General features: G+C 71.8%; 52 protein-coding genes, 2 tRNA genes and 1 riboswitch (1 of these 55 cut by a window edge). Of the genes, 27 read left to right on the forward strand and 27 right to left on the reverse strand.

The annotated features are described in order from the left end of the window. Positions 1 to 145: 145 nt before the first annotated feature. Positions 146 to 676: an NUDIX hydrolase gene (locus tag ACFWUZ_RS14860; RefSeq protein WP_384372038.1), complete on the reverse strand. Its 531-nt coding sequence runs from the start codon at positions 674 to 676 to the stop codon at positions 146 to 148. Further along, positions 673 to 2,109 carry a zinc-dependent metalloprotease gene (locus ACFWUZ_RS14865; RefSeq protein ID WP_384372040.1) on the reverse strand — a complete coding sequence of 479 codons (1,437 nt, stop codon included), beginning with the start codon at positions 2,107 to 2,109 and terminating at the stop codon, positions 673 to 675. The genes ACFWUZ_RS14860 and ACFWUZ_RS14865 overlap by 4 nt, the downstream gene beginning before the upstream one ends. Positions 2,110 to 2,415: 306 nt before the next feature. Between ACFWUZ_RS14865 and ACFWUZ_RS14870 the strand changes: the two genes are divergently transcribed. From ACFWUZ_RS14870 to ACFWUZ_RS14885, 4 genes are all read left to right on the forward strand, one after another. Further along, positions 2,416 to 3,471: an SDR family oxidoreductase gene (locus ACFWUZ_RS14870; RefSeq protein ID WP_384372042.1), complete on the forward strand. Its 1,056-nt coding sequence runs from the start codon at positions 2,416 to 2,418 to the stop codon at positions 3,469 to 3,471. A 137-nt stretch (positions 3,472 to 3,608) separates the two neighbouring features. Next, positions 3,609 to 4,070 carry a molybdenum cofactor biosynthesis protein MoaE gene (locus tag ACFWUZ_RS14875; RefSeq protein WP_384372044.1) on the forward strand — a complete coding sequence of 154 codons (462 nt, stop codon included), beginning with the start codon at positions 3,609 to 3,611 and terminating at the stop codon, positions 4,068 to 4,070. A gap of 147 nt (positions 4,071 to 4,217) precedes the next feature. Next, complete coding sequence (locus ACFWUZ_RS14880) at positions 4,218 to 4,415, forward strand: hypothetical protein (protein WP_362051455.1); 198 nt, start codon at positions 4,218 to 4,220, stop codon at positions 4,413 to 4,415. Between the two features lie 121 nt (positions 4,416 to 4,536). Next, positions 4,537 to 5,625 carry a PDZ domain-containing protein gene (locus tag ACFWUZ_RS14885; protein ID WP_384372046.1) on the forward strand — a complete coding sequence of 363 codons (1,089 nt, stop codon included), beginning with the start codon at positions 4,537 to 4,539 and terminating at the stop codon, positions 5,623 to 5,625. 32 nt (positions 5,626 to 5,657) lie between these two features. Here ACFWUZ_RS14885 and ACFWUZ_RS14890 read toward each other — a convergent pair whose 3' ends face one another. After that, the gene (locus ACFWUZ_RS14890) at positions 5,658 to 6,227 is read right to left on the reverse strand and encodes a PPA1309 family protein (protein ID WP_384372048.1); all 570 of its coding nucleotides are present in this window, start codon (positions 6,225 to 6,227) and stop codon (positions 5,658 to 5,660) included. A 109-nt stretch (positions 6,228 to 6,336) separates the two neighbouring features. Here ACFWUZ_RS14890 and ACFWUZ_RS14895 point away from each other — a divergent pair, with 109 nt between their 5' ends. The 4 genes from ACFWUZ_RS14895 (at position 6,337) to ACFWUZ_RS14910 (ending at position 11,790) form a co-directional block, all read left to right on the forward strand. Continuing rightward, positions 6,337 to 9,237 carry a UPF0182 family protein gene (locus ACFWUZ_RS14895; protein WP_384372050.1) on the forward strand — a complete coding sequence of 967 codons (2,901 nt, stop codon included), beginning with the start codon at positions 6,337 to 6,339 and terminating at the stop codon, positions 9,235 to 9,237. A gap of 59 nt (positions 9,238 to 9,296) precedes the next feature. Next, positions 9,297 to 9,370 (forward strand) — tRNA-Met (locus ACFWUZ_RS14900). Positions 9,371 to 9,562: 192 nt separating this feature from the next. Continuing rightward, complete coding sequence (locus ACFWUZ_RS14905; protein WP_384372052.1) at positions 9,563 to 11,419, forward strand: tetratricopeptide repeat protein; 1,857 nt, start codon at positions 9,563 to 9,565, stop codon at positions 11,417 to 11,419. Positions 11,420 to 11,716: 297 nt separating this feature from the next. Next, positions 11,717 to 11,790, forward strand: a tRNA-Met gene (locus ACFWUZ_RS14910). Positions 11,791 to 11,938: 148 nt separating this feature from the next. Here ACFWUZ_RS14910 and ACFWUZ_RS14915 read toward each other — a convergent pair. Beyond that, positions 11,939 to 12,355, reverse strand: coding sequence for a Fur family transcriptional regulator (locus tag ACFWUZ_RS14915; RefSeq protein ID WP_384372054.1), 417 nt, complete (start codon positions 12,353 to 12,355; stop codon positions 11,939 to 11,941). 130 nt (positions 12,356 to 12,485) lie between these two features. Between ACFWUZ_RS14915 and ACFWUZ_RS14920 the strand changes: the two genes are divergently transcribed. Continuing rightward, entirely contained in the window at positions 12,486 to 13,955 is a 1,470-nt protein-coding gene (locus ACFWUZ_RS14920) for a catalase (RefSeq protein ID WP_384372056.1), read from the forward strand. 74 nt (positions 13,956 to 14,029) lie between these two features. On the opposite strand, the gene ACFWUZ_RS14925 is transcribed toward ACFWUZ_RS14920, so the two are convergent. Continuing rightward, a complete protein-coding gene (locus ACFWUZ_RS14925; RefSeq protein WP_384372059.1) occupies positions 14,030 to 14,422 on the reverse strand; it encodes a cyclic nucleotide-binding/CBS domain-containing protein in 393 nt (130 codons plus the stop codon). A 176-nt stretch (positions 14,423 to 14,598) separates the two neighbouring features. After that, positions 14,599 to 15,402, reverse strand: a complete 804-nt coding sequence (hisN, locus tag ACFWUZ_RS14930; RefSeq protein WP_384372061.1) for a histidinol-phosphatase — start codon at positions 15,400 to 15,402, stop codon at positions 14,599 to 14,601. Positions 15,403 to 15,537: 135 nt separating this feature from the next. Here hisN and ACFWUZ_RS14935 point away from each other — a divergent pair, with 135 nt between their 5' ends. After that, positions 15,538 to 16,107 carry a TetR/AcrR family transcriptional regulator gene (locus ACFWUZ_RS14935; RefSeq protein ID WP_384372063.1) on the forward strand — a complete coding sequence of 190 codons (570 nt, stop codon included), beginning with the start codon at positions 15,538 to 15,540 and terminating at the stop codon, positions 16,105 to 16,107. Here the strand turns inward: ACFWUZ_RS14935 and ACFWUZ_RS14940 are convergent. From ACFWUZ_RS14940 to ACFWUZ_RS14955, 4 genes are all read right to left on the reverse strand, one after another. After that, complete coding sequence (locus tag ACFWUZ_RS14940; RefSeq protein WP_030225858.1) at positions 16,073 to 16,396, reverse strand: multidrug efflux SMR transporter; 324 nt, start codon at positions 16,394 to 16,396, stop codon at positions 16,073 to 16,075. The genes ACFWUZ_RS14935 and ACFWUZ_RS14940 overlap by 35 nt on opposite strands. 136 nt (positions 16,397 to 16,532) lie before the next feature. Then, positions 16,533 to 17,543, reverse strand: a complete 1,011-nt coding sequence (gene rsgA, locus ACFWUZ_RS14945) for a ribosome small subunit-dependent GTPase A (protein WP_384372065.1) — start codon at positions 17,541 to 17,543, stop codon at positions 16,533 to 16,535. A gap of 8 nt (positions 17,544 to 17,551) precedes the next feature. After that, positions 17,552 to 18,937 carry a 3-phosphoshikimate 1-carboxyvinyltransferase gene (gene aroA / locus ACFWUZ_RS14950; RefSeq protein ID WP_384372067.1) on the reverse strand — a complete coding sequence of 462 codons (1,386 nt, stop codon included), beginning with the start codon at positions 18,935 to 18,937 and terminating at the stop codon, positions 17,552 to 17,554. A 52-nt stretch (positions 18,938 to 18,989) separates the two neighbouring features. Beyond that, positions 18,990 to 19,703: a M50 family metallopeptidase gene (locus tag ACFWUZ_RS14955; protein ID WP_384372069.1), complete on the reverse strand. Its 714-nt coding sequence runs from the start codon at positions 19,701 to 19,703 to the stop codon at positions 18,990 to 18,992. A 53-nt stretch (positions 19,704 to 19,756) separates the two neighbouring features. Here ACFWUZ_RS14955 and ACFWUZ_RS14960 point away from each other — a divergent pair, with 53 nt between their 5' ends. The 8 genes from ACFWUZ_RS14960 (at position 19,757) to def (ending at position 27,347) form a co-directional block, all read left to right on the forward strand. Beyond that, positions 19,757 to 20,575: an SOS response-associated peptidase gene (locus ACFWUZ_RS14960; protein ID WP_384372071.1), complete on the forward strand. Its 819-nt coding sequence runs from the start codon at positions 19,757 to 19,759 to the stop codon at positions 20,573 to 20,575. Positions 20,576 to 20,600: 25 nt separating this feature from the next. Then, positions 20,601 to 21,239: an alpha/beta family hydrolase gene (locus ACFWUZ_RS14965; RefSeq protein WP_384372073.1), complete on the forward strand. Its 639-nt coding sequence runs from the start codon at positions 20,601 to 20,603 to the stop codon at positions 21,237 to 21,239. Positions 21,240 to 21,578: 339 nt separating this feature from the next. Then, positions 21,579 to 22,223, forward strand: a complete 645-nt coding sequence (locus ACFWUZ_RS14970; RefSeq protein ID WP_030709911.1) for a sigma-70 family RNA polymerase sigma factor — start codon at positions 21,579 to 21,581, stop codon at positions 22,221 to 22,223. After that, positions 22,220 to 22,543 carry a mycothiol system anti-sigma-R factor gene (gene rsrA / locus ACFWUZ_RS14975; RefSeq protein WP_384372075.1) on the forward strand — a complete coding sequence of 108 codons (324 nt, stop codon included), beginning with the start codon at positions 22,220 to 22,222 and terminating at the stop codon, positions 22,541 to 22,543. The genes ACFWUZ_RS14970 and rsrA overlap by 4 nt, the downstream gene beginning before the upstream one ends. 191 nt (positions 22,544 to 22,734) lie before the next feature. Next, complete coding sequence (locus tag ACFWUZ_RS14980) at positions 22,735 to 24,222, forward strand: HD-GYP domain-containing protein (protein ID WP_384372077.1); 1,488 nt, start codon at positions 22,735 to 22,737, stop codon at positions 24,220 to 24,222. Further along, positions 24,219 to 25,496 carry an HD-GYP domain-containing protein gene (locus ACFWUZ_RS14985; protein ID WP_384372079.1) on the forward strand — a complete coding sequence of 426 codons (1,278 nt, stop codon included), beginning with the start codon at positions 24,219 to 24,221 and terminating at the stop codon, positions 25,494 to 25,496. The genes ACFWUZ_RS14980 and ACFWUZ_RS14985 overlap by 4 nt, the downstream gene beginning before the upstream one ends. Before the next feature lie 119 nt (positions 25,497 to 25,615). Then, a complete protein-coding gene (locus ACFWUZ_RS14990; protein ID WP_384372081.1) occupies positions 25,616 to 26,626 on the forward strand; it encodes a tetratricopeptide repeat protein in 1,011 nt (336 codons plus the stop codon). An 82-nt stretch (positions 26,627 to 26,708) separates the two neighbouring features. Then, positions 26,709 to 27,347: a peptide deformylase gene (gene def / locus ACFWUZ_RS14995; RefSeq protein ID WP_384372083.1), complete on the forward strand. Its 639-nt coding sequence runs from the start codon at positions 26,709 to 26,711 to the stop codon at positions 27,345 to 27,347. Positions 27,348 to 27,642: 295 nt separating this feature from the next. Here the strand turns inward: def and ACFWUZ_RS15000 are convergent, their stop codons facing one another. Next, positions 27,643 to 28,614 carry a helix-turn-helix domain-containing protein gene (locus tag ACFWUZ_RS15000; RefSeq protein ID WP_384372085.1) on the reverse strand — a complete coding sequence of 324 codons (972 nt, stop codon included), beginning with the start codon at positions 28,612 to 28,614 and terminating at the stop codon, positions 27,643 to 27,645. A gap of 81 nt (positions 28,615 to 28,695) precedes the next feature. On the opposite strand from ACFWUZ_RS15000, the gene ACFWUZ_RS15005 reads away from it, so the two are divergent. After that, complete coding sequence (locus tag ACFWUZ_RS15005; protein WP_384372087.1) at positions 28,696 to 28,977, forward strand: hypothetical protein; 282 nt, start codon at positions 28,696 to 28,698, stop codon at positions 28,975 to 28,977. On the opposite strand, the gene ACFWUZ_RS15010 is transcribed toward ACFWUZ_RS15005, so the two are convergent. The 6 genes from ACFWUZ_RS15010 to ACFWUZ_RS15035 form a co-directional block, all read right to left on the reverse strand. Next, positions 28,974 to 29,990: a ribonucleotide-diphosphate reductase subunit beta gene (locus ACFWUZ_RS15010; protein WP_384372089.1), complete on the reverse strand. Its 1,017-nt coding sequence runs from the start codon at positions 29,988 to 29,990 to the stop codon at positions 28,974 to 28,976. The two genes, ACFWUZ_RS15005 and ACFWUZ_RS15010, sit on opposite strands and share 4 nt — an antisense overlap. Next, on the reverse strand, positions 29,990 to 32,377 hold the full coding sequence (locus ACFWUZ_RS15015) for a ribonucleoside-diphosphate reductase subunit alpha (protein WP_384372091.1): 2,388 nt from the start codon (positions 32,375 to 32,377) through the stop codon (positions 29,990 to 29,992). Before ACFWUZ_RS15015 ends, ACFWUZ_RS15010 begins: the two co-directional genes overlap by 1 nt. A gap of 136 nt (positions 32,378 to 32,513) precedes the next feature. Continuing rightward, positions 32,514 to 32,645, reverse strand: a riboswitch (cobalamin riboswitch). Between the two features lie 44 nt (positions 32,646 to 32,689). Continuing rightward, a complete protein-coding gene (locus ACFWUZ_RS15020; RefSeq protein ID WP_384372093.1) occupies positions 32,690 to 33,184 on the reverse strand; it encodes a GNAT family N-acetyltransferase in 495 nt (164 codons plus the stop codon). A gap of 214 nt (positions 33,185 to 33,398) precedes the next feature. Next, positions 33,399 to 33,596, reverse strand: coding sequence for a CstA-like transporter-associated (seleno)protein (locus ACFWUZ_RS15025; protein WP_384372095.1), 198 nt, complete (start codon positions 33,594 to 33,596; stop codon positions 33,399 to 33,401). Further along, positions 33,593 to 35,791 (reverse strand): carbon starvation CstA family protein, encoded by a 2,199-nt coding sequence (locus ACFWUZ_RS15030; RefSeq protein WP_384372097.1) that lies wholly within the window; start codon positions 35,789 to 35,791, stop codon positions 33,593 to 33,595. Before ACFWUZ_RS15030 ends, ACFWUZ_RS15025 begins: the two co-directional genes overlap by 4 nt. Positions 35,792 to 36,101: 310 nt before the next feature. Continuing rightward, positions 36,102 to 36,866 (reverse strand): GntR family transcriptional regulator, encoded by a 765-nt coding sequence (locus ACFWUZ_RS15035; RefSeq protein ID WP_384372227.1) that lies wholly within the window; start codon positions 36,864 to 36,866, stop codon positions 36,102 to 36,104. Positions 36,867 to 37,155: 289 nt separating this feature from the next. On the opposite strand from ACFWUZ_RS15035, the gene ACFWUZ_RS15040 reads away from it, so the two are divergent. The 4 genes from ACFWUZ_RS15040 to ACFWUZ_RS15055 all read left to right on the forward strand — a co-directional run bounded on the left by ACFWUZ_RS15040 (position 37,156) and on the right by ACFWUZ_RS15055 (position 41,869). Continuing rightward, a complete protein-coding gene (locus ACFWUZ_RS15040) occupies positions 37,156 to 38,439 on the forward strand; it encodes an extracellular solute-binding protein (RefSeq protein ID WP_384372099.1) in 1,284 nt (427 codons plus the stop codon). A gap of 76 nt (positions 38,440 to 38,515) precedes the next feature. After that, positions 38,516 to 39,511, forward strand: coding sequence for a carbohydrate ABC transporter permease (locus tag ACFWUZ_RS15045; RefSeq protein WP_384372101.1), 996 nt, complete (start codon positions 38,516 to 38,518; stop codon positions 39,509 to 39,511). Continuing rightward, complete coding sequence (locus ACFWUZ_RS15050) at positions 39,508 to 40,380, forward strand: carbohydrate ABC transporter permease (protein WP_384372103.1); 873 nt, start codon at positions 39,508 to 39,510, stop codon at positions 40,378 to 40,380. Before ACFWUZ_RS15045 ends, ACFWUZ_RS15050 begins: the two co-directional genes overlap by 4 nt. A gap of 7 nt (positions 40,381 to 40,387) precedes the next feature. Beyond that, entirely contained in the window at positions 40,388 to 41,869 is a 1,482-nt protein-coding gene (locus tag ACFWUZ_RS15055; RefSeq protein ID WP_384372105.1) for a glycoside hydrolase family 3 protein, read from the forward strand. 69 nt (positions 41,870 to 41,938) lie between these two features. Here ACFWUZ_RS15055 and nagB read toward each other — a convergent pair whose 3' ends face one another. Continuing rightward, the gene (gene nagB / locus ACFWUZ_RS15060) at positions 41,939 to 42,724 is read right to left on the reverse strand and encodes a glucosamine-6-phosphate deaminase (RefSeq protein ID WP_384372107.1); all 786 of its coding nucleotides are present in this window, start codon (positions 42,722 to 42,724) and stop codon (positions 41,939 to 41,941) included. An 805-nt stretch (positions 42,725 to 43,529) separates the two neighbouring features. Between nagB and ACFWUZ_RS15065 the strand changes: the two genes are divergently transcribed. Further along, positions 43,530 to 44,999, forward strand: a complete 1,470-nt coding sequence (locus ACFWUZ_RS15065; protein ID WP_384372229.1) for a sensor histidine kinase — start codon at positions 43,530 to 43,532, stop codon at positions 44,997 to 44,999. 193 nt (positions 45,000 to 45,192) lie between these two features. Here the strand turns inward: ACFWUZ_RS15065 and ACFWUZ_RS15070 are convergent, their stop codons facing one another. After that, on the reverse strand, positions 45,193 to 45,450 hold the full coding sequence (locus ACFWUZ_RS15070; protein WP_003953983.1) for a WhiB family transcriptional regulator: 258 nt from the start codon (positions 45,448 to 45,450) through the stop codon (positions 45,193 to 45,195). Positions 45,451 to 45,768: 318 nt separating this feature from the next. Then, on the reverse strand, positions 45,769 to 46,734 hold the full coding sequence (locus ACFWUZ_RS15075) for a diacylglycerol/lipid kinase family protein (RefSeq protein ID WP_384372109.1): 966 nt from the start codon (positions 46,732 to 46,734) through the stop codon (positions 45,769 to 45,771). Between the two features lie 83 nt (positions 46,735 to 46,817). Here ACFWUZ_RS15075 and ACFWUZ_RS15080 point away from each other — a divergent pair, with 83 nt between their 5' ends. After that, positions 46,818 to 47,261: a hypothetical protein gene (locus tag ACFWUZ_RS15080; RefSeq protein ID WP_384372111.1), complete on the forward strand. Its 444-nt coding sequence runs from the start codon at positions 46,818 to 46,820 to the stop codon at positions 47,259 to 47,261. A gap of 25 nt (positions 47,262 to 47,286) precedes the next feature. Here the strand turns inward: ACFWUZ_RS15080 and ACFWUZ_RS15085 are convergent, their stop codons facing one another. From ACFWUZ_RS15085 to ACFWUZ_RS15095, 3 genes are all read right to left on the reverse strand, one after another. Continuing rightward, entirely contained in the window at positions 47,287 to 48,291 is a 1,005-nt protein-coding gene (locus tag ACFWUZ_RS15085; RefSeq protein ID WP_384372231.1) for an RNA polymerase sigma factor SigF, read from the reverse strand. A 17-nt stretch (positions 48,292 to 48,308) separates the two neighbouring features. Next, complete coding sequence (locus tag ACFWUZ_RS15090; protein WP_030153599.1) at positions 48,309 to 48,722, reverse strand: anti-sigma regulatory factor; 414 nt, start codon at positions 48,720 to 48,722, stop codon at positions 48,309 to 48,311. 212 nt (positions 48,723 to 48,934) lie between these two features. Then, on the reverse strand, positions 48,935 to 49,195 hold the full coding sequence (locus ACFWUZ_RS15095) for a UBP-type zinc finger domain-containing protein (protein ID WP_384372114.1): 261 nt from the start codon (positions 49,193 to 49,195) through the stop codon (positions 48,935 to 48,937). A 54-nt stretch (positions 49,196 to 49,249) separates the two neighbouring features. Between ACFWUZ_RS15095 and ACFWUZ_RS15100 the strand changes: the two genes are divergently transcribed. Then, positions 49,250 to 50,830 (forward strand): Na+/H+ antiporter, encoded by a 1,581-nt coding sequence (locus ACFWUZ_RS15100; RefSeq protein WP_384372116.1) that lies wholly within the window; start codon positions 49,250 to 49,252, stop codon positions 50,828 to 50,830. A gap of 60 nt (positions 50,831 to 50,890) precedes the next feature. On the opposite strand, the gene ACFWUZ_RS15105 is transcribed toward ACFWUZ_RS15100, so the two are convergent. From ACFWUZ_RS15105 to ACFWUZ_RS15120, 4 genes are all read right to left on the reverse strand, one after another. Then, entirely contained in the window at positions 50,891 to 51,802 is a 912-nt protein-coding gene (locus ACFWUZ_RS15105) for a 1-aminocyclopropane-1-carboxylate deaminase/D-cysteine desulfhydrase (RefSeq protein WP_384372118.1), read from the reverse strand. A 27-nt stretch (positions 51,803 to 51,829) separates the two neighbouring features. Next, positions 51,830 to 52,420 (reverse strand): N-acetylmuramoyl-L-alanine amidase, encoded by a 591-nt coding sequence (locus ACFWUZ_RS15110; RefSeq protein ID WP_384372120.1) that lies wholly within the window; start codon positions 52,418 to 52,420, stop codon positions 51,830 to 51,832. 167 nt (positions 52,421 to 52,587) lie between these two features. Beyond that, on the reverse strand, positions 52,588 to 53,784 hold the full coding sequence (locus tag ACFWUZ_RS15115; RefSeq protein WP_384372122.1) for a globin domain-containing protein: 1,197 nt from the start codon (positions 53,782 to 53,784) through the stop codon (positions 52,588 to 52,590). A gap of 164 nt (positions 53,785 to 53,948) precedes the next feature. After that, on the reverse strand, positions 53,949 to 54,398 hold the full coding sequence (locus ACFWUZ_RS15120) for an RrF2 family transcriptional regulator (RefSeq protein ID WP_384372124.1): 450 nt from the start codon (positions 54,396 to 54,398) through the stop codon (positions 53,949 to 53,951). 239 nt (positions 54,399 to 54,637) lie between these two features. Here ACFWUZ_RS15120 and ACFWUZ_RS15125 point away from each other — a divergent pair, with 239 nt between their 5' ends. Beyond that, positions 54,638 to 54,988, forward strand: partial view of a family 2B encapsulin nanocompartment shell protein gene (locus tag ACFWUZ_RS15125; protein ID WP_384372126.1) — the start only. Its footprint extends 1,056 nt past the window's final position; only the first 351 of its 1,407 coding nucleotides appear in the window; it begins with the start codon at positions 54,638 to 54,640; the stop codon falls past the right edge of the window.

A 54,988-nucleotide genomic window follows, 5' to 3' on the forward strand; every position in this document is an offset into this window, starting at 1 on the left:
CGCGCGTCGCGGGGGCGCCCGCTGGGGGGCGGGCCCAGGCCGCCCCCCCCCCCCCCCAAACCCCCCCCCCGCCCCCCGGGCGGCCGGGGGGGGGGGGGGGGGGGGCCCGGCCCGCCCCCCCCCCCCGCGCCGCATCAGGCACGGCTCAGCCGCCGAGCCGTGCCCGGGTCGCCTCCATCAGCCGTACCACCGAGGCGTCGGCCACCGCCGCCACCTCCGCGTACGGGAACCAGCGCAGGTCCAGCGACTCCTCGCTGATCTCCGCCACCGCGCCGGCCGGCGCGAGCACCGCGTACTGCACGTCCAGGTGCCAGTTGCACGGCGCCGGGATGGGATGCCGGTCCAGGCGGACCGGGCCGCCGGGCACCAGGGTCAGGCCGGAGGCGATGCCCGACTCCTCGACGGCCTCCCGCAGCGCCGCCCCGGCGAGCGTGGCGTCGCCGGGCTCGCAGTGCCCGCCCATCTGGAGCCACATGCCGAGCTTCTTGTGCAGGGTCAGCAGGACGCGCCCCCGCGCCGGGTCGACCACCAGCGCGCTGCCGGTGACGTGCCCGGCCTCGCAGGGCTTGTAGACCCCGTCCGGATGCGCCGCCAGGTGCTCCAGGTAAAGATCGCGCAGGCCGGGCTGGTCCTCGTACCGCTTCAGGGTGAGGACGGCGTCGTCGTACAGGCTCACTTCTTGTCTTCGCCGTCCTCGTCGTCCTTGGCGTCCTCCGCGTCCTCGGCGCCCCGGGCGTCCCGCTTGCGGGCGGCCTCGCCGAGCATCTTGTCGATCTCGGAGAAGTCGAGCTGCTCGCGGTGCACGAAGCCGTCCGGGTCGTCCAGGTCGGAGGCCGTCGGCAGCATGTCCGGGTGCTCCCACAGCCCGTCACGGCCGTCCACACCGCGCGCGTCGGTCAGCGAGGCCCACAGCCGCGAGGCGTCCCGCAGGCGGCGCGGGCGCAGCTCCAGGCCGATCAGCGTCGCGAAGGTCTGCTCCGCCGGGCCGCCCGAGGCGCGCCGCCGGCGCATGGTCTCGCGCATCGCGTCCGCCGAGGTCAGCCGGGGCTTGGCCGCCGCGTGCACCACCGCGTCGACCCAGCCCTCGACCAGCGCGAGCGCCGTCTCCAGGCGGGCCAGGGCGGCCTTCTGCTCGGGGGTGTCCTGCGGCTGGAACATGCCGCCCTGGAGTGCTTCCTGGAGCTGCTCCGGGTTGGACGGGTCCAGCTGGCCGACCACGTCCTCCAGCTTGGAGGTGTCGACCTTGATGCCGCGGGCGTAGCCCTCGACCGCGCCGAACAGGTGCGAGCGCAGCCACGGCACGTGGGCGAAGAGCCGGGCGTGGGCGGCCTCGCGCAGGGCCAGGTACAGCCGTACCTCCTCCGAGGAGACGCCCAGGTCCTTGCCGAAGGCCTCGATGTTCAGCGGCAGCAGGGCCGCCTTGCCGGCCGGTCCCAGGGGCAGCCCGATGTCGGTCGAGCCGACGACCTCGCCGGCGAGCACGCCCACGGCCTGGCCGATCTGCTGGCCGAACATGGCACCTCCCATGGAGCGCATCATGCCGAGCAGCGGGCCCGCCATGGCCTGCATCTCCTCCGGCAGGACGCCGCCCATGGCCGCACCGACGCGCTCGGCGACCGGGTCCACGAGCTCCTTCCACACCGGAAGGGTCGCCTCGACCCACTCGGCACGGCTCCAGGCCACCGCCGTGGTGGCGCCGGAGGGCAGCGAGGTCGCGTCGTCCAGCCACAGGTCGGCGAGGCGGACGGCCTCCTCGACCGCGGACTTCTCGGCGATGCCGACGCTGGTGTCCTTCACGCCGTCCGACGTGCCCTGCGCGACGGTCTGGCGGGCGATGTCCTTGGCCATGTCCCAGTTGACGGGCCCGCCCTCGTAGCTCAGCATCTGGCCGAGCTGCTGGAAGGCCGCACCGAGGTCGTTCGGGTTCATCGAACCGAACATCGCGGCGAACGGGTTGTCCGCTCCGCCGGGGCCGCCCGGCAGGCCCATGCCCGGGAACCCGAACGGATTCGCCGGTCCGCCCTGACCGCCCTGGTCCTTCCTCTTGCCCTCGTCGCCGTTCTCCGGCTCCTCCGGCGGAAGGCCGAATCCGAATGGGGTGTCGCTCACGGGTTTCCTCGGCTCGTAGGGCCGCCGGCGGGTGCCGACGGGCAATGGTCCGACAACACCACCCAGCGTAGACACCCGGCCCGCTTCCGGGCTCGGTGCTCCGCCGACTCCTGGGCTGCGGCAGGATGGACATCACCTGGTGGGTACGCGTCACGACACGTCCCTACTGAAGACAACCGCTGGAGACGCCTGGTGAGTTCCCCAGATCCGCAGTTTTCGGATAAGCACGGCCGCACGCACGACGCCGGAAACCGCCCCGATGACGGTGACAGCGCTCACGGCGTTCGCCAGCCGCGAAACCCGGCGGTGCGGGGACCCGTGATCGCCGTGACCGGCGCCGCGTCGGGGGTGGGCGCGGCCCTGGTGGCCCGGCTGGCAGCCTCCGACGAGGTCAAGCAGGTCGTGGCCATCGACGAGCGGCGCGGTGAGTGCGCGGCCGCGCAGTGGCACGTGCTGGACGTACGGGACCCCGCGATCGCCGAGAAGCTGCGTGGCGCGGACGTGGTCGTCCACCTGGCGATGGACCTCGACCTGGAGACGGACCCGGCGGCCCGTACGGCATACAACGTGCGCGGGACCCAGACCGTCCTGACGGCCGCCGCGGCGGCCGGGGTGCACCGCGTCGTGCTGTGCACCTCGGCGATGGTCTACGGGGCGCTGCCCGACAACGACATCCCGCTGTCGGAGGACTCCGAGCTGCGGGCCACCGCCGAGGCGACCGGCGTCGGGGACCTGCTGGAGATCGAGCGGCTGGGACGGCGGGCGCCCCGCGCGCATCCGGGCCTGAACGTGACGGTGGTCCGCCCGGCGGTCCTCGTCGGCGGCACCGACACCGCCCTGACCCGGTACTTCGAGTCGCCGCGCCTGCTGGTGGTGGCCGGATCCCGGCCCACCTGGCAGTTCTGCCACGTCGAGGACCTGGTCAGCGCCCTGGAGTACGCGGCCCTGGAGAAGGTCGAGGGCGAGCTGGCCGTCGGCTGCGAGGGCTGGCTGGAGCAGGAGGAGGTCGAGGAGCTGAGCGGCATCCGCCGCATGGAGCTGCCCTCCGCGGTCGCGCTGGGCGCGGCGGCCCGGCTGCACCGGATCGGCCTGACGCCGTCCCCGGCCGGGGACCTCGCCTACACGATGCACCCGTGGGTGGTCAGCGTCAGCGGACTGCACGCGGCGGGCTGGCGGCCCCGCTGGACCAACGAGGAGGTGCTGGCCGAACTCCTCCAGGAGGTCGCCGGCCGCCACACCGTCGCGGGCCGCCGCCTGGGCCGCAAGGACGCGGCGACGGCCGCAGGCGCCGCGGGTGCGACGGTGGCCCTGCTCGGCGCGGCCGCCGCGGTCCGCCGGGCCCGCCGGCGCCGCGGCATCTGACCCGGCCGCCGCCCGGGCCCGCCGGGCGGCAGCGGCCGGGCGGCAGCGCCCTCCTGTAGGAGGCTCCCAAGGCGGGCGGTGCGGCCCAGGTGATTCAGCTATTTCGCCGGTTCGGCGGCTAGGGCACGATGGACGGTATGGCACCGCACTTCGACCACCCCGGCGAGCAGGCCGCTCCGGACCCGATCCGGCTGCTCCAGATCCGTGACACCCCGCTCTCGATCGACGAGGTCTTCCAGGCCGTCGGCGACGACGCCGCGGGCGGTACGACGCTCTTCGTCGGCACGGTGCGCGACCACGACAGCGGGGCGGACGTCGACTCCCTCGGCTACTCCTGCCACCCGACGGCCGAGGCGGAGATGCGCCGCGTGGCCGAGCGCGTCGTCGCGAAGTACCCCGTCCGCGCCCTGGCCGCCGTGCACCGCGTGGGCGACCTGGCCGTCGGCGACCTGGCGGTCGTCGTCGCCGTCTCCTGCCCGCACCGCGGCGAGGCATTCGAAGCCTGCCGGATGCTGATCGACGACCTCAAGCACGAGGTCCCGATCTGGAAGCACCAGACCTTCGCCGACGGCACCCAGGAGTGGGTCGGCGCCTGCTGAACCCCCCGGGTGCGAGGCGGCCCCCGAAGGGCGGTAGCCTCGCACCCGTTCGGCCGCGCAACACGCCCTCGATTTGCGTAACCCCCTCCCGGGCACGAGCGTTGGAGCCACCGACGACACGTACTTTCGGGGCAGGGAGGCACGTCCATGGCGTCACTGGCGTGGTTGTTGATTCCGCTCTTCGCCGCGATCGGAGCGGCGATATGGGGCAGCTGGGCGGCACGCGACCGCACTCAAGGCGACATATCCGAGCTCGCGGGCTACGCCAGGTTCCGCGAAGCCATGGACAGGTCCGACCAGGGCAGGGCGAAGGCAGAGGCTCACTCCGGTTCCGACGCCGTCTGAGCGTCCCGAGAGGCCTCCCCGGGAGCACCGATGCTCCGACCGTCCGGGCGTTCCGCGTACGGACCCCGTACGGACCGGCCCCAGGGGCCGCTCTCCAGGCCCGTCACGTACTGTCGGATTCATGCCACGCCGCACTGCGACGATGCTCGCCTCCACCCTCATGCTGTTCGCGCTGCTCTGCGCAGGGGTGTTCCTCAAGGTCCCGTACTCCGAGATGAGCCCGGGTCCGACGGTGAACACGCTCGGTGATTCGCACGGCGAGCCCGTCCTCAACATCTCGGGGCGCAAGACGTATCCGACCAGCGGTCACCTCAACATGACGACGGTCCGCGTCACGGGCGCCGACTATGACATGAACCTGCTGGAAGCGGTGTACGGGTGGCTGGCCGGCGACAACATCGTCGTGCCGCACGAGAACCTCTACCCGGGCGGCAAGACGGAAGAGCAGTCCACCCAGGAGAACGCCGAAGAGTTCAGCCAGTCGCAGCAGAGCGCCAAGGTGGCGGCCATGCGGCAGCTCGGCATCCCGGTCACCGCGCGCGTGATCGTCTCCTCGGTGGTCAAGGCCAGCCCCGCCGACGGGCAGCTGCACGCCGGTGACGTCGTCCAGGCCGTGGACGGCACCCCCGTCACCGCCCCCGAGGACGTGGCCAAGCTCGTCACCAAGCACAAGCCGGGCGAACCGGTCGAATTCACCGTCATCCCCGCCACGGAGGCGGCCGAGGCGGCCAAGGCGCAGCGCGAGCCCAGCGGCTCCACCAAGGTCACCATCACCGCGGGGAAGGCCCCCGGGGGCGGCCACGCCATCGTCGGGATCCGGGCCGGCACCGACCACACCTTCCCGTTCACGATCGACATCAAGCTCGCCGACGTGGGCGGCCCCAGCGCCGGCCTGATGTTCGCCCTCGGCATCGTCGACAAGCTCACCCCGGAGGACCTGACCGGCGGCAAGTTCGTCGCGGGCACCGGCACCATCGACGACCAGGGCAAGGTCGGCCCGATCGGCGGCATCCAGATGAAAACCATCGGTGCCCGCCAGGCCGGCGCCGAGTACTTCCTGACGCCCGCCGAGAACTGTGCGGCCGCGGCGGCCGACGTGCCCGCCGGACTGACCCTGGTGAAGGTCTCCACGATGGGTGACGCCACGAAGGCCCTGGAGAAGATCAGCAAGGGGGACAAGGCCGGGCTGCCGCAGTGCGGCAAGCCCTGACCCGTCCCGCCCGCCCTTGCCCCGCCCCCGGCCTACGAGAAGGTCGCGGCCAGCGCCTCCGCCAGCCCGGGCACCAGGCCCCCGCCGGTGAGGACCTCGGTCGAGGAGTCCTTCTCGCGCAGCCGCACGGCCGACTCGCGCGACCCGTCGCGCAGCACCGCCACCGTGAGGCGGACCTCCTGCCGCTCCGGGTGGCCGGCGACCCACTTCGCCAGCTGCTTGTCGCTCAGCCCCTCCGGGACGGAGGCCTCCGCCGACGGCGGCAGCATCAGCCGCTCCACCGTCAGCGCACAGCCGACGACCGCGTCGGGCCAGGCGATGGTGCCCAGGAACTTGTCGAGAGGGGTCCCGGCCGGGACCTCGTCCTGCTCGATCGGGGTGAGGGAGGACTTGCCGGCGTCGTCCTGGTCGAGGCCGAGCTGGCTCGCCAGCCGCGGCTCCTGCTTCTTGAGCCGGGCGGTGTCGACGAGGGCGAACAGCCGGGCGGGCTGGTCCCAGCCGAGGCCGGCCGCGTACTCGTCGATCTCGAGACAGGCACGGGTCAGCGGGCTGGCCGCCATCGGCGTGCCGGGGGAAGGCGAAAGGTTGGACATGGGCAACATCCTGCCTCCTTTCCGCCGGATACCGGGAACTGACTAAAGCCTCAGTAAGTTGCATGAGTGGGCTCTACGATCGAGGGCCCGTTCCACACCAGACACAGCGACTTTCGAGGTGCGCACCTTGGCTTTCCAGATGCCGGACCGCGGCGGAGGCCCTTCCGGGCCACGGATGAGAGTCGGCCGCCCGTCCCGGCGAGCCCGCACTCTCCTCATGACCCTGGGCGTGCTGGCCGTCCTGGCCATGCTCTTCATCATGTTCGCGGGCTTCTGGACCGACTGGCTCTGGTTCCGTTCCGTGAAGTACTCCACCGTCTTCACCACCACCCTGTGGACCAAGATCGGCCTCTTCTCGGTCTTCGGCCTGCTGATGGCCGGTGCCGTCGGGCTGAACATCTGGCTGGCGTACCGGCTGCGGCCGCCGCTCAGCGCGATGTCGCTGGAGCAGCAGAGCCTCGACCGCTACCGGATGAGCATCGCCCCGTACAAGAAGTGGCTGCTCCTGGGCATCGCCGTGCTCGTCGGCCTGATCGCCGGCGCCTCGGCCGCCGGCCAGTGGAAGACCTGGCTGATGTACGTGAACGGGGTGGCCTTCGGTCAGAAGGACCCCCAGTTCGACCTGGACGTGTCGTTCTACACCTTCGACCTGCCCTGGTACCGCTTCCTGCTCGGCTTCGGCTTCGCCGCGGTCGTGCTGTCGGTGATCGCCGCGGCCGTCGTGCACTACCTGTACGGCGGTCTGCGCGTGACCAGCCCGGGCGCCCGGGCCACCGCCGCGGCGACCGGACACCTGTCGGTGCTGCTCGGCCTCTTCGTCACGCTCAAGGCGATCGCGTACTGGCTCGACCGGTACGGCCTGGCCGTGAAGTCCAGCGACTTCAAGGCGGCGGACAACTGGACCGGCCTGCGCTACGTCGACGCCAACGCGTACCTGCCGGCCAAGACGATCCTCGTCGCCATCGCCGCCATCTGCGCGGTGCTGTTCTTCGCGACGCTGTGGCGCCGCACCTGGCAGCTGCCGGTCATCGGCTTCGGCCTGATGGTGCTCTCGGCGATCCTGATCGGCGGCCTCTACCCGGCGATCGTGCAGAAGTTCCAGGTCCAGCCGAACGAGCAGGCCAAGGAGTCGCCGTACGTCGAGAAGAACATCGCGGCGACGCGGGACGCGTACGGCATCGCCAAGACCGAGGTCAGCGACTACGCGGGCATTCCGGACCCCAAGGCGGACAAGAACAAGCTCCGCCAGGACGCCGACACCACGGCCAGCGTCCGGCTGCTCGACCCGAACATCGTTTCCCCGGCCTTCCAGCAGCTGCAGCAGAACCGGGGCTACTACGGCTTCCCGCCCACCCTCGCGGTGGACCGCTACAAGGGTCAGGACACGGTCATCGGCCTCCGCGAGCTGAACCTCGCGGGCATCCCGAAGAACAACTGGATCAACGACCACTTCCGCTACACCCATGGATTCGGGGCAGTTGCCGCCAAGGGCACCGAGGTCGCCCCGAACGGCACCCCCGTGTTCACCGAATCGGGCCTGCCCTCCACCGGTGACCTCGGCGAGTACGAGCAGCGGATCTACTACGGCGAGCAGACCAAGCAGTACTCGATCGTCGGGGGCCCGCAGAAGGAGCTCGACTACGCGGACGACAAGGGGGAGAAGGAGACCACCTACCAGGGCGACAGCGGTGTGAGCCTCGGGAACCCGGTCAACAGGGCCGCATACGCCCTCGCCTTCAACGAGCCGCAGATCCTTTACTCGGGAGCCATCGGCGAAGGTTCCAAGATCCTTTACAACCGGACGCCCAAGGAGCGGGTCGAGGCGGTCGCTCCCTGGCTGACCATCGACGGCGCGGCCTACCCGGCGGTGATCAACGGCCGGATCCAGTGGATCGTGGACGCCTACACCACCAGCAACGGCTACCCCTATGCCTCCCGTACGACGCTCGGGGACACCACGGCGGACTCGCTGACCAACTCCCAGCGCGCGGTCGTCGCACAGGAGAACCAGGTCAACTACATCCGGAACTCGGTGAAGGCCACCGTCGACGCCTACGACGGCACGGTGAAGCTGTACCAGTGGGACACCCAGGACCCGGTGCTCAAGACCTGGATGAAGGCCTTCCCCGGAACGGTCGAGTCCCGCAAGGAGATCCCGCAGGCGCTGATGGACCACCTGCGCTACCCGCAGGACCTGTTCAAGGTGCAGCGTGAGCTCCTGACCCGCTACCACGTCACCGACCCGCAGACCTTCCTCAGCGGCAGCGAGGTCTGGGCGGTGCCGGACGACCCGACCAACAAGGAGGGGAACGCGGTTCCGCCGTACTACCTCTCCCTGAAGATGCCGGGCCAGAAGGAGCCGAACCAGGCCTTCTCGCTCACCACCACGCTCACCCCGAACGGCCGGGACAACCTCAGCGCCTTCATGCAGGTCAACGCCGACCCGGGCACGCCCGACTACGGCAAGATCAGATTGCTGAAGCTGCCCACCACCAACCCGGTGGACGGCCCCAAGCTGGTGCAGGCCCGGTTCAACTCCAAGCCGGAGATCGCCACTGAGATCAACATCCTGAGCCGGGGCGACTCGCAGGTGGAGTACGGCAACCTGCTCGCGGTCCCGCTCGACAAGGGCATGCTCTACGTCGAGCCGGTGTACGTGCGCGGTGGCGGGCTGAAGTACCCGCTGCTCAAGAAGGTCCTGGTGACCTACGGGGAGCAGACCGCCTTCGAGGACACCCTGGAGAAGGCGCTGAACGTGGTCTTCGGGGCCGAGGCGCCGACCGCCCCGCCGCCGACGACCCCGCCCGGTGAGGGCACCACCACCCCGCCGCCGGCCAGCTCCGACCCGACGGTCAAGGCGGCCCTCGCCGACGTGCAGAAGGCCGTCGAGGACGCCGACAGGGCGCGGCAGGCAGGGGACTGGGCGGCCTTCGGCAGGGCGCAGGACGAGATCAAGGCGGCGCTGAAGCGGGCGGTCGAGGCGGAGGCGAAGGTGACGGCGCCCAAGCCGGGCGGCTAGCCGCCCGGCAGGAACGGGTGAAGGCTCCCTCCCGCGTCGTGATACTGTGGTTTCACCGACGCGGGGTGGAGCAGCTCGGTAGCTCGCTGGGCTCATAACCCAGAGGTCGCAGGTTCAAATCCTGTCCCCGCTACTGAAGATGAAGGCCCGGATCCATGGGATCCGGGCCTTCGTCATGTCCGGAGCGGACACACGGTAGCTGGAGAGAGTGAGTTGGGGTAAGAGCGTGTTTGACTTGTCTCTCTGTGGGCATGTCGACAAAACGCTGTAGTGACCTCCCTGGCTGCGACATACCAGGTGTACGCGGGTAGCAGGTGATGCGACGATGGGATTTATGGGGGACAGGTCAACTCTGCTGGAGACAGGGCGGTTTGTGAGGGCGGAGGCGGAGCCGGGTACGGGAGCCGGCGACACGGCTCCCCTTGTCAACGCGCAGACCGGGCTGACCGATGCGGATTTCGCGCAGGAGATGTTCGCCGAGACCGACGCGGCGAGCGACGCCGAGCTGGAAGCCCGGCACCGGGTGGCCGCCGACAAGGGCGACCCGGGTGCCATGAGCGTGCTCGGCGCGCTGCTGCTGCGCCGCGGTGACCTGACCGGGGCCGAGCCGTACCTGCGCGGAGCCACCGCCGAAGGGGACCGTGCCGCCGCGAACAACCTCGGTGTGCTGCTCCACCAGCGCGGCTACCCCGAGGAGGCCGCCGGCTGGTGGCGGGTCGCCGCCGTCGCCGGATCCGCGCCGGCCGCGCACGCCCTGGGCCGCCACTTCCGCGAGCGGGGGGACGAGCCCGCCGCCGAGTACTGGCTCCGCCAGGCGGCCGAATCCGGCCACGCGCTGGGTGCGTACGGGCTGGCCGACCTGCTGGAACACCGGGGTGACAAGGGTGTCGAGCGCTGGTTCCGCGCTGCCGCGGAGCAGGGGCACCGCGAGGCCGCGTACCGGCTGGCACGGCACCTGAGGAAGGGCGACCCCGCCGAGGCCGAGCAGTGGTACCGGCAGGCCGCCGCCCGCGGGCACCGCCGGGCCGCACTGCACCTGGGCGCCCTGCTGGAGGCACGCGGGGAGCTCAAGGAGGCCGGTCGCTGGTACCTGACCTCCGCCAAGCAGGGGGAGGCCCGCGCCGCGTGCGCCCTCGGCTTCCTGCTGCGCGACGCGGGCGACGAGGACAACGCCGCCGCGTGGTGGCACCGGGCCGCGCAGGACGGCGACGCGAACGCGGCCAACGCCCTGGGCGCCCTGCACGCCGCCCGCGGGGAGACCCAGACCGCGGAGCGGTGGTACCGGGCCGCCATGGACGCCGGCGATCAAAACGGGGCGTACAACCTTGCTCTGCTGTGCGTCGCACAGGACCGGACCGCCCAGGCCGAGCAGTGGTACCGGCGCGCGGCCTACGCCGGCCACCGGGAGGCCGCCAACGCGCTCGCCATCCTGCTGCTCCAGGGCGGGGACGCGGCGGGCGCCGAACCGTGGTTCTCCAAGGCGGCCGAGGCGGGCAGCGTGGACGCCGCCTTCAACCTCGGGATCCTCTTCGCCAGCCGCGACGAGGACCGGACGGCCCTGAAGTGGTACGAGCGGGCCGCCTCGGCCGGCCACACCGACGCGGCCCTCCAGGTCGGGATCGCCCTGGTGCGGGACGGCGAGGAGCGGGCCGCCGAGCGGCACCTGCGGTGCGCGGCGGGCGGCGGGAGCGCGGAGGCGGCCTTCCGGCTGGCCTCGCTGCTGGAGTCGCTGGCCCCGCCGGCGGAGCCGGTGGCGCTGGGCGAGCCGGCGGGCGGCGCCCCGCGGACCGAGAGCGAGGAGTGGTACGAGCGCGCCGCCGAGCTGGGGCACCGGCGGGCGCAGGTCCGCGTCGGCATGCTGGCGGCGGCCCGCGGCGACGTGGCGGCCGCGGCGCGCTGGTACCGGGAGGCGGCCGAGGCCGGGTCCCGCAACGGAGCCTTCAACCTCGGGCTGCTGCTGGCCCGCGAGGGGAGCGAGCCCGAGGCGGCGCTGTGGTGGACCCGGGCGGCGGTGGCGGGCCACGGGCGCGCGGCCCTGCGGCTGGGACTGCTGGCGGCACGCCACGGCGACCTGGCGGAGGGCCAGAAGTGGTGCGTGCGGGCCATGGAGCTGGGCCCCGCTGAAGTCTCCGAGCGGGCGGCCCGGCTGCGCGAGGCGCTGGCCGAGGAACTGTCGGCCTGACCCCCGGTCGGGGGCTCCGCGTGCCCCCGGCCGGCAGCGGCTCGTAGGGGACCGCGCGCCGCTGCGCGAGCACCTCGCGTACGGGTGCGAACGCGGCCAGGAGGTCCCCGGCGACCCCGGGCTGGTGGCCGCGGCGATCGGGGCCGGTCTCGACGCCGGGGTGCGCGGCCCGACCAGCGGGGCCGCCTTCGACGGCGACGAGGCGGTCGGCACCCTGACCGCACTGCTCCGCCGCGGACGGGCCGGTCAACCGATTTGCATCCGCCGTACGCCCTCACGTACAGTCGGGTTTACCGACGCGGGGTGGAGCAGCTCGGTAGCTCGCTGGGCTCATAACCCAGAGGTCGCAGGTTCAAATCCTGTCCCCGCTACTGAAGGCCCGAGGCCCGGATCCCATGGATCCGGGCCTCGGGTCGTTTGCGGAGCGGAACCGGGAATCGGGTACGGGCGCGGTCCGCGGGCACGGAAAAAGGCCGGGAGCATCGCTCCCGGCCTTCCCTGCGCGTCGGGAAACGCGCCCTAGGCGGCGGCGCAGTTCGGGCAGACCCCGCGGTACGTCACCTCTACCGCCGACACCACGAAACCGAAGCGCTCGGTGTCCGGCAGGTCCGACAGCGGGTCGCCCGCCGGGTGCACGTCGCGGATCGCGCCGCACCGGGCGCAGACCAGGTGATGGTGCGGCCGGTGGGCGTTCGGGTCGTACCTCTTGGCCCGGCGGTCCGTCGCGACTTCCAAGACTTCGCCGAGCGACACGAGTTCTCCGAGCGTGTTGTATACCGTCGCCCGGGAGATCTCCGGCAGTTTGGCCACCGCTCGCGCGTGCACCTCGTCCGCCGTCAGGTGCACGTGGTCACCGTCGAGCACCTCGGCCACGACGCGCCGCTGTGCGGTCATGCGCCATCCGCGTCCACGGAGTCGTTCCAGCAGGTCACTCATGGACGCCAGCCTAACAGCGTGGGGACTCCGTGTAACTCCCGAACCAGTGCGAACTTGGATGTTTGCTTGACTTAGACAAAGTCCATTGTAGGATCGATTACGGAACAAGCCGAGGACAGGACATGCAGGTATGACGCAGGAGGCGCACGTGACGCAGGGACCGCTGACCACGGAGGCCGGGGCTCCGGTCGCTGACAACCAGAACAGCGAGACCGCCGGCGTGGGCGGCCCCGTGCTGGTCCAGGACCAGTTGCTGCTGGAGAAGCTCGCGCACTTCAACCGGGAGCGCATCCCGGAGCGCGTGGTGCACGCCCGCGGCGCCGGCGCCTACGGCACCTTCACGCTGACGCGCGACGTCTCCCAGTGGACGCGCGCCGCGTTCCTGTCCGAGGTCGGCAAGCAGACCGAAACGTTCCTGCGCTTCTCCACCGTCGCGGGCAACCTCGGCAGCGCCGATGCGGTCCGCGACCCCCGCGGCTGGGCGTTGAAGTTCTACACCGAAGAGGGCAACTACGACCTCGTCGGCAACAACACCCCGGTGTTCTTCATCAAGGACGCCATCAAGTTCCCGGACTTCATCCACACCCAGAAGCGGGACCCGTACACGGGCTCGCAGGAAGCCGACAACGTGTGGGACTTCTGGGGCCTGAGCCCCGAGTCGACCCACCAGGTGACCTGGCTCTTCGGTGACCGCGGCATCCCGGCGACCTACCGCCACATGAACGGCTACGGCTCGCACACGTTCCAGTGGAACAACGAGGCCGGCGAGGTCTTCTGGGTCAAGTACCACTTCAAGACCGACCAGGGCATCAAGAACCTCACCCAGGCCGAGGCCAACCAGCTCGCCGGCGAGGACCCCGACTCCCACCAGCGCGACCTGCGCGAGGCCATCGAGCGCGGTGACTTCCCGAGCTGGACCGTTCAGGTCCAGATCATGCCGGCGGCCGAGGCGGCGGAGTACCGCTTCAACCCGTTCGACCTCACCAAGGTGTGGCCGCACGCGGACTACCCGCCGATCGAGATAGGCAAGCTGGAGCTCAACCGCAACCCGGAGAACGTCTTCGCCGAGGTCGAGCAGTCCATCTTCAGCCCGGCGCACTTCGTCCCCGGCATCGGTCCCTCCCCGGACAAGATGCTCCAGGGCCGCCTCTTCGGCTACGGCGACGCCCACCGCTACCGCGTCGGCATCAACGCCGACCACCTGCCGGTGAACCGTCCGCACGCCACCGAGGCGCGCACCAACTCCCGTGACGGTAGCCTCTACGACGGCCGCCACAAGGGTGCTAAGAACTACGAGCCGAACAGCTTCGGCGGCCCGCACCAGACGGGCCGTCCGCTGTGGATCTCCACCCCGGTGACCGGCGGCACGGGCAACCACGCCGCGCCGGTGCACCGCGAGGACAACGACTTCGTCCAGGCGGGCAACCTCTACCGCCTGTACTCCGAGGACGAGAAGACCCGTCTGATCGAGAACCTGTCCGGCTTCATCGCCAAGGTCTCCCGTGACGACATCGTCGAGCGCGCCATCAGCAACTTCCGCCAGGCGGACGGCGACTTCGGCAAGCGGCTGGAAGCCGCGGTCCAGGCCCTTCGCGGCTGATCCGGACCGCTTGCCGTAGCAGGACGGCGGGCCGGAACCCTCTTCGGAGGGTTCCGGCCCGCCGTCGTTCCCGGCTACGCCGGGACGGTGCGCCGGGCCGGGACCCAGCAGCGGATGATGTCGCGCACGGAGACGATGCCCACCGGGCCGCCGTGCTCCAGCACGATCAGGTGCCGGAAACCGCCGTGGGCCATGGCCTCGGCGGCGTCCTGCAAGGTGGCGTCCGGTGTGCAGAACACCACGTTGTTGGTGGTGTGTGCGCCCACGGACTCCCGGTCGGGGTCGTGGCCGGCGCCGATCGAGTTGAGGATGTCGCGCTCGGTCAGGATGCCGATGCCGCTGTGGTCGGGGTCGAGGACGACGGCCGCGCCGACGCGCCGGCCGGACATCAGGCAGGCCGCCTGCCGGAGGGTGTGTGCGGGTCCGAGGGTGAGGATCACGGTGGTCATTGCGTCACGGACGAGCATGGGGAGAGCCACCTCCTGGGTGAGTCCCGCCGCTTGGGTGGGTGCACTTGAGAAGACATTCACAAGCGCACAAGCGGGGGGATCCTCAGATTCCCACGGACGTGCGGACCCAGCAAGAAGGCGTGGGGGAACGGGTGTTCAGCGTGTGCGGTGCGCGGGCGCACGCCGGCCGGCCCTCAGGCGCGCGGGCGCAGGTGCTCCAGCATCTGCGCGTGCAGCAGGCCGTTCGAAGCCGCGGCGTTCCCGCCGTGCACCCCGTCCACCCCGTCCAGGCCGGTGAACCGGCCGCCGGCCTCCTGCACCACGACCGCGATGGCCGCCATGTCCCACAGGTTCAGCTCCGGCTCGGCGCACAGGTCCAGCGAGCCCTCCGCCACCATCATGTACGGCCAGAAGTCGCCGTAACCCCGCGTACGCCAGCACGCCCGGGTCAGGTCGAGGAACCCGGGGAGGCGGCCCTGCTCCTCCCAGCCGCTCAGCGAGGAGTAGGCGAACGAGGCGTCGGCCAGGGTGCCCACCCTGGACACGCCGATCGCGGTGGTCTCCCCGAGCGCCCCGCCCGCGTACGCGCCCCCGCCCCGCGTGGCCCACCAGCGGCGGCCCAGCGCCGGCGCGGACACCACGCCGACCACGGGCTCGAAGACGCCGTCCGCGCCCTGCGCCATCAGGGAGATCAGCGTGGCCCAGACGGGGACCCCGCGCACGTAGTTCTTCGTACCGTCGATCGGGTCCACCACCCAGCGGCGCGGGCCGCTGCCCTGGAGCCCGTACTCCTCGCCCAGGATCGCGTCATCGGGCCGCGCGGCCGCGATGCCGGCCCGGACGGCCTCCTCGGCCGCCTTGTCCGCCTCGCTCACCGGAGTCATGTCCGGCTTCGTCTCGACCACCAGGTCGAGGGCACGGAACCGCTGCATCGTGACGGCGTCCGCCGCGTCGGCGAGTTCGAGGGCAAGGCGCAGGTCATCGTCATACTCGGGCATGGCCGAACAGTATCGGGACTCCCGAACCCCCACCAGCGAGGTCCACGGTGCGGCCGGGAGGCGCCCTTGACAGGGCCTGTCGGCCCGTCAACTCTGGCGGGGAAGCCCAGCGGCCAGTCCAGTGGGGAGGCGACGGTGCCGGCAGCCCGGGAATCCTTGCTGGAAGCCGCCGGAGCGGCGCTCGCCGCACGCCCCTGGCCGGCCGTGCGGATGGTCGACGTCGCGGCCGCCGCCGGGGTGTCCCGCCAGACCCTCTACAACGAGTTCGGCGGCAAGGAGGGCCTGGGCCGCGCCCTGGTCCGGCGCGAGGCGGACCGCTACCTCGACGGGGTGGACCGCGCCCTGGGAGCCCCGGCCACCACCGGCGAGCGGCTCCTGGCCGTCGCCGAGTGGACCGTACGGGCGGCCCGCGCGCAGCCCCTCGTACGGGCCCTGCTCACCGGGTCCTGGAACACCGGCCTGCCCGCCCCGGGCCTGCCGCCCCGGCCGGACGCCGGGCCGCCCGGACCCGGACAGCTGGCCCGCGAGGTGCGGGACCGGGCGGCGGCCGCCCTGACGCCGGGAGAGGGCACGCAGCGGTGCGAACTCGCCGTCCGGCTCGCGCTCTCCTACGTGATCGCACCGCCGGAGGGCCCGGCCGGACCCGCGCTCGCCGAGCTGCTGCGGCCGCTCAGTGCGCAGACCCGGACAGCTGGAGCCCGATGACCCCCAGGATGACCAGCGAGATGGACACGAGTTTGAGGGTGGAGACCAGGTCTCCCAGGAAGACCATGCCGTAGATCGCCGTCCCGGCCGCCCCGATGCCCGTCCACACCGCGTACGCCGGACCCACGTCCAGCTTCTTGAGCGCCAGCGTCAGCAGGCCGAAGCTGCCGAGTGCGAAGCACGCGAAGGCGATGGTCGGCCACAGCCGGGTGAAGCCGTGGGACAGCTTGAGGCAGACCGCGAAGCCGGTCTCCAGGATTCCCGCGACCACGACCAGCAGCCACGCCATGTCGAATGCCTCCCCGCGTCACGTGACACGGTCGGGGCCTGACTGACTCCTGGCCTGGACCTGCGCGCCACTTGGTGCGACTAACCATTTACCAGGCGCGGCCCTCCGCAAACCCTGCCGCGCGGCACCGTAGGGGTCAGTCGCCCTCGCGCCGCTCCCGGGTCTCCAGCAGCCGGCGCAGCGAGTACAGCCGCGCCGGGTCCGCGTGACCGGCCTCCGCCCACGCGTCGAGCGCGCAGTCCGGCTCGTCGTGGCTGCAGGCGCGCGGGCACTCCTCCGTGCCCGGGACCAGGTCCGGGAAGGCCAGGATCACCCGGGACGGATCCACGTGGTGCAGACCGAAGGACCGCACGCCCGGGGTGTCGATGACCCAGCCGTCGCCGCCCGGCAGGGGCAGTGCCAGCGCCGAGGTGGTGGTGTGCCGGCCGCGGCCGGTGACCGCGTTGACGTGGCCGGTGGCGCGCTGGCGGCCCTCGGCGACCAGCGAGTTCACCAGGGTGGTCTTGCCGACGCCCGAGTGCCCGACGAAGGCGGTGATGCGTCCGTTCAGCCGCTCCCGCACCCGGTCGGCGGCGTCGCCCGTGGCCAGCTCCTCGCGGTTGGTCACCACGTAGTTCACCCCGAGCGTCGAATAGATCTCCAGGATCTTGTCGGCGGAGGTCAGGTCGGACTTGGTGAGCACCAGCAGCGGCTCCAGCCCGGCGTCGTACGCCGCCACCAGACAGCGGTCGATCATCCGGGGCCGCGGCTCCGGGTCGGCCAGGGCCGTGACGATCGCCAGCTGGTCGGCGTTGGCGACGACGACCCGCTCGTACGGGTCGTCGTCGTCGGCGGTGCGCCGCAGCACGGACCTGCGCTCCTCGATCCGCACGATCCGGGCCAGGGTGTCCTTCCTGCCGGACAGGTCCCCGACGATCCAGACCCGGTCGCCGACCACCGCCGCCTTGCGGCCCAGCTCCCTGGACTTCATGGCGTGGACCGTACGGTCGCCGACCAGGCAGGTCAGGCGGCCCCGGTCGACGGTGAGGACGAAGCCCTCGGAGGCGTCCTCGTGCTTGGGCCGGATGTTCGTCCGCGGCCGGTTGCCCTTCGGGTTGGGCCGCTGGCGGATGTCGTCCTCGTCGGTGTGCTTGCCGTACCTGCGCATGACGGGCCCTACGCTCCCGCACCCGCATCGGGCGCCGCCGCGTCCCTGCCGTCCCCGCCCGCCAGCATCCGCGTCCACATCGCGGGGAAGTCCGGCAGGGTCTTCGCGGTGGTCGCCACGTTCTCGATCAGCACGCCCTGCACCGCCAAGCCGATCACCGCGCCCGCGGTAGCCATCCGGTGGTCGTCGTACGTGTGGAAGGTGCCGCCGTGCAGCGGGCGCGGCCGGATGTGCAGGCCGTCCGCCGTCTCGGTGACGTCCCCGCCCAGCGCGTTGATCTCCTTGGTGAGCGCGGCCAGCCGGTCCGTCTCGTGCAGCCGCAGGTGCGCCACCCCGCGCAGCACCGACTCCGAATCGGCCAGGGCGGCCACCGCGGCGATGCCCGGGGTGAGCTCGCCGACCTCGCTCAGGTCCACGTCGATGCCGTGGATCTTGCCGGTGCCGGTGAAGACCAGGCCCGAGTCGGTCAGCTCGCAGGAGCCGCCCATCTCGGTGAAGATCCGGCGCAGCGCGTCACCGGGCTGCGTGGTGCGGCGCGGCCAGTCCGGGATGGTGACCGTACCGCCGGTGATCAGGGCGGCGGCCAGGAACGGCTGGGCGTTGGAGAGGTCCGGCTCCACCACCATGTCGCGGCCCAGCAGTGCGCCGGGCGTCACCCGCCACACGTCCTTCTCGCCGCCCGCCTCAGGGGTGTCGACCTGCGCGCCCGCCGCGCGCAGCATCTCCACCGTCATCCGGATGTGCGGCATGGAGGGCAGGTTGCCGCCCACGTGCCGGACCTCGACGCCCTGGTTGAAGCGCGGGGCGGAGAGCAGCAGCGCGGAGACGAACTGCGAGGAGTTGCTGGCGTCGATCTCGACCGTGCCGCCCTCCAGGGCCCCGCCGCCCTGGACGGTCAGCGGCAGCGCGCCGCGGCCGTCGTCGTCGATCCGGGCGCCGAGGGTGCGCAGGGCGGTGATGACCTGGCCGAGCGGGCGCTCGTAGGAGCGCGGGTCACCGTCGAAGCGGATGTCGCCGTCGGCGAGGGTGGCGACGGGCGGCAGGAAGCGCATGACCGTGCCCGCGTTGCCGACGTCCACGGTCGTCGGCCCGTGCAGGGCCGCCGGGATGATCCGCCAGGCCTCGCCGCCCACGGTGCCGTCGGCCGCCGGGGCGGAGCTGGACGAGACGGTCTCCTCGATGCCCACGCCCATCGCACGCAGGGCGTCCGACATCAGCTGGGAGTCGCGCGAGCGCAGCGGGCGGCGCACCCAGCCCGGCTCGGAGGCCAGCGCGGCGAGCACCAGAGCCCGGTTGGTGACCGACTTGGACCCCGGCACGGTGACGGTGGCGTGGACGGCTGCGTCGGCGACGGGGGCGGGCCAGAGGGCGTGGAGCGCGGGGGTCTCGGTCATGGCCCCACTTTAGTGGCTTCCCATGGCCACAGATCTTGATCAGGGCACAGTCTCAGAGATCGAGCAGCCAGCGCCCGCCGCCGATCAGCGAGCACAGCGCGACGACGTGGAAGAGCAGCAGCCACACCACCGGGTGCACCCCCGTGAGCCGCCCCAGCTGGTCCGCGTCGGAGTCCGGCGCCCCGCCGCGGCGCCGCTTGCCCTGGAGCTCGAAGACCGGGCGTACGCCGCCCAGCAGGAGGAACCACACCACCCCGTACGCGAACACCGCCTGCACGTCGGCCGGAGCCAGCCAGCTCACCAGCACGAAGGCCCCGCCGGTGAGCAGCACCGTCAGGGCCCCGTACGCGTTCCGGACCATCACCAGCATCGCCACCAGCAGCGCGGTGGCCGCCCACAGCAGCAGGGTGATCCGGTGCGCCGACAGCAGGACCGCGCCGCCGAGCCCGAGCAGCGAAGGGGCGGTGTACCCGGCGGCCGCGGTCAGGACCATGCCGAGCCCGGTGGGCCGGCCGCGGCTGACGGTCACACCGCTGGTGTCGGAGTGCAGTCGTATCCCGTCCAGGCGGCGCCCCGTCAGCAGCGCCAGCAGGCCGTGTCCGCCCTCGTGCGCGATGGTGACGGCGTTGCGCGACACCCGCCACAGCGGGCGGGGCCCCACGGCGGCCAGCGCGACCAGCGCCGTCGCGATCACCAGCCACCGCTCGGGGGCGGTCTGTATGCCCGTGAGCCGGTCCCACAGGCCGGCCGTCGTGCTGCTGTCCATGGAGTGGCGGACTCCTTGCGCTGGTGGTCGGGTGCCATGGCAGTGTGGCAGCCATGTGCGGAAGGTATGCGGCGAGCCGTCGGCCCGAGGACCTGGTGGAGGCCTTCGGCGTCGAGCGGTGGGAGCCGGAGGAGACACTGCCCCCCGACTGGAACGTGGCGCCGACGAAAGAGGTCCACGTCGTCCTCGACCGTCCCCTGAAGGACGCCCGGGACCCGCGTCCGGTTCGCCAGCTGCGCGTCCTGAGGTGGGGGCTCGTGCCGTCCTGGGCCCCGGACGCCGACGGCGCCGCCCGGATGATCAACGCGCGGTCCGAGACCGTGGCCGAGAAGCCCTCCTTCCGCCGCCCCTTCGCGCAGCGCCGCTGCATCGTCCCCGCCGACGGCTACTACGAGTGGGTCACCGCCCACGACGAGCGGCAGCTGGAGGTCGAGGGCAAGAAGAAGCGGGCGCGCAAGCAGCCGTACTTCGTGCTCCCCTCCGACGGCTCCGTCTTCGCCATGGCCGGGATATACGAGTTCTGGCGGGACCGGACCCTGCCCGACGCGCACCCGCTCGCCTGGCGGGTCACCTGCTCGGTGCTCACCACCGAAGCCGAGACCGGGCCGCTGGGCGTGGCGCCCGCCGAGGGGCCGCGCTCGCTCGCCGAGATCCACCCCCGGATGCCGCTCATGCTCACGCCGGACCGCTGGGACGCCTGGCTGGACCCGGCGGACACCGACACCGAGGGCTCGCTGCGGGAACTGCTGGAGCCGCCGCCGGGCGGGCTGATGCGCGCCTACGCCGTGTCCACCGCCGTGAGCAACGTGCGCAACAACGGGCCCGAGCTGCTGGAGGAACTCGCCGCGCCGGAGGAGGCCACCCTCTTCTGACCGGGCGGGGCGGCACGATGGCAGCATGACCACGCGAACCGAGAGCGTCGAGACCCCGGCGGGCGAAGCCCACATCACCTGGCACACCGCCCCCGGTGCGGAGCTCGTCCTCGCCGTGAGCCACGGCGCCGGCGGCGGCATCGAGGCCCGGGACCTCCAGGCCCTGGCCGCGGCGCTGCCCGCCCGCGGGATCACGGTGGCCCTGGTCGAGCAGCCCTGGCGGGTGGCCGGCAAGAAGGTCGCCGCCGCGCCCAGGGTGCTGGACGAGGGCTGGCGGGCCCTGTGGCCGGCCCTCGCGGCGCCCGGGCTGCCGGTGGTCGCCGGCGGGCGCAGCGCCGGGGCCCGGGTGGCCTGCCGGACCGCCGCCGAGCTGGATGCGGCCGGGGTACTGGCGCTGGCCTTCCCGCTGCATCCGCCGGGCCGCCCGGAGAGCTCCCGGGCGGGCGAGCTCACCGGGGCCGGGCGGCCCACCCTCGTGGTGCAGGGCGCCAGGGATCCCTTCGGGCGTCCCGAGGAGTTCCCCGGCGGCGCACACACGCTGGTGGAGATCCCGTACGGGGACCACGGCTTCGCGGTGCCGAAGAAGGCGGAGCTGACCCAGGAGGAGGCCCTCGCGATGATCACCGAGGCGGTCGCCGGGTGGCTCACCGGCCTGGAGGCCTGACCCCCTGCCCACCCTGCACTCCCTGACCCGTCCGGCCCCGTCCGGCCCCGCACCGCTCCGTCCGTGCCCGGGCCCGCGCGCAGAACCCGTCTCCCGCACGGGAATGCGCCGCCCGGCCCCTCTGTTGTCTCGGATGTCGGTACGTACGGGAAGTCGTCGGAGGAGAGGGAGCGCATGACCCAGGTCATCAGCCACAACCGTCGTCAGGGCGCTGACCTGGACTGGACGGTCCTGCCCACACCGAAGCGCGGTTCGCTTCGGGCGGCGGAGGGCCGGGAAGGTCGACTATTCTCCGATTCGAGCGGGTCCGCCCTCGGAGTCGCCACGCAGTCGGAGGAGGTGGGTCCTGTCGCTGGGACCGACGAAGGCCACGCGGAGGAGACGACCCCGGAGCGCAATGCGCGCTTCGAGAGGGATGCCCTCGGCTACCTCGACCAGATGTACTCGGCCGCGCTGCGCATGACGCGCAATCCGGCCGACGCCGAGGACCTGGTCCAGGAGACGTACGCGAAGGCGTACGCGTCCTTCCACCAGTTCCGCGAAGGCACCAACCTGAAGGCGTGGCTGTACCGCATCCTGACCAACACCTTCATCAACTCCTACCGCAAGAAGCAGCGCGAACCGCAGCGCAGCGCCGCGGAGGAGATCGAGGACTGGCAGCTGGCGCGCGCCGAGTCGCACATGTCGACCGGCCTGCGTTCGGCCGAGTCGCAAGCGCTCGACCACCTGCCGGATTCGGATGTGAAGGAAGCCCTGCAGGCCATTCCGGAGGAGTTCCGCATCGCGGTCTATCTTGCCGACGTGGAAGGGTTTGCGTACAAGGAGATCGCGGACATCATGGGTACACCCATCGGTACGGTCATGTCGCGACTGCACCGTGGCCGCCGTCAACTCCGCGGAATGCTGGAGGACTACGCCCGTGAACGCGGGCTGGTCCCCGCGGGCGCCGGAGAGTCGAACGACCGGAAAGGCTCGGGCTCATGAGTTGCGGAGAGCCGCACGAGACGGAGTGCGCTGAGGTCCTGGATCACCTGTACGAGTTCCTCGACCACGAGATGCCCGACAGTGACTGCACCAAGTTCGAGACCCACTTCGGGGAGTGCAACCCCTGTCTGGAGAAGTACGGTCTGGAGCAGGCCGTGAAGAAGCTGGTCAAGCGCTGCTGCGGGTCGGACGACGTGCCGACGGACCTGCGGTCGAAGGTGATGGGCCGGATCGAACTGATCAGGTCGGGGCAGGCAGTGCCCGATCACGACGTCACCGTCGACAGTCCCGTGATCGCCGACAATCCGGCCGCCGGCTGACGGTTCGGCCCGCGTGAGGAACAGCCGCCCCCGGAAGGACACTTCGTTCACTCGAAGGTACTAATCCGGGGGCGTCCGCATGTCGCAATGTGAAAATGTGGCCCGCTTCTCACAGGGCCGCCCATATTCTCCCCCAGCGGTGCCGCTCCGATCCGGCACCCGGCGTGCACGGCTCAGGGGAGGAGAGCGCCATGCGGGTACTTCCGCCGGGGGCGCGCGGATACATCCTGTGCGCCGTCCTTGCGGCAGCCGCCTGCGCCGCCCCGGCCCTCACCCGCCCCGGCACCCCCTGGGCGTCCGTGGCCCTGCTCGCCGTGCTGTACCTCGGCTGCGAACTCGTCAAGGTCAGCCCGCTGCTGGGCAGCCGGGTGCCCGAGGGGATCGGCTCCTTCTTCCCCGTGCTCCTGGCCGCCGTCTTCCTGCTGCCGCCCTCCGCCGCCGCACTCGTGGCGGTCCCCGGGGGCCTGGCCGGCCCGGTGGCCGAGCGGACCGCCCGGGTGCGCCGGGTGTGGCACGCCGCCCAGCAGTCGATAGCCGCCTGGGCCGCGGGGCAGGCCTTCGCCCTGCTGCACGGCCCCGCCGCCCTGGGAGGAGTCGCCTCCGGCGGGTCCTCCGCAGGCTCCGGGCCGCCCGGCCGGGTGGCCGACTTCCCGTACGCGACGCTCCCGGCGGCGGTCGCGGCCGTCACCTTCTGCCTGGTCCTCACCGCCCTCGACGGGGGCGTCCTGGTCACCGCCGAACGCCGGCCCGCCGCCACCGCCTGGCGCGGCCTGCTGCCCCGGTCCCTGGCCCCGCACTGCCTGCACGGCCTCGCCGGGCTGATGATGGCCGTCATGTGGCGCAGCCCGTACGGGCTCCCGGCCGCGCTGCTCGTCCTGCTGCCGATGTACATCTCCTGCTGGGTCTTCGCCCAGTACCACCGGGAGCGCGCCGCCCACCGGGCCACCATCCGCGCCCTCGTCCAGGCCGTCGACATCAAGGACCGGTACACGCGGGGCCACAGCGAACGCGTCGGCCAGGCCTCCGCGATGATCGCCCGCGAGCTCGGGATGGCCGAGGACCGGCTCGAAGTCGTCCGCATCGCCGGGATCCTGCACGACGTGGGCAAGCTCGGCGTGCCCACCCGGCTGCTGCGCAAGGACGGGCCGCTCACCCCGGAGGAGCGCCGGATCATCGAACTGCACCCCGAGTACGGGCACGAGATGGTGCGCGGCATCGGATTCCTCGGCGAGGCCCGGGCCGCGATCCTGCACCACCACGAGCGGGTCGACGGCTCCGGGTACCCGTACGGGCTGACCGGCGAGCAGATCCCGGTCCTGGCCCGGGTGGTGGCGGTGGCCGACGCCTTCGACGCCATGACCTCGACCCGCTCCTACAGCCGGGCCCGGCCCGTGCCGACGGCCCTCGCCGAACTGGAGCGGTGCGCCGGGGCGCAGTTCGACCCGGCGATGGTGCGGGCCCTGACCGGGGCGATCGGGCGGCACGGCTGGCACCCGGTGGTCACCTCCGACGACGACCTGCAGGTGATCCCCGCCGGTGCCGCCGCCGCGGGCGCTCCCGCCGGCCCGGAGCGTCCGGGCCCGCCCGGCGGGGAGCCGGCGGGGGAGCGGGCGGGTGCGCTGGCCGTCCCGCCGCCCGGCGGGGGCCGCGGGCGGCCCGGGACCGGAGGCGGGGCGTGAACGCCGGCACCGCCTGGACCGTCCGCGGCGCGGCCGCCGCCCTGACCGTGGCCGCGCTCGGCCACACCCTGTGGTCCGGCCTGGCCGAGCCCGGCACCGCCCTGGCCTTCGGGGCCCTGGTCGCGGTCGGCGAACTGGCCCGCCGCGACGGTCGCCCCGAGGCCGGGCAGGTCCCCGCCGAGGACCGCCGGCCCGCACCGCTCGGCTCGGCCGGCGCCCTCGCCTACGCCCTGCTCGGCCAGAACGCCGGCCAGCCCACCCAGCACGGGGTGCTCCAGATCGTCGCGGTCGTCGTCGCCGCGGCCCTCGCCGGGGTCGTCCCGCACATCGCACGAGGCCGTGGCCCGGCCTACGACCACGTGGCCCGCCGCGTCCTCACCGTCGCCTTCGCCGCCGCCTGTTTCCAGCCGCTCCACAACTCCGGGCGGCTGGAGGACCGGATCGGCCAGGGCCCGTCCCTCGTGCTCTTCCTGGTGCTCCTGCTGGGCCTCACCGCGCTGTGCGACGCCGTGCTCGCCGCCGCGCTCGCCGGAGCCCGCACCGGCTGGCCGTACGGTCCCCTGCTGCGCGACGAGCTGCGGGCCCAGCTCGGCATCGGCTCCGCGATCTGCGCCACCGGGGTGGTGATGGCGCTCGGGGTGGCCGTCGCCGGGCTGTGGGCCCTGCCCGTGTTCAGCGTGCCCCTGCTGCTGACCCAGACGTCCTTCCACCGGATCGCCGCCGTCCGCACCACGTACCGCCAGACCATCACCTCCCTCGCCCGGGCCACCGAGATCGCCGGCTGCACCCCGCCGGGGCACGCCCGCCGGGTCGCCGCCCTGAGCTGCGCCGTCGGCCGGGAGCTGGGTCTGTCGGAGCGGGAGCTGACGGTCCTGGAGTACGCCGCCCTGATGCACGACATCGGCCAGCTCTCCCTCGTCGACCCGGTCCCCGACGGGGCCACCGCGGAGCTGCCGCCCGCCGAGGCGCGCCGGATCGCCGGCCTCGGCGGTGAGGTGGCCCGCCAGACCGGGGTGCCGGCCGAGGTCGCCGTGGTGGTGGAGCGCCAGGCCGATCCCTACCGGGAGCAGCCTCTCGCCGCCCGGATCGTGCGCGCGGTGAACGCGTACGACGACCTGGCGGGCGGCGGCCGTCACCCGGGCGGCTCACTGGCCGCCCTGGAGCAGCTGCGCCTGGGCACCGGGCACGATTACCAGCCGGAGGTCGTGGAGTGCCTGGCGAGGGTTCTGGCCAGGGCCGGACGTGACAGAGTTGTTCCCGTCCCACCTGGGTAACCCATGGGTAATGAGCGGCCGTCCGAGTGGGCATGGTTGGATGCGAGTAAGAGTGTCCGCAAGGCTGCACCGTAGTCCCCCAGCCACTGCTGGGAGGTGCCCCCAGGCAGGCGGGAATCGTGAGGATCTTCGGGAAGGTACGGCATCGGCCCTCCGCCTCGTGGCGGCAGGCCACCGACCGCGCGTTCACGCTGATCGGCGACGGTCGGTACGAGGACGCGGGGGCGCTCCTGACCAGAGCCGCCGACCTGGAGCCCTGGCTGTCGGAGTCGTGGTTCAACCTGGCCCTGCTCCACAAGTTCCGGCACGACTGGGAGCAGGCGCGGGCCGCCGGGCTGCGCGCGGTGGCCCTGCTGGACCGTGAGACGGGTGCCCCGGACTGGTGGAACGTCGGGATCGCCGCGACCGCGCTGCAGGACTGGCCGCTGGCGCGCCGGGCCTGGCAGGCGTACGGGCTGAAGGTGCCCGGCGACCCGCACGGCGCGGCGTCCGGCAACGGGAAGCACGGCGGCGAACCGGTCGGCATGGAACTCGGCAGCGCGGCCGTGCGGCTGTCGCCCGAGGGCGAGGCCGAGGTGGTCTGGGGCCGCAGGCTGGACCCGGCCCGCATGGAGGTCCTGTCGATCCCGCTGCCCTCCTCGGGGCGGCGCTGGGGCGAGGTCGTCCTGCACGACGGGGTCCCGCACGGCGAGCGGATCACCGCCGCCGGCCCCTCGTACCCGGTCTTCGACGAGATCGAGCTGTGGGCGCCCTCGCCCGTGCCGACCTGGGTGGTGCTGCTGGAGGCGGCCGGCGAGGCCGACCGCGACGCGCTGGAGCAGCTGGCCGCGGACGCGGGCTTCGCCGCCGAGGACTGGTCCTCGTCGGTGCGGCTGCTGTGCCGGACCTGCTCGGAGAGCGAGATGCCGAGCGACGAGGGCGACGGGGAGCACCTGGACCCGCACGACCACAGCGAACCCGGTCATCCCGGGCCGCTGGGGCACCGTACGGCCGGTTCCGGTTCGCTGTGGGTGCCCGAGCGGGAGTGCGGCATCGCGGCGCCGGCCGGCCTGGTGCGCGGGCTGCTCGACGGCTGGGTCGCGGACAGTCCGGACAGCCGTGAGTGGCGGGATCTCGAAGAAGTCTGCTGAGCCGGGCCTTAGGCTGTACGGGCACATCGGTGGCCATCGGCGACACGGTGACTTGTTGACATACGGAAGGCGTACGGCGGACATGGCGCAGCAGGAGAACGAGGTTGTCGAGGCCGAGGTGAACGACGGCTACGTCGTGGACACCGAGGACTGTGCGGAGCGCGAGCTCGCCCACCGCGAGCGCGGCACCGCCCGCCCCATCACGGTGGTCGGCAACCCGGTCCTGCACCGGGAGTGCAAGGACGTCACCGAGTTCGGTGACGAGCTGGCCCAGCTGATCGACGACATGTTCGCCAGCCAGAAGGCCGCCGAGGGCGTGGGCCTGGCCGCGAACCAGATCGGCGTGGACGCCAAGGTCTTCGTCTACGACTGCCCCGACGACGACGGCAAGCGGCACACCGGCGTCGTGGTCAACCCGAAGCTCGTGGAGCTGCCCGCGGGCGCCCGGGTGCTGGACGACTCGAACGAGGGCTGCCTTTCGGTTCCGACCGCCTACGCCTCGCTGGCCCGCCCGGACTACGCGGAGGTCGAGGGCCAGGACGCGCAGGGCAACCCGATCAAGGTGCGCGGTACCGGCTACTTCGCGCGCTGCCTGCAGCACGAGACCGACCACCTGTACGGGTACCTGTACATCGACCGGCTCTCGAAGCGGGATCGCAAGGACGCCCTGCGGCAGATGGCCGAGGGCACCCCGCGCTACGAGACCGTCCCGAACGACTGACCGTCCGACGACGTGCGTGCCGACGGCCCCGCTCCCGGTGAGGAGCGGGGCCGTTCGCGCAGGTGCCCGGACCGGAGTCAGCGCGGGACGCAGGTCCAGCCGCTGTCCCCGGCGGCGGTGACGGTGCGGACGGTGCGAGACATGAAGGCCCCCAAAGCGGTGTACTCGATACGAGACCGGAGAGCCGTGCGGGCGCGATCCGGCCATGCGTTTTCACCGTACGTCAGCATCCGGCTACGTATGGGGCGGGTTTGGGTCAAGTGACCTGTAGTTCTCGGCCAATGCCCTGGCGGACTCACGCCACGGCGGCCCCGGGGCCGCGGAAGGTGCGCCGGAAGGCGTTCGGAGTCGTGCCGAGGGCCCGCAGGAAGTGGTGGCGCAGGGCGGCCGCGTTGCCGAAGCCGCAGCGTCCCGCGATCGCGTCGACCGTCTCGTCGGTGGACTCCAGCAGCTCCTGGGCGAGCAGGACCCGCTGCCGCAGGACCCACTGGTAGGGGGTCGTGCCGGTCTCCTGGAGGAAGCGGCGGGCGAAGGTGCGCGGGGACATGTGCGCCCGCTCCGCGAGCTGCTCCACGGTGATCTCCTCCTCCAGGTGGCGGGCCGCCCAGCCGATCACCTCGCCGACCGTGTCGCAGGCCGTGCGGGGGAGCGGCCGCGGGATGTACTGGGCCTGCCCGCCGTCGCGGTGCGGCGGTACGACCATCCGGCGCGCGATGGTGCCGGCCACCTCGGCGCCCTGTTCCTGCCGTACGACGTGCAGGCACGCGTCGATCCCCGAGGCGGTGCCGGCCGAGGTGATCACCGGCCCCTCGTCCACGTACAGCACCTCGGGGTCGACCAGGGCGCGCGGGAAGCGGCGGGCCAGCGCCGGGGCGTGCATCCAGTGCGTCGTGCAGCGCCGGCCGTCGAGCAGGCCGGCCGCCCCCAGCATGAAGGCCCCGCTGCACACGCTCAGCACGCGCGCGCCCCGGTCCACGGCCCGCCGCAGCGCCTCCAGCAGGGGCTCGGGGTAGTCGCGGGCGGGCGCCTCGCGGTCGGCGGGGAGGCAGATCAGGTCGGCCTCCTCCAGTCGCTCGGGCCCGTGGGGGAGCGTGAGGCCGAAGTGGCCGTCGCCGGCGGGCAGCGGATTGTCCTCCAGCGCGCACACGGCGAACTCGTACCGGGGCAGGCCCACCGCACTGCGGTCGATGCCGAAGACCTCGCAGAAGATACCCAGTTCGAAGGGGGCGACCCCGTTGACCACTGCCACGGCCACATTCGTCAGCATGACTCCAGTGTGGCAGTAATTCGCTCTCTTGTGACAGTCCTGCCACTGTCCGGCGGTGGCCGCCGTGACGAGAGTGGGACCATGAATCCGCACGCGAACGCACTGCTCGACTGGCTCACCGTCCTCCTCGTGGCCGCCCTGCTGATCGGCCCCGCCCTCCCCGGCGTCCTCCGCGAACGCCGCACCGACCGGCAGCTGCGCGCGGCCGGGCAGGGCCCGCAGATCGTCCGGCACGGGCATCGGCGTCAGCAGCCCCGCCCGGGTGCGGCCAAGCACAGCGTCCCCGCCCCGGAACCCGGTCACCCGGGTCGATCTCCCCGTGGGCGGGGACGCTCTCAAGCCCTGGTCGGGACGGGGGACTAGAAGTCCTCGTCCAGGTCGACCGTGCCCTCGACCGCGACCTGGTAGGCCGACGGGCGGCGCTCGAAGAAGTTCGTCAGCTCCTGGACGCCCTGCAGCTCCATGAAGGAGAACGGGTTCTGCGAGCCGTAGACCGGCGGGAAGCCGAGGCGGACCAGGCGCTGGTCCGCGACGCACTCCAGGTACTCGCGCATCGACTCGGTGTTCATGCCCGGCAGGCCGTCACCGCACAGGTCGCGGCCGAACTGCAGCTCCGCCTCGACCGCTTCCTTCAGCATGTCGGTGACCTGCTGCTGGAGGGCGTCGTCGAAGAGCTCAGGCTCCTCCTTGCGGACCGTGTCCACGACCTCGAAGGCGAAGTTCATGTGCATGGTCTCGTCGCGGAACACCCAGTTGGTGCCGGTCGCCAGGCCGTGCAGCAGGCCGCGCGAGCGGAACCAGTACACGTAGGCGAAGGCGCCGTAGAAGAACAGGCCCTCGATGCACGCCGCGAAGCAGATCAGGTTCAGCAGGAAGCGGCGCCGGTCGGCGGCCGTCTCCAGCCGGTCGATCTTCTCGACCGAGTCCATCCACTTGAAGCAGAACTGGGCCTTCTCCCGGATGGAGGGGATCTCCTCGACCGCGTCGAAGGCGGCCGCACGGTCGTCCGGGTCGGGCAGGTAGGTGTCGAGCAGCGTCAGGTAGAACTGGACGTGCACGGCCTCCTCGAACAGCTGGCGCGACAGGTACAGGCGCGCCTCCGGGGAGTTGATGTGCTTGTACAGCGTCAGCACCAGGTTGTTCGAGACGATCGAGTCGCCCGTCGCGAAGAACGCGACCAGACGGCCGATCATGTGCTGCTCGGAGGGCGTCAGCTTCGCGAGGTCGGCGACGTCCGAGTGGAGATCGACCTCCTCCACGGTCCAGGTGTTCTTGATCGCGTCCCGGTAGCGCTCGTAGAAGTCCGGGTACCGCATCGGGCGAAGGGTGAGCTCGAAGCCCGGGTCGAGCAGGTTCTTCTGGTCGGTGGAGCTCATCACTGGCAGGCCTCGCAGGACTCGGGGTTCTCAAGGGAGCAGGCCAGAGCGTCGGCGTCGACGGCCTGCGGGAGGGGGGTCGCGGTCGCCGGGACGGCGCTGCCGGAGGCGGCGCGGGCGATCTTCGTCGCGGGACGCGAGCGCAGGTAGTACGTGGTCTTCAGGCCCTGCTTCCAGGCGTACGCGTACATCGAGCTGAGCTTGCCGATGGTGGGCGTCTCCAGGAACAGGTTCAGCGACTGGGACTGGTCGAGGAACGGCGTACGGGCCGCCGCCATGTCGATCAGGCCGCGCTGCGGGATCTCCCATGCCGTGCGGTACAGCTCGCGGACCTCGGCCGGGATCCAGCCGAAGCCCTGGACCGAGCCGCTGGACTCGCGCAGCGCCTCGCGGGTCTGGGCGTCCCACACGCCGAGCTTCTTCAGCTCCTCCACCAGGTAGCCGTTGACCTGGAGGAATTCACCGCTGAGGGTCTCGCGCTTGAAGAGGTTGGAGACCTGCGGCTCGATGCACTCGTACACGCCCGCGATCGAGGCGATCGTCGCCGTCGGGGCGATGGCGAGCAGCAGGGAGTTGCGCATGCCGGTCTTCGCCACGCGGGCGCGCAGCGCGTCCCAGCGCTCCGGCCAGTTCAGCTCCACGTCGTAGTGGTCCGGGTGCAGGACACCGCGGGCCGTACGGGTCTGCTCCCAGGCCGGGAGCGGGCCGCTGCGCTCGGCGAGGTCGCAGGAGGCCTCGTAGGCGGCGAGCATGATGCGCTCGGAGAGCTTGGTGGACAGGGCCCTCGCCTCGGGGGAGTCGAAGGGCAGCTTGAGCTGGAAGAAGACGTCCTGGAGGCCCATCGCGCCCAGGCCCACCGGGCGCCAGCGGGCGTTGGAGCGGCCGGCCTGCTCGGTCGGGTAGAAGTTGATGTCCACCACGCGGTCGAGGAAGGTCACCGCGGTGCGGACGGTCTCGTCCAGGCGCTCCCAGTCGATGCCGCCGTCGAGGACGAACGCGCCGAGGTTGACGGAGCCGAGGTTGCAGACGGCCGTCTCGCCGTCGTTCGTGACCTCGATGATCTCGGTGCACAGGTTCGAGGAGTGCACGACGGTGCCCGGCTCGGCGGTCTGGTTCGCCGTGCGGTTGGAGGCGTCCTTGAAGGTCATCCAGCCCTGGCCGGTCTGCGCGAGGGTGCGCATCATCCGGCCGTACAGGTCGCGGGCGGGCATGGTCTTGCGGGCCAGGCCGTCCGCCTCGGCCTTGCGGTAGGCGGCGTCGAACGCGTCGCCCCACAGGTCGACCAGCTCGGGCACGTCGGCCGGGGAGAACAGCGACCAGTCGGCGTCGGCGTTCACGCGGCGCATGAACTCGTCCGGCACCCAGTGGGCGAGGTTCAGGTTGTGCGTACGGCGCTGGTCCTCACCGGTGTTGTCGCGCAGCTCCAGGAACTCCTCGATGTCCGCGTGCCAGGTCTCCAGGTAGACGGCGGCGGCGCCCTTGCGGCGGCCGCCCTGGTTCACGGCGGCGACGGAGGCGTCGAGGGTCTTCAGGAACGGCACGATGCCGTTGGAGTGGCCGTTGGTGCCGCGGATCAGCGAACCGCGGGCGCGGATGCGGGAGTACGACAGGCCGATGCCGCCGGCGTGCTTGGAGAGGCGGGCGACCTGGTGGTAGCGGTCGTAGATCGAGTCCAGCTCGTCCAGCGGGGAGTCCAGCAGGTAGCAGGAGGACATCTGCGGGTGCCGGGTGCCGGAGTTGAAGAGGGTGGGGGAGGAGGGCAGGTAGTCGAGACGGCTCATCAGCCGGTACAGCGAGGCCACTTCCTCGACGGCCTGGACGCTGTCGTCCTCGGCGAGGCCGCAGGCCACGCGCAGCATGAAGAACTGCGGGGTCTCGATGACCTGACGGGTGATCGGGTGGCGCAGCAGGTAGCGGCTGTGCAGGGTGCGCAGGCCGAAGAAGCCGAAGCGGTCGTCGGCGCCCTCGGCGAGGGCGTGCTCGACCAGCGCGTCCAGGCGGGCCGCGTGGGCCTTCACGAACTCGGCCGTGCGGTCGGCGATGAGCCCTTCGCCGTGGCCGACGGCGACGGACGCCGAGAACGAGGTGGAGCCCTGGCTCGTGGCCTCGTCACGGACGGTCATCGTCAGCAGCCGGGCGGCGAGCCGGGAGTACGCGGGGTCCTCGGAGATCAGTCCGGCCGCGGCCTCGGTGGCGAGCCCCCGCAGCTCGGCCTCGTCGGCGGTGGAGCTGCGTCCGCGCAGTGCGGAGGCGGCGACGCGGCCGGGGTCGGTGTCGGGGAGGTCCGCCGTCAGCTCGGTGAGGGTACGCAGCAGCGTGGCCCCCGGGCCCTCGGTGTTGTCGCCAGAAATGGACTCGGCGCGCGGTGCGGAAGGCGCGATGGTCACGGCGGGAGCTCTCCCTCGCTCGGCCGGCCGTCGGCGGGGCGCGGGCGGGCGCATGCGGGCGTGGCAGGAACGCGCACACCGCATGGCGTCCACCGGCCCAACCGCGAGGCCCGGACGTGTCGGCACCCGGTTCGGTCGAGCCGGGCGCGCTGTCGGCAGGTCCTCGGACTTGCGTGTGCACCTGTCGGTGAACTTCATACCGTTGCGGGACAGTTCCGGATTCCCACCGGATTCCCCTGCGGCGACAGCAGGCATGAGCATACATGTGGGGGCGGGCGGATGAGGTAGCCCCCACATCTTGTGTCGGCGTGGCTACAGGCTGAGGCGGTAGGTGAGCAGCGTCAGGCCCGGGACCGGGGTCCAGTCACGCTCGGGAGTCCGTACGAATCCCAGCCGCTCGTAGATCCGCCGGGCGCCGGTCATGGTGGTCTGGGTGGAGAGAACCAGGTGCGTCACGCCGTCCAGCTCCTGCGCGCGGGCCACGCAGGCGCGCACGAGGGCCTCGCCCGCGCCGCGTCCGCGCGCCTCGCGGGAGACGGCCAGCATCCGGAATTCGGCCTCGCCGGGACCGGCGATGTCGGCCAGCGGGCTGCCGGGAGGGGCGAAGGTCACACCGCCGAGCACGCGCTCCTCGTCCACGGCGACGAGCACCTCCCCGTCGGCCGCCCGGGCGGCGACATCGCGCAGCACCGCCACGTAGAAGGCCTCGTCCGCCCCGAGGAGCCCGTCGCCCACGTAGGCCTGCGCGGTGATCTCGCCCAGCTGTTCGTACTCGGTGGGCAGTGCGGCCCTGATGACGATGTCCATGCGGTCGAGTGTGCCAGGACGGGTGTCGGGGCCCGGCGCTGTCGGCGGAGGCAGCACCGTGGAGGAAGGCGAGCGAGGCAGGACCGGGACGGCCGGCCGGCCCCCCAGGCCGACCGGCCGTCCCCACACCGACCGAGGACTCCTCGAGGACTGGGTGCGCTGCACGTGCCGAAGGCCCACCGCGGGATGCGGCGGGCCTTCGGCACGGGCGGTCTCAGCAGCAGCGGAAGCCCTCGCGGGGGTCCGCCTCGCGGGAGTCCGTACGGGCGCGTTCGAAGGCGCGCCGGGTCAGGACCTGCGCGGCCGGGTCGTGGGAGCGGGCGTGGGCGACGTACCGGTCGTATGCCGCCTCGCCCGAGAACTCCCGCAGGTAGAACCAGGCCTTGGCCAGGGTCCCGCGCAGGCCGCTCATGAGGACACCGGCTCCTTCACCGCGCCGCCGCCCGAGTCGAGCCCGGCCGCGGCGAGTTCCGCCCGCTCCTCGGCCGTCGGGACCAGCCCGGCCGGGGCGACGATCTTCGACTCCGTCCACGGGACCTCGGACAGCTTCACGGACTCCGGGTTGCTGATGGCCTTGAAGCAGGTCCGGGCCGCGTCCAGCAGCACGACGATGATCAGGACCGCGAACAGGACCGACAGGACGCCGTCCACCGTGGCATTGGTGACCACGGTGTGCATCTCATCCATGTTCTTCGCGGGCGGCAGCACCTTGTCGGCGTCGATGCCGGCCTGGTACTTGTCGCGCTGCGCGAAGAAGCCGACCTTCACGTCCTCCGAGAAGATCTTCTGGTAGCTCGCGGTCAGCGTGACCGCCACGTCCCACGCCAGCGGGACACCCGTCACCCAGGCCCACTTGAGCCGCCCGGACTTGACCAGCAGCGTGGTGCAGACCGCCAGGGCCACTGCCGCGAGCAGCTGGTTCGCGATGCCGAACAGCGGGAAGAGCTGGTTGATTCCGCCCAGCGGGTCCTTGATGCCCACCCACAGGAAGTAGCCCCAGCCGCCGACGACGACCGCGCTCGCCAGCCACACGCCCGGCTTCCAGCTGACGTCGCGGAAGGACTTGTGCACGTTGCCCAGGGTGTCCTGGAGCATGAACCGGCCGACGCGGGTGCCCGCGTCCACCGTGGTGAGGATGAACAGCGCCTCGAACATGATGGCGAAGTGATACCAGAAGGCCTTCATGCCGGCACCGCCGATGACCGCCGAGAAGATCTCCGCCATTCCGAGTGCGAAGGTCGGCGCGCCGCCCGTACGGGAGAGCAGGCTAGCCTCCTCGACGTCCTTCGCGGCCTGCGCGAGGGCCTCGGGGGAGATGGCGAAGCCGAAGTTCGTGACCGCCGCCGAGGCGCTCTCGACCGTGGTGCCGATGACGCCGGCGGGGGAGTTCACGGCGAAGAACAGGCCGGGCTCGATGATGGAGGCCGCGATCACCGCCATGACGGCGACGAAGGACTCGGTGAGCATCGCACCGTAGCCGATGACCCGGACCTGGGTCTCCTTCTGGATCATCTTCGGGGTGGTGCCCGAGGAGACCAGGGAGTGGAAGCCGGACAGCGCCCCGCACGCGATGGTGATGAAGACGAAGGGGAACATGGAGCCCGCGAAGACCGGGCCGTCCCCGCGGGCGGCGAACTCGGTCACCGCGGGCATCTTCAGGGTGGGCATGGCGATGACCACGCCCAGCGCGAGCAGCGCGATGGTACCGATCTTCATGAAGGTGGACAGGTAGTCGCGCGGGGCGAGCAGCATCCACACCGGCAGCACCGACGCGACGAAGCCGTACCCGATCATCCAGACGACCAGCGTCTCCTTCTCCAGGGTGAAGGTCTCGGCCAGCGAGGACTCGGCGACCCAGCCGCCCGCGACGATGGCGAGCAGGAGCAGCGCCACGCCGATGGCGGAGACCTCGGTGACCCGGCCCGGCCGCAGGACGCGGAGGTAGAAGCCCATGAAGAGGGCGATCGGGATGGTCATGCCGATGGAGAAGACGCCCCAGGGGGAGTGCGCCAGAGCGTTGACGATGACCAGGGCCAGCACCGCCAGCAGGATGATCATGATGGCGAACACGGCGACCAGGGCGGCGGCCCCGCCGACGGGGCCGATCTCGTCCCGGGCCATCTGGCCGAGCGAGCGCCCGTCGCGGCGGGTGGAGAAGAACAGCGTGACCATGTCCTGGACGGCGCCGGCGAAGATGACACCCGCGATGATCCAGATGGTGCCCGGCAGGTAGCCCATCTGCGCGGCGAGTACGGGCCCGACGAGCGGGCCGGCGCCGGCGACGGCCGCGAAGTGGTGGCCGAAGAGCACCCGCCGGTCGGTCGGGTGGAAGTCGACACCGTTGTCAAGGCGTTCGGCGGGGGTGGCCCGCGTCTTGTCCACCTTCAGGACGCGGTGCGCGATGAAGCGGGCGTAGAAGCGGTAACCGATCGCGTACGAGCCCAGCGCGGCGGCGAGCAGCCAGGCGGCCGAGATCTCCTCGCCGCGCGACAGTGCCAGCACGGCCCAGCCGACGGCCGCGATGGCGGCCACCAGCGCCCACACGGCGATCGACTTCGGGGTGAGGCCCGTGCGGGATGAATCGAGTGGTGCTGACGGCTCTGGCATGGTGCGTGTCCCCTCACTGATCACCTGTTGCAGTGCGCGGAAATCTAGGCGAGCGTCGCGCCCAACGTCACCCCCTGTCCGCATATCGGTATGGCAACACCTGGCTGTTCAGGGGAGTTCGGCGGTGTGCGGCGCAGGCGCGTGCGGTCGCTGCCGGCCCGCGGAGGACGGCGCGCAGGCGGCCCGGCCTCCGTGGGCGGGCCGGATCGGCGTACCCGCACGGCGGTCGGTCCGCCGCAGGGGTTCCGCATGCGGGAAGGGGCCGCCGGAATCCGGCGGCCCCTTCCCCTGTGTTCCTGATCGCGGCCGGTCAGACGGCCGGGCGCTTCAGGCGGGCGACGAATTTGTACCGGTCGCCGCGGTACACCGAGCGCACCCATTCCACCGGCTCTCCCTCGGCGTCCAGGGAGTGGCGGGAGAGCATCAGCATCGGCAGTCCGACGTCCGTGCCGAGCAGTCCGGCCTCGCGCGGGGTGGCCAGCGAGGTCTCGATCGTCTCCTCGGCCTCGGCCAGCCGGACGTCGTACACCTCGGCGAGGGCGGTGTAGAGGGAGGTGTACTTGACGAGCGAGCGGCGCAGTGCGGGGAAGCGCTTGGCCGACAGGTGGGTGGTCTCGATGGCCATCGGCTCGCCGCTGGCCAGGCGCAGCCGCTCGATGCGCAGCACCCGCCCGCCGGTGGCGATCTTGAGCAGGCCGGCGAGGGTGTCGTCGGCGGTCACGTAGCCGATGTCCAGGAGCTGGGAGGTCGGCTCCAGGCCCTGGGCGCGCATGTCCTCGGTGTAGGAGGAGAGTTGCAGCGGCTGGGAGACCTTGGGCTTGGCGACGAAGGTGCCTTTGCCCTGGATCCGTTCCAGTCGTCCCTCTACGACCAGTTCCTGGAGGGCCTGCCGGACGGTGGTGCGCGAGGTGTCGAACTCGGCCGCGAGCGTGCGCTCCGGCGGCACGGGCGTGCCGGGCGGCAGGGTTTCGGTCATGTCGAGCAAGTGCCGCTTGAGCCGGTAGTACTTGGGAACGCGCGCCGTGCGAGTGGCTGCCCCGCCTTCCGGCTCCGTGATCGCCCCTTCGGTGGCCATCGCCGCCCGCCTTCCCGACTCCAGTTTCGCTGCCGTCACCGGCTCCTCCGATATGTGCGGTCACATCGTGACACGTGCGGGGGGACAGGCCTTCTCTCTCCCCAGGTGTCGGTCCGATAACGGACCGAGCACCCGATCATTAGACCCTTGACACCCCTAAAGGTCTAGGCCAAGCTCCGGTTACTGGTCTAAACCAATATGGATCAGATCCCGGCCCCACGGCAGTACTTCGCGTATGTCACCGCGGCGGGCAAGGGAAGTGCAGGCAGGCATCCCTGAGGAGGGTGGCGTGAAGCGCAAGCTCATCGCGGCGGTTGGAGTCGCGGGCATGGTTATCGGCCTCGCGGCGTGCGGTGATTCCGGCAGCAAGGGTGGGGACGGCAAGGCATCCGGCGCCAAGGAGCTGACCGTCTGGCTGACGGTCGACGCCCAGAACAACTGGCCGGAGCTGGTGAAGGCGGCCGACGACGCCATCGTCGCCAAGTACCCGGGCCTCACGATCAAGCACGAGTACTACGGCTGGCCGGACAAGAACGCCAAGCTGGACGCCGTACTCGCCACGGACAAGGCCCCGGACGTTGTCGAGATGGGCAACTCCGAGATGATCGGCTACATGTCGACGGGCGCCTTCGCCGAGGTCGACCCGTCGAAGTTCGAGAACTCGGGCGCGTGGCTGGACGCCCTGAAGCAGTCCGTCACCTACGAGGGCAAGACGTACGGCGTCCCCTACTACGCCGGTGGCCGTGTCGGCACCTGGCGCAAGGACATCGCCGCCGAGGCCGGCGTCACCGCCGCCCCGAAGACCTGGGCCGAGTACACCGCCGCCCTGGACAAGATCCAGACCGCCAAGGGCGACAAGTTCAGCGCCCTCTACCAGCCCTCCCCGGACTGGTACGCGGCGATGTCCTACGTCTACGACGCCGGCGGCGCCATCGCCAAGAAGGACGGCGACAAGTGGAAGGGCACCCTGTCCTCCCCCGAGTCGCTGAAGGGGCTCAAGCAGTACAAGGAGCTCCTCGACAAGTACATGCACGCCGACAAGACCAAGGACGAGGCCGACCGCCCGGTCGTCTTCGGCCAGGGCAACTCCGCCGCGATCTTCGCCGCCGCCTGGGAGGGCGCCACCTCCGCCACTCCGGAGAACGACAAGGTCGGCGGGCTGAAGGACAAGCTGGAGAACTTCGTCCAGCCCGGCCCCAACGGCAAGAACCTGCCCGTCTTCCTCGGCGGTTCGGACCTGGCGATCCCGTCCAAGTCCAAGGCCAAGGACGTCGCCGCCGAGTGGATCGGCGCCTTCACCGGTGCCCAGGGCCAGAAGGGCCTGATCGGCAAGGGCAACCTGCCGAACAACAAGACGGACCTCGGCCCGCTGAAGGCCGACCCGAAGACCCAGGTGGCCGCCACCGCGGCCGAGTCCTCCTGGTTCGTCCCGACCGCCTCCGGCTGGGGTCAGATCGAGAAGGGCAAGGTCCTCCAGACCATGCTCCGTGACATCGGCACCGGCAACAAGTCGGTCGAGGACGCGGCCAAGGCCGCCGACGCCGAGATCGACAAGGTCATCAACACCAAGTGACCTGTAGTCAGCAGGGCCCCGCCGAACCGGCGGGGCCCTGCTGCCCGTCAAGAGAGGGACCCTCGAGGAGCGCGCGATGAGTGCCGCACAGACAACCACCGCCGACCTGCCGCCGGCGAAGCAGAAGACTGCCACCGGAGCCGGTAGGGGGAACCCGGGAACGCCCGGAAAGCCGGTGCGCAAGGGCCCCGGAGCCACTCCCTGGCTCCTGCTCGCACCGTGCCTGCTGGTCATCGTGCTCGTCATGGGATACCCGCTCTACAGACTGGTGTCCCTCTCCTTCCAGAGCTTCGGCAAGTCCGAGCTGTGGGGCTTCAAGGAAGCCGAGTTCGTCGGCTTCGACAACTTCACGAAGATCCTCGGTGACGGCGAGTTCTGGGCCGTCGTCCTGCGGACCGTGATCTTCGCGGTCACCGCGGTCGTCCTGACGATGCTCATCGGCATGCTCGTCGCGCTGCTGCTGCAGAAGGTCTCCGGCTGGGTCAAGGCGCTCATCAGCATCGCGCTCGTCGCCAGCTGGGGCATGCCCATCATCGTGGCCACCGCCGTCTTCAAATGGCTCTTCGACGCCGACTACGGCGTCCTCAACTACCTCATGAGCAAGCTCCCCGGCGTCGACATGGTCGGCCACAACTGGTTCACCAGCGGCCCCCAGGGCCTCGCGGTGATCATCCTGCTGGTGGTCTGGGGCGCGGTGCCCTTCGTCGTCATCACCCTCAGCGCGGGCCTGACCCAGGTGCCCAAGGAGCTGGAGGAGGCCGCCCGTCTCGACGGCGCCGGCGCCTGGGGCGTGTTCCGGCACGTCACCCTCCCCATCCTGAAGCCGATCATCGTCATGCTGACGACCCTCTCGGTCATCTGGGACATGGGCGTCTTCCCGCAGGTCTTCGTGATGCGCAACGGCAACCCCGAGGCCGAGTTCCAGCTGCTGACCACCTACTCCTACCAGCAGGCCTTCGTGGTCAACGACTACTCGGGCGGCTCCGCGATCGCCCTGGTGACCGTCCTGCTGCTGCTCGGAGTGGTCGCCGTCTACATGCGTCAGATGCTCAAGATCGGAGAGGTGGAATGACCGTGACCACCACGTCCACCGCGACCCCGCCCGTCGCACGCCTGAAGCAGAGGAAGAAGTCCAAGCTCGGCTGGAACCTCCTCGGTCTGCTGGTCTTCGTCACGGCGGGCTTCCCGGTCTACTGGATGCTGAACACGGCCTTCAAGCCGGCCAAGGACGCGATCGACCCGAACCCGCAGTTCTTCCCGCACACCTTCACCCTGGACAACTTCCGGCGCGCGCTCACCATCTCGGACTTCTGGGGTCCGGTCGGGCGCAGCATGATCGTCTCGCTCGTCGTGGTGACGATCGGCATCGTCGTCGGCATGCTGGCGGCGCTGGCCATCTCCCGCTTCGCCTTCCGCGGCCGCAAGATCGTGATCGTGGGCATCCTCGCCGTCCAGATGATCCCGCTGGTCGCGATGATCATCCCGGTCTTCCTGCTCCTGAACGACCTCGGTCAGTACGACAAGCTCACCGGCCTGATCATCACGTACCTGACCTTCATCCTCCCCTTCACCGTGTGGACGCTGCGCGGCTTCATCGTCAACATCCCCAAGGAGCTCGAAGAGGCGGCCATGGTCGACGGCTGCACGCCGACCGGCGCCTTCATGCGCGTGGTCTTCCCGCTCCTGGCCCCGGGCATGGTCGCGACCTCCGTCTACGGCTTCATCCAGGCGTGGAACGAGTACCTCTACGCCCTGATGCTGATGAGCCAGCAGAACCAGACGGCCACCGTCTGGCTCGGCAACTTCACCACCAAGAACGGCACGGAGTTCGCGCCGATGATGGCCGGTTCCACCATGATGGCCGTCCCCATCGTGGTCCTCTTCCTCATCGTCCAGCGCAAGATGGCCGCGGGCCTCACCGCCGGCGCCGTGAAGGGATGACGCCGTCATGACTGTCCTCGCGCACCGCTCAGACACGGTGACCCGCGACGCGCTCGCCGTCCTCCAGCCCGGCTTCGAGGGCACCATCGCCCCGGCCTGGCTGCTCCGCCAGGTCGGCGAGGGCCTCACCGCCGTCGGCCTCTTCGGCCGCAACATCGCCTCGCCCGCGCAGCTCGCCGCGCTGACCGCGCAGCTGCGCGCCGAGCGGGACGACGTGCTCGTCGCCATCGACGAGGAGGGCGGCGACGTCACCCGCCTGGAGGTCCGGGGCGGCTCGTCCTTCCCCGGTAACCTGGCGCTCGGCGCCGTCGACGACATCGCCCTGACCCGCGAAGTGGCCCGGGAGCTGGGCCGCAGGCTCGCCGAGTGCGGGGTCAACCTCAACTGGGCCCCGTCCGCGGATGTCAACTCCAACCCGGACAACCCGGTCATCGGCGTACGGTCCTTCGGAGCCGACACCCACCTCGCCGCCCGGCACACCGCCGCGTACATCGAGGGCCTCCAGGCCGCCGGCGTCGCCGCCTGCACCAAGCACTTCCCGGGCCACGGCGACACCAACGTCGACTCGCACCACGCGCTGCCCCGCATCGACGCGGACCTGGACACCCTCCAGGCCCGCGAGCTGGTCCCCTTCCGGGCGGCCGTCGAAGCCGGCACCAAGGCCGTGATGAGCGCGCACATCCTGGTGCCCGCCCTCGACCCGACCCGCCCGGCCACGCTCAGCCCGCAGATCCTGACCGGCCTGCTGCGCAAGGAGCTCGGATACGAGGGCCTGATCGTCACCGACGGCATGGAGATGAACGCCATCGCCGGGACGTACGGCATCGAGCGCGGGTCGGTCCTGGCCGTCGCCGCCGGAGCCGACGCGATCTGCGTGGGCGGCGGACTCGCCGACGAGGCGACCGTCCTGCGGCTGCGCGACGCGCTCGTCGCGGCCGTACGCGAGGGCTCGCTCCCCGAGGAGCGGCTCGCCGACGCCGCCGCCCGGGTCCGCGCACTGGCCGAGTGGACCCGCCGGGTACGGCCGGCCGCGCTGCCGGAGGGGAGTGGGGCGTCCGGCATCGGCCTGACGGCGGCCCGCCGGGCCCTGGTCATCACCGGGCGGGCCAGCCGGATCTCCGCCCCCTACGTGGCCACCCTCGCGCCCGTCGCGAACATCGCGGTGGGCGACGAGACACCGTGGGGCGTGGCCGCGGAACTGGCCGGACTGCTCCCGGGCACCGGGTCGGGGGTCTACCCGGAGGGCTCCGCCGCCGGTGACGTCCTGGCGGCAGCGGGGGACCGTACCGTCGTCGCGGTGGTCCGCGACGCGCACCGGCACCGGTGGATGACCGAGGCCCTCGACGCCCTGGTCGCCGCGCGGCCGGACACGGTCGTCGTCGAGATGGGCCTGCCGCGTGCCGAACCGTGCGGCGCGCTGCACATCGTCACGCACGGGGCCTCCCGCGTCAGCGGCCGTGCCGCCGCCGAGATCATCGCCGGCGTGTAACCCCCGCACGGCGAAGGACCGGACCCCCGCGGGGGTCCGGCCCTTCGCCGTGTCGGCGTACCGGTACCGCTACAGGCCCTGCCAGGCGGGCTTGTTGGCGTACGCGTGGCGGAAGTAGTCCGCCAGCTTCAGCTTCGAGGCGGCCGCCTCGTCCACGACGACGGTCGCGTGGCGGTGCAGCTGGAGCGCGGAGGCCGGGACCAGCGCGGAGAGCGGGCCCTCCACGGTCTGCGCGACGGCCTCGGCCTTGCCCTCGCCCGTGGCCAGCAGGACCAGGTGGCGGGCGTCGAGGATGGTACCGATGCCCTGGGTGATGACGTGGTGCGGCACCTGGTCCAGGTCGTCGTCGAAGAAGCGCGCGTTGTCCACGCGGGTCTGCTCCGTCAGCGTTTTGATGCGGGTGCGGGAGGCGAGGGAGGAGCAGGGCTCGTTGAAGCCGATGTGCCCGTCCGTGCCGATGCCCAGCAGCTGGAGGTCGACGCCGCCGGCCGCGGCCAGGGCGCGGTCGTAGGCCTCGCAGGCGCCGACGAGGTCCTCGGCGGAGCCGTCGGGGCCCATGAAGGCGTCTTCCGTCAGGCCGAGGGGCTCGACGACCTCGCGCAGCACCACGGCGCGGTAGGACTCCGGGTGCCCGGACGGCAGGCCGACGTACTCGTCGAGCTGGCAGATCCGGGCCCGGGAGACGTCGACCTGGCCGGCCCCGACCTTGGCGGTGAGGGCCTCGTAGACGGGCAGCGGGGTAGAGCCGGTCGCCACGCCGAGCAGGGCCTCGGGCTTGCGGCGGACCAGGGCGGCCATGGCCTCCGCGATGAGCTCGCCGCCTGCCTTGGCGTCCGGGACGATGACAACTTCCACGCGGGGCCTGCCGATCTGGAGTGGTGGTGTGGTATAGACCAATCTAGCAGAGGTGGCCGCCTTCCGGAGGGGTCCCGCCGCTATCCATGGTGATCCCGCTCCCCGCCTCCGGCCTCCCGGCAGGGCTTCGCCGGCGGGCGCCGCGGGAGGGCCGTTGCGGCCTGCCGGTGGCCCGCCGGCGGCGTCACCGGGGGTCCGTAGCGCGGCCGCGGCGTGGCCTGGCGCGAGGAGCGTCGCGCGGCGGGCGGCGGTGATGTGGGTCCCGGCGTCCGGCCGTGAGGTGCGCGGGTGGGCCCGTGGCATCGCGGAGGTCGCGCGCGGCCGTGTTCCGGCGGGCTCGGGGTGGGGCTGCGGACGAAGCGGAGGGGGCGCGCGCCGGCGGCGGACGAAGCGGAGGGCGGGCGCGGCGGGCCGTGCGGGCCTGGCCTGCGGGGCGGGGGAGGGGCCTGGTCCGGCCCGGGAATTCCTCTGGGCCACGGTGCCCGACGGGACCCTCAACCCGTCCGGCACCGTAGCCCGGAGTACTTTCGGCCGTCGGGTGTGCGGTTCCCGGCGGCCGGGGGGAGGTTCCTGCGCGGTCAGGGCAGAGCGCGCGGTTACCTCGATCCGTCCTCCTGTGCGGGGAGGGCGGAAGCTTTGCTCAATTGTGGACTAGACCAATCTGTTCTGTCTATCCAATGACGGGGCCTGGAATCCCGTCACTTCCTCCAACAGTACGCGGCTCGCGCCCCTCCTGGATACTCCTGCGTATTCCCGTGGGGAAAGTCATGCACCGTACCCGGGGTACGCTCGCCACGTGCCCTCCATGAACGACCTCGTCCGCCAGCACACCGCTCTCAGTGAAACCGAACTGGAGTGGCTCCACCTGCTGGTCTCGGAGTGGCAGCTGCTCTCCGACCTCTCCTTCGCCGACCTCGTGCTGTGGGTGCCCACCCTCGACGGCACGCGGTACGTCTCGGTCGCCCAGATGCGGCCCAACACCGGCCCCACCTCGTATCAGGACGACATGGTCGGCCACCTGGTGCCCCGCGGACGCCGCCCGCTGCTCGACGCCGCGCTCGACGAGGGCCGGATCGTGCGCGAGGGCGATCCGGAATGGCGCGAGGAGGTGCCGGTCCGCGTCGAGTCGATCCCGGTCCGCCGCGAGGGCCGGGTGCTGGGCGTCATCGCCCGCAACACCAATCTGCTCACTGTGCGTACACCGAGCCGGCTGGAGCTGACCTACCTCCAGTCCGCCTCCGACCTGGCCCAGATGATCGCGGCGGGCTCCTTCCCCTTCCCCGGCCAGCAGGTCGACATGGACGCCTCCCCGCGCGTGGGCGACGGCCTGATCCGCCTCGACGCCGACGGGGTGGTCACGTACGCCTCGCCGAACGCGCTCTCCGCCTACCACCGCCTCGGCCTCGCCTCGGACCTGGTGGGCCAGCACCTGGGCGACACCACCACGGAACTCGCGCCCTCCCGCGGCCCCGTGGACGAGGCCCTGGTCAAACTGGCCAGCGGCTGGGCTCCCAGGGAGACCGAGGTCGAGGGGAACGGCGGGGTGATCCAGCTGCGCGCCATCCCGCTCAAGCCCAAGGGGATCCGGATCGGCTCCCTGGTGCTCTGCCGGGACGTCACGGAACTGCGCCGTCGCGAACGTGAATTGATCACCAAGGACGCGACCATCCGGGAGATCCACCACCGGGTGAAGAACAACCTCCAGACCGTGGCCGCACTCCTGCGGCTCCAGGCCCGCCGGATGGATTCGGAGACCGGCCGCGAGGCGCTCAACGAGGCCGTGCGCCGTGTGGGTTCGATCGCGATCGTGCACGAGACGCTGTCTCAGAACCTGGATGAGCGGGTCGAGTTCGACGAGATCGCCGACCGCGTGATCGCGATGGTCTCGGAGATCTCCCCGGGCAAGGTGGACTGCCGCCGCACCGGCCGCTTCGGGATCCTGGACGCGGAGGTCGCCACTCCGCTGTCGATGGTGCTGACCGAGGTGCTGCAGAACGCCCTGGAGCACGCCTTCACCGCGGGGGAGGGGGGCACCGTCGAGGTGTCCGCGACCCGCACCGGTTCGGGCCGCGCCGACGGCCGGCTGATGATCACGGTGCTCGACGACGGCTGCGGTCTGCCCGAGGGATTCGATCCCCAGCGGGCCGGCAACCTCGGGCTGCAGATCGTACGGACCCTCGTGGAGGGAGAGCTCGGCGGGACGTTCGACATGGTCCGGGCGCAGCCGCGCGGCACCAAGGTCGTGCTCGACCTCCCGTCCAGCCCGCAGAAGTAGCCCCGCGCCGACCGCCCGGTCGGTCACGCACGGTGACGTCCGGGCGGGACCCGCGGCCGGACAGCACTGAACCCCGGATCCGGGGTCACCCTCAGCGGTAGCTGGGGGAGGCCCCGGATCCGGGGTTCAAGAGCACGTTGCCAAGCGCTTATACGGGTACTACGCGCTGCGCGTCGAGGCTCAAAAGTCGTTGTCAGGCGCTGGCGTTGCGCGCCCGGTTGCGAGCGGCGCGGCGCTTCATCGCACGGCGCTCGTCCTCGCTGAGACCGCCCCAGACGCCGGAGTCCTGACCGGACTCGAGCGCCCACTGGAGGCACTGCTCCATGACGGGGCAGCGGCGGCAGACGGCCTTGGCTTCCTCGATCTGCAGCAGCGCAGGACCGGTGTTGCCGATGGGGAAGAACAGCTCGGGGTCTTCCTCACGACAAACGGCGTTGTGACGCCAGTCCATGGCTGCTACCTCTCTTGTGTGACATGCACGTTGCTTGTGAATGTGAACGCTTTCACGAATCCCCTCGTGAGGGAAGGGCCGACGCCCAGTTGCCCGGTGCGGTCCGTGATTCGTGGAGGGGTTCTGGCGATCTGTGTGGGTGCCGGGTTTTGCGGGCTGTCCCGATCGCCATGTAGAGATTCGCAAACCTCGGACGGGGATACAACCCCTTCCGGAAAGTTTTTTTTGATTCGTCGGTGTCGACTAGGTCACAGCCCTACTTCCTAGGGGTGGACCGGCGTGTAAACGTTCGAGTGAAAGGCCTTTAGGCCCTTCCACTCACACAATCACACGCAGTGCCCGGCGAACGCCTGTGAACCGAACGCTGGTGCGCAGTCCGAGGTGGTCGCCGTCCATCTGGAAGGGGAGCGGCACCTTCGAATGCAAGGTGAAGTCGGTCAAATCGTGCAGAGACACCGCGTGCTTGCCGTGGGGGCCGCGCTCAGGAGTGGAGGTCAGGAGCTGTGTCGCGTACCGGGCGACCGCCGGAGTTGACAAACGATTGAGGGCCAGTACGTCAAGCGCAGTATCGAACGACGCCTCCGGGGAGGCGTACAGCGGGCGATTGCCCAGATACGTCCACGGCGAGGTGTTGCACACTATCGACAGCACCAGGTCCCTCACCGGATCCGCGCCGGGGCGCTCCAGCGTCACCGTGCCGTGCCGGCGGTTCGGCTCCTCCCAGAACTGCCGCACGAGCTGTCGTACGTAGAGCGCGTGCGTCGAACGCTTGCCGCGCTCCCGCTGCTGCTCGACCCGCCCCACCACACCCGCGTCGAAACCGAAGCCGGCGCAGAAGGTGAACCAGCGGGCCGGGACCGACTCGTCCTCCGTGCCGGGGGTCCCCGCCGCCAGACCCAGCCCCACCGTCCGCTCGCGCTGCTCCCGCAGTGCGTCCAGCAGGGCGCCGGTCGCCTCGACCGCGTCGTTGGGCAGACCGAGGGCCCGCGCGAACACATTGGTGGAGCCGCCGGGAACCACCGCCAGCCGGGGCAGCCGCTCCGGGTCCGGCCCGTTGTGCAGCAGACCGTTGACCACCTCGTTGACCGTGCCGTCGCCGCCCAGCGCCACCACCAGGTCGAGCCCCTCGTGCGCGGCCTTGCGCCCCAGGTCCCGGGCGTGCCCCCGGTACTCGGTGGTCACCGCCTCCAGCTTCATCTCGCTGGCCAGGGCGTGGACCAGGACGTCACGCGTGCGCGCACTGGTGGTCGTCGCTGCTGGATTGGCCACGAGAAGTGCACGCATGAGCGCCAGACTACCCACCCCGTGGTGCACCGACTCTACTGCCCGTCCCCTCCGGCTCCCGGGCGGGCGGCTACGCTGCTGGGGTGAGTGAGAAGCAGCCCCAGAACGCCCCCGCCCCCGCCGCCGACGGGCCCGCCGCGCTGCCCCGCAGGCTGACCGCGGCCGCCGTGCTCACCGCCCTGGAAGGGCTGGCGCTGGCCGGTCTCGGCGTCTACATGCTGGTCGTGGGCTTCGCCGGCGACCCCGACTCCGTACGGCAGGCCGAGACCGGCGGGATCACGCTGCTCGCCCTGGCCGCGCTGCCGCTCGTCGCGGCCCGGGGCCTGCGCCTGGGCCGCCGCTGGAGCCGCGGCCCGGCGCTGATCACCCAGCTGATGGCCCTGCCGGTGGCCTGGACCCTCTTCAACAGCGGCGGCGCCCTGATGACCGCTGCCGCCGTCGCGCTGGCCCTGGCCGCGGTGGCCGTCGTGGCCCTGCTCGTGAACCCGACGTCGACCGAGGCCCTCGGCATGGGGCCCGCGTCCTAGACGCGGGCCGCCGCCGACCGGACCGTCACTCCTCGACGAGGAGCTTCTCGCGGAGCTGGGCCAGGGTGCGGGCCAGCAGGCGCGAGACGTGCATCTGGGAGATGCCGACCTCCTGCGCGATCTGTGACTGGGTCATGTTGCCGAAGAAGCGGAGCAGCAGGATCCGCTTCTCCCGGGGAGGCAGCCCCTCCAGGAGCGGCTTCAGGGACTCGCGGTACTCGACGCCCTCCAGGGCCTCGTCCTCCGCACCCAGGGTGTCCGCGACCGCCGGCGACTCGTCGTCCGTGTCCGGGACGTCCAGCGAGAGCGTGCTGTAGGCATTGGCTGATTCCAGCCCCTCCAGCACCTCCTCCTCGGAGATCCCGAGCCGCTCCGCCAGCTCGTGCACCGTGGGGGAACGGCCGTGCTGCTGCGACAGCTCCGCGGTGGCCGTGGTCAGCGAGAGCCGCAGCTCCTGCAGACGCCGGGGCACCCGGACCGCCCAGCCCTTGTCCCGGAAGTGCCGCTTGATCTCACCGACCACCGTCGGGGTGGCGTAGGTGGAGAACTCGACCCCGCGGTCCGGGTCGAACCGGTCCACCGACTTGATCAGGCCGATCGTCGCCACCTGCGTCAGGTCGTCCAGCGGCTCCCCGCGGTTGCGGAACCGCCGGGCCAGGTGCTCGACCAGCGGCAGGTGCATCCGGACGAGCCGGTTGCGCAGCTCCGCCTTCTCCACCGACCCGTCGGGCAGCGCCCGCAGCTCGATGAACAGGGCCCTCGCACCGCTGCGGTCGCGCGGATCCGGCAGCGCCGGGGTCACCGGGAACACCGGCACCGGCGGCGCCGCCGCAGCGGCCTCCTCGGCCGGTGGTGCCGGTGGCTGTGGTTGGTCGTGCTGGTTCTCGCTCATAGGGCCCGCCCGTCGCTCCGCCGAGTCCAAAAGGCCGTCTTCCGCATCCGCGTCAGCCGGGTGCGGCCGGGCGTGCTGCTGCTCCGGGATGCCGCCGTCGACCTCGTGCCGCACCGGGGGCCGATCCCCGCCCCGCACCGGGACCTCCCCGCCGCTCACGCCGGGCCTGGTCCTGCGCCGCGCTGTTTGTAGAGACTGATGCTCACCGTCCGGTCCTCCTCGACCGTCGACTCGACCTTGCCGGCCAGCGCCGACAGAACGGTCCAGGCGAACGTGTCGCGCTCCGGCGCACGGCCGTCCGTGGTCGGCGCCGAGACGGTCACCTCCAGCGAATCGTCCACCAGCCGGAAGACGCAGCTGAGGACGGAGCCCGGCACGGCCTGCTGGAGCAGGATCGCGCAGGCCTCGTCCACCGCGATGCGGAGGTCCTCGATCTCGTCGAGGGTGAAGTCCAAACGTGCTGCGAGGCCGGCCGTGGCCGTCCGCAGCACCGACAGGTAGGCACCCGCAGCGGGCAGCCGGACTTCCACGAAGTCCTGGGTCCCGGGCTCGCCTGCGATCTGGGACACCCTCACCTCCAAGGTGGTACGAGCTGTGTTCGCCGGTGACGCTATCGCGATCCGGGCGATCGTGTCGCGGCACCCCTCATGGCGCCCGCTGGGAGCGCCGGACCGGCCGAGTTCTACCCGGTGACTGATGGTAAGCCCACGGGAACGCACAGTGGCTAGAGGTCGGCGGGTCCAAATCGGGGGAACCGGCGGAGGGTTGACCTACCCCCGCCTCAGACGATCGAACCGTCCACGAAGCACCAACGCCAGGTCTCGCCCGGTTCGAAGCTGCGCATCACCGGATGGCCGGTCTGACGGTAGTGCGCCGTGGCGTGCTTCAGGGGGGAGGAGTCGCAGCAGGCCACGTATCCGCACCCGAGGCAGAGCCGCAGCTGTACCGGGTGGCTGCCCACCGCCAGACATTCGGGGCATGTCTGGGCACTCGGGACGGGCTCGGGGCGCGGCAGTTCGGCAACGTGGGTGCACTCGCTCATGATGACGAGCGTACGACGCGGGGGCGCCGGGACGACGGATGAGGACGGGCTTCGATGGAGGTACTGACGCTGGTCGCGCTGGTGGCCGGGAGCGCGGCCGTCGCGGGCCTGGCCCGCCGGACGCCGGTGCCCGCGCCGCTCCTGCTGGTCGCGGCGGGGCTGGCCGCGGCGTACGTCCCGGGCGTGCCCACCTACGCCCTCGACCCGCACATCGTGCTGCCGCTGCTCCTGCCGCCCCTGCTGCACACGGCCGCCGTGGACAGTTCGTACCTGGACCTGCGGGCGAACATCAGGCCCATCGCGCTGCTGTCGGTGGGCTACGTGCTCTTCGCGACCCTCGCCGTCGGGTACGCGGCGTACCTCGTGGTGCCGGGCCTGTCGCTGCCCGTGGCGCTGGTGCTGGGCGCGGTGGTCGCGCCGCCCGACGCCGTGGCCGCCACCGCGATCGCCCGCAAGCTCGGGCTGCCGAACCGGATCACGACCATCCTCCAGGGCGAGTCCCTGGTCAACGACGCGACCGCCATCACCGCGTACAAGGTGGCCCTGGCGGCGGCCGTCGGGGTGAGCGCCGGCTGGGCGGGCGGGATCGCCGAGTTCCTGCTGGCCTCGGTGGGCGGGGTCGGGGTGGGCCTGCTGCTGATGGTCCCGATCCACCACCTGCGCACCCGCCTGAAGGAGCCCCTGCTCCAGAACACCCTCTCGCTGCTCATCCCGTTCGTGGCGTACGCGGCGGCCGAGCGGGTGCACGCCTCCGGCGTGCTGGCCGTGGTCGTCGTCGCCCTGTACCTCGGGCACCGGAACTGGCAGGTCGACTTCGCCACCCGGCTCCAGGAGGAGGCCGTGTGGCGGATGGTCGCCTTCGTCCTGGAGTCCGTGGTCTTCGCCCTGATCGGGCTCCAGCTGCCGGTCGTCCTCAAGGGGCTGGGGGAGTACGAGGGCCTGGCCGCCGCCTGGTACGCGCTCGCGGTGTTCCTCATGGTGGTCGTGGCCCGGTACCTGTGGGTGTTCCCCGCGACCTTCGTGCCGCGGTGGCTGTCCGAACGGATCCGCAGACGGGAGCCGGAGACCGACTGGAAGGCCCCGGTGGTCGTCGGCTGGGCCGGGATGCGCGGAGTGGTCTCACTGGCCATCGCCTTCTCCGTGCCGATGTCCGTGCCGCACCGGAACCTGATCCTCTTCCTGACCTTCACCACGGTCATCGGCACCCTGGTGGTGCAGGGGCTCACGCTGCCGCCGCTGATCAGGGCGCTGCGGCTGCCGCAGCGGGACCTGCACGCCGAGACCCTCGCCGAGGCGCAGGCGCAGAGCGAGGCCTCCCGGGCGGCGGAGGAGCGGCTCGCGGAGCTGCTGGAGGACCCGGCGAACGGCCTCCCGCCGCCCCTGGCGGACCGGCTCCGGACCGTCCTGGAACGGCGCCGCAACGCGGTGTGGGAACGGCTCGGCGAGGTCAACCCGGTCACCGGCGAGTCCGCGGACGACGTCTACCGGCGGCTCTCCCGCGAGATGATCGCCGCCGAACGGGAGGTCTTCGTCTCGCTGCGCGACCGCCGCCGCATCGACGACGAGATGCTGCGCGCGCTGCTGCGCCGGCTCGACCTGGAGGAGGCGGCCGCCTACCGCGAAGGCACTCCTTAGGGGCCGGGGCCGCCCCCCTGGCCGGCCGGGCCGGCAGGCCCCAGGGGTGTCCCCGCTGCGCTACGGTGCGACCGCCCCCCAGGGGCGGCCCGTGACGACCGCCGCGAGGGTGGTGCCGCGGGGGAAGGCGCCCGCCCCGGTGAGGGAGGCCAGGGCCCAGAGCAGCTTGGCCACGTAGATCCGCTCCACCGGGAGGCCGTGGCGGGCCTCGAAGTCCGCCGCGAAGGCCTCCAGCGGGGGCGGGACCCGGGCGTAGCCGCCGTGGTGGAAGTCCTCCGCCAGGCTCCAGTCGCCCGCCGGACCGCCGAAGGCCAGGCTCTGGAGGGAACGTATCTCCGCGCCCAGGAAGCCGCCCGCCAGGACCGGGACGCCCAGCGCCCGGCCGCCCGGGCCGAGCCCGGCCGCCAGGCCCGCCAGGGTGCCGCCGGTCCCGCAGGCCACCGCCACCACGTCCGCCGCCCCGCGCAGCTCGCGGCCCAGTTCCGCGCAGCCCTGGAGGGCGAGGGCGTTGCTGCCGCCCTCGGGGACCACGTACGCCCCCTCGCCCCCCGCCTCGGCCAGCAGCCGGGCCAGCGTGAGCGGCTCGGCCTTGCGGCGGTAGTCGGCGCGGGAGACGAAGTGCAGCCGCATGCCGTCCGCGGCGCACCGGGCGAGGGAGTCGTTGAGGGGCCGGCCGGCCAGTTCGTCGCCGCGCACGATGCCGGTGGTCCGCAGGCCCAGCAGCCGGCCGGCCGCCGCCGTGGCCCGCAGGTGGTTCGAGTAGGCGCCGCCGAAGGTGACGAGGCGGTCGTGGCCGCCCGCCAACGCGGCCCGCAGGTTCGGGGCGAGCTTGCGCCACTTGTTCCCCGGCAGCTGCGGGTGCACGAGGTCGTCCCGCTTCAGGAGGAGCCGTACGCCGTGCGCCGTGAACCGTTCGTCCGCCGCCTCGGTCAGCGGAGACGGCGGACGGGGGAGCAGTTCGGGGTGGGTCACCCCGTCATTGTCCCTGGTGGGGGCCGGTCACTTCAGGCGCTCGCCGACGCGCCGGCGCATCGAGTCCATCGTGAAGCCCTTCGGGTCGATCTTGCCCGGCTGCCATTCGAGGTGGCCGATGACCGAGCGGGCCGTCCAGCCGTGGACCCGGCAGACGGCGGCCGCCGCGCGGGCCATCGCGTCGAGCTGCACCGCCGGCCACGGGTCCTTGCCGTCGCCGAGGTTCTCGCACTCGAAGCCGTAGAAGTGGCGGTTGCCGTCGGTTTCTGCGCGGTCGTCCGGCGGGAGCCGCTTCTCGGCGATCACCGCCCGCAGGACGTCGGCGTCGCCGGAGCCCGCGTGGTTGGCGCGCCCGAAGCCGACCAGGTGGACCCGGCCGTCCTTGGTGATCACGCCGTGGCACAGCGGGCCGGGCAGGGCGGAATCCCCGTCGCGGCAGAGCGCGACGGTGGACGAGGTCCCGCGGGTGACGGTGTGGTGGAGCATCACCCCGTGCACGGGACCCCAGGGGCCTTTGTGGTTGCGGTTGTGGGTGCGCCAGGCGCCGATCTCGACGACGGTCAGGCCCTCGGCCCGCAATGCCTTGATGAACCGGTCCGCGGACATGGGTGCGGCCATGGCCGCCTCCTTCGTTGCGGTATGTGAGGAACACCCTGTGTGTTCGTCTCATTACGCTCCGGTGTAGTGGAGGTGGCCCCTCCGCGGCTAGTGCCTTCGTACGCCGAGCGATCCGATCCGGACACCCCGGCCGACGTCAGCCGCCCGCTCCCCGCCGGCCGCCGGCGTCAGGAGGAGGCGAGCCACAGGTCGGGGCCGAAGACCTCGTAGTGGATGTCGGCGGCCGGCACCCCCTTGGCGAGCAGCTGCTCGCGGACGGCGCGCATGAAGGGGAGCGGGCCGCACAGGTAGGCCCGGGTGCCCGCGCGGACCGGGACGTCCGCGAGGTCGAGCAGCCCTTCGCCGTCGCCCGGCTCCGCCGCCTCCTCGTACCAGAAGCGGGCCGAGGCGTCGGCGAGCTTGTGGGTCAGGGCGCGGTGGTCCCCCCGCAGGGCGTGGTCCGCGGGGGAACGGTCGGCGTGCAGGACGGTCACCGGGGCGGTGTGCCCGGTGTCGGCCAGGTGCTCCAGCATCGAGAGCATGGGGGTGCAGCCGATGCCGGCCGACGCGAGCAGGACCGGGGCGGCGGAGTCCTCGAGAACCAGGTCGCCGTACGGGGCCGAGACGCGCAGGGTGTCGCCGGCGCGGACGCGGGCGTGGAGGTGGCCGGAGACCTCCCCGTCGGGACCGCCGGCGGCGCTGCCGTGGACCCGCTTGACGGTGATCGCCCGGTCGGGGGAGCCGGGGGCGCTGGAGAGGCTGTACTGGCGTATCTGCCGGGCCCCGTCGGCCAGTTCCACCTGGACGGAAACGTACTGGCCGGGCAGGTGCGCGGGTGCGGGGGCCCCGTCGGCCGGGGCGAGGCGGAAGGTGGTGCAGTCCGCGGTCTCCTCCACCCGGGCGGTGACGGTCCACTCGCGCCAGACGTCGCCGGCGACGACCTGCTGCTGGGCGTAGAGGCGCTCCTCCAGGGCGGCGAGGGCGTTCGCCATGAGCCAGTAGACCTCGTCCCAGGCCTCGGCGACCTCGGGGGTGAGCGCCTCGCCGAGTATCTCGGCGATGGCCTGGAAGAGGTGCTCGTGGACGACGGGGTACTGCTCCCGCGTGACGCCGAGGGAGGCGTGCTTGTGGGCGATGCGGCTCAGCATCACGTCGGGGCGCTGTCCGGGGTTCGCGACGAGGTGCGTGGCGAAGGCCGCGACGGCGCCGGCCAGGGCCTGCTTCTGGAGCCCCGCGTTCTGGTTGCCGCGGTTGAACAGGTCGCGGATCAGCTCCGGGTGGGCCGCGAACAGCTTCTGGTAGAAGAGCTCGGTGATGTCGCCGATCGCCGCGCCGACTGCGGGCAGGGTGGCTCGTACGGTCGCGGTCGCCTTCTCGGAAAGCATCGGGGCTCCTCATCCAATGGGTATGTACATGTTGCGGAGTGGGGCGGTTGCCGGGTGCGGTGCCGGGTCCGCCGGTGGGGGACTTCTGTTCGACCGGTCCGCTCGTCGGGCGGAGTACCGGGCGCGGGCCGGTGGGATCCGGCCATCAGGCGCCGGACCGGGAGCTACTCCCGGGACCGGCTCGACAGGGCGAGCAGGACCGGGCCGGCCGGAGCCGCCACCAGGTCGTCCACCGTCAGGGGGTCGAGCGAGGCGAAGAAGGCCTCCTGGGCCGTGCGGAGCGCGCGGCGCAGGACGCAGGCGGCGCGCAGTGGGCAAGGGGCGCTGCCCTCGCACTCCACGACGTCGCCGGCCCCCTCCAGTTCGCGCACCACTCCGCCCACCGAGGCGGCCCGCCCCGCGGCCGTCAGTGCGAGCCCTCCGCCGCGCCCGCGCCGCGCCTCGACCAGGCCGAGGTGCTGCAGCCTGGCGACCACCTTGGCCGTGTGCGTGTACGGAACCTCCATGCTCGCCGCGACGTCGCGGGTCGTGGGGAGGCTGGTTCCGCCGGCGTCCGTGACGGCCAGGCGCATCAGGACGCGCAGGGCCAGGTCGGTGAATCGGGTCAGCCGCATGCAGGCAGCGTAGAAAACTGGAATGTGCGACGCACATTCAAACGCGGTGATGCATCAGGTCGCAGCGGATGGATGGCTGAAAGCTGTGGGGTTGAAGTGACCTGTGGGGCGCGAGCGGACCACAAAGGGTGCCCCACCCCCGGACGGAGTAGTCCCACTCTTTTGTGTAATGGTCCCACCACGTTCCGTACTGGAAAGGTGCATCCCGCAGATCCATGGAGTGATCGAAAGGGAAACACATGTCGGTCCAGGCGGGTTCCGAATCCGAGGTCCAGACGCCGCAGCGCAGTCTCGGGACGTCGGCGGCACGGAACTTGGCAACCACGACCAAGTCCGCGCCGCAGATGCAGGAGATCACCTCGCGGTGGCTCCTGAAGATGCTCCCGTGGGTCTCGGTCCAGGGCGGCACCTACCGTGTCAACCGCCGACTGAGCTACTCCGTCGGCGACGGACGCGTCGAGTTCATCAAGACCGGGACCCAGGTCCAGGTGATCCCGGCGGAGCTCGGCGAGCTGCCGCTGCTGCGCGAGTACGAGGACCTCGACGTGCTCGGCGAACTCGCCCAGCGCTGCCGCCAGATCGACTTCGAG

The sequence above is a fragment of the Streptomyces sp. NPDC058646 genome (assembly GCF_042716875.1).
GTDB lineage: Bacteria > Actinomycetota > Actinomycetes > Streptomycetales > Streptomycetaceae > Streptomyces.

What these genes read in the sequence shown, in the direction of transcription:
- ACFWUZ_RS14875 (WP_384372044.1), top strand. Translation starts at nt 3,609, where the DNA reads ATGGCACCGCACTTCGACCACCCCGGCGAGCAGGCCGCTCCGGACCCG.
- ACFWUZ_RS14880 (WP_362051455.1), top strand. Translation starts at nt 4,218, where the DNA reads ATGGCGTCACTGGCGTGGTTGTTGATTCCGCTCTTCGCCGCGATCGGA.
- ACFWUZ_RS14885 (WP_384372046.1), top strand. Translation starts at nt 4,537, where the DNA reads ATGCCACGCCGCACTGCGACGATGCTCGCCTCCACCCTCATGCTGTTC.
- ACFWUZ_RS14890 (WP_384372048.1), bottom strand. Translation starts at nt 6,227, where the DNA reads ATGTTGCCCATGTCCAACCTTTCGCCTTCCCCCGGCACGCCGATGGCG.
- ACFWUZ_RS14905 (WP_384372052.1), top strand. Translation starts at nt 9,563, where the DNA reads ATGGGATTTATGGGGGACAGGTCAACTCTGCTGGAGACAGGGCGGTTT.
- ACFWUZ_RS14915 (WP_384372054.1), bottom strand. Translation starts at nt 12,355, where the DNA reads ATGAGTGACCTGCTGGAACGACTCCGTGGACGCGGATGGCGCATGACC.
- ACFWUZ_RS14920 (WP_384372056.1), top strand. Translation starts at nt 12,486, where the DNA reads ATGACGCAGGAGGCGCACGTGACGCAGGGACCGCTGACCACGGAGGCC.
- ACFWUZ_RS14925 (WP_384372059.1), bottom strand. Translation starts at nt 14,422, where the DNA reads ATGCTCGTCCGTGACGCAATGACCACCGTGATCCTCACCCTCGGACCC.
- hisN (WP_384372061.1), bottom strand. Translation starts at nt 15,402, where the DNA reads ATGCCCGAGTATGACGATGACCTGCGCCTTGCCCTCGAACTCGCCGAC.
- ACFWUZ_RS14940 (WP_030225858.1), bottom strand. Translation starts at nt 16,396, where the DNA reads ATGGCGTGGCTGCTGGTCGTGGTCGCGGGAATCCTGGAGACCGGCTTC.
- rsgA (WP_384372065.1), bottom strand. Translation starts at nt 17,543, where the DNA reads ATGCGCAGGTACGGCAAGCACACCGACGAGGACGACATCCGCCAGCGG.
- aroA (WP_384372067.1), bottom strand. Translation starts at nt 18,937, where the DNA reads ATGACCGAGACCCCCGCGCTCCACGCCCTCTGGCCCGCCCCCGTCGCC.
- ACFWUZ_RS14955 (WP_384372069.1), bottom strand. Translation starts at nt 19,703, where the DNA reads ATGGACAGCAGCACGACGGCCGGCCTGTGGGACCGGCTCACGGGCATA.
- ACFWUZ_RS14960 (WP_384372071.1), top strand. Translation starts at nt 19,757, where the DNA reads ATGTGCGGAAGGTATGCGGCGAGCCGTCGGCCCGAGGACCTGGTGGAG.
- ACFWUZ_RS14965 (WP_384372073.1), top strand. Translation starts at nt 20,601, where the DNA reads ATGACCACGCGAACCGAGAGCGTCGAGACCCCGGCGGGCGAAGCCCAC.
- rsrA (WP_384372075.1), top strand. Translation starts at nt 22,220, where the DNA reads ATGAGTTGCGGAGAGCCGCACGAGACGGAGTGCGCTGAGGTCCTGGAT.
- ACFWUZ_RS14980 (WP_384372077.1), top strand. Translation starts at nt 22,735, where the DNA reads ATGCGGGTACTTCCGCCGGGGGCGCGCGGATACATCCTGTGCGCCGTC.
- def (WP_384372083.1), top strand. Translation starts at nt 26,709, where the DNA reads ATGGCGCAGCAGGAGAACGAGGTTGTCGAGGCCGAGGTGAACGACGGC.
- ACFWUZ_RS15000 (WP_384372085.1), bottom strand. Translation starts at nt 28,614, where the DNA reads ATGCTGACGAATGTGGCCGTGGCAGTGGTCAACGGGGTCGCCCCCTTC.
- ACFWUZ_RS15005 (WP_384372087.1), top strand. Translation starts at nt 28,696, where the DNA reads ATGAATCCGCACGCGAACGCACTGCTCGACTGGCTCACCGTCCTCCTC.
- ACFWUZ_RS15010 (WP_384372089.1), bottom strand. Translation starts at nt 29,990, where the DNA reads ATGAGCTCCACCGACCAGAAGAACCTGCTCGACCCGGGCTTCGAGCTC.
- ACFWUZ_RS15020 (WP_384372093.1), bottom strand. Translation starts at nt 33,184, where the DNA reads ATGGACATCGTCATCAGGGCCGCACTGCCCACCGAGTACGAACAGCTG.
- ACFWUZ_RS15025 (WP_384372095.1), bottom strand. Translation starts at nt 33,596, where the DNA reads ATGAGCGGCCTGCGCGGGACCCTGGCCAAGGCCTGGTTCTACCTGCGG.
- ACFWUZ_RS15030 (WP_384372097.1), bottom strand. Translation starts at nt 35,791, where the DNA reads ATGCCAGAGCCGTCAGCACCACTCGATTCATCCCGCACGGGCCTCACC.
- ACFWUZ_RS15035 (WP_384372227.1), bottom strand. Translation starts at nt 36,866, where the DNA reads ATGGCCACCGAAGGGGCGATCACGGAGCCGGAAGGCGGGGCAGCCACT.
- ACFWUZ_RS15045 (WP_384372101.1), top strand. Translation starts at nt 38,516, where the DNA reads ATGAGTGCCGCACAGACAACCACCGCCGACCTGCCGCCGGCGAAGCAG.
- ACFWUZ_RS15050 (WP_384372103.1), top strand. Translation starts at nt 39,508, where the DNA reads ATGACCGTGACCACCACGTCCACCGCGACCCCGCCCGTCGCACGCCTG.
- ACFWUZ_RS15055 (WP_384372105.1), top strand. Translation starts at nt 40,388, where the DNA reads ATGACTGTCCTCGCGCACCGCTCAGACACGGTGACCCGCGACGCGCTC.
- ACFWUZ_RS15065 (WP_384372229.1), top strand. Translation starts at nt 43,530, where the DNA reads ATGAACGACCTCGTCCGCCAGCACACCGCTCTCAGTGAAACCGAACTG.
- ACFWUZ_RS15070 (WP_003953983.1), bottom strand. Translation starts at nt 45,450, where the DNA reads ATGGACTGGCGTCACAACGCCGTTTGTCGTGAGGAAGACCCCGAGCTG.
- ACFWUZ_RS15075 (WP_384372109.1), bottom strand. Translation starts at nt 46,734, where the DNA reads ATGCGTGCACTTCTCGTGGCCAATCCAGCAGCGACGACCACCAGTGCG.
- ACFWUZ_RS15095 (WP_384372114.1), bottom strand. Translation starts at nt 49,195, where the DNA reads ATGAGCGAGTGCACCCACGTTGCCGAACTGCCGCGCCCCGAGCCCGTC.
- ACFWUZ_RS15100 (WP_384372116.1), top strand. Translation starts at nt 49,250, where the DNA reads ATGGAGGTACTGACGCTGGTCGCGCTGGTGGCCGGGAGCGCGGCCGTC.
- ACFWUZ_RS15110 (WP_384372120.1), bottom strand. Translation starts at nt 52,420, where the DNA reads ATGGCCGCACCCATGTCCGCGGACCGGTTCATCAAGGCATTGCGGGCC.
- ACFWUZ_RS15115 (WP_384372122.1), bottom strand. Translation starts at nt 53,784, where the DNA reads ATGCTTTCCGAGAAGGCGACCGCGACCGTACGAGCCACCCTGCCCGCA.
- ACFWUZ_RS15120 (WP_384372124.1), bottom strand. Translation starts at nt 54,398, where the DNA reads ATGCGGCTGACCCGATTCACCGACCTGGCCCTGCGCGTCCTGATGCGC.